This is a genomic window from Pseudomonas solani (genome assembly GCF_026072635.1).
GTDB lineage: Bacteria > Pseudomonadota > Gammaproteobacteria > Pseudomonadales > Pseudomonadaceae > Metapseudomonas > Metapseudomonas solani.
Genome location: NZ_AP023081.1, coordinates 3705586 through 3762330, shown reverse-complemented (window position 1 = coordinate 3762330; position 56745 = coordinate 3705586). Strand labels below are relative to the sequence as shown.

The window sequence follows — 56745 nt, the reverse complement described above, 5'->3', positions numbered from 1 at the left end:
TCTCGATCCAGATGGCGCCACCCAGGGTGCGCTGGAGCATGTCCAGCAGCCCCTGCACCGTGTCGTTGAGGTTGACCGCCACCGGCTCCAGGCGCTGGCGCCGGGCGAAGGCGAGCAACTGGCCGGTGAGCTTGGCACCACGCTCGCCGGCTTCCTTGATGTTCTGCAGGCGGCCCTGGGTGCGCTCGAAGGTGCCCCGGGCCAGGTCGCGCTCGATGAATGTGGTGCTGGCGAGGATCACCGTCAGCAGGTTGTTGAAATCGTGCGCCACGCCCGCCGTGAGCTGGCCCACCGCCTCCAGGCGCTGCATCTGATGCAGGGCCGCTTCGGCGCGCTGGCGCTCGTGGATCTCTTCGCGCAGTTGCTGGTTGGTGGTAGCCAGTTCGTCCATCACCGCACGCTCGTAGCTGATGTCGCGCACGGCGGCATACATCAGCCCCTCGTCGGGGACCACCGTCCAGGACAGCCAGCGGTACTCGCCGTCCTTGTGGCGCATGCGGTTGACGAAGCGGGTGGAGACGTTGCCGTTGGCGATGTTCTCGGCCTCTTGCAAGGTGGCGTCGATGTCGTCCGGGTGGATCAGTTGCCAGAGCTGCACACGGGTCAGCTGCTGGCGGGTGAGGCCGAGGGTCTCTTCCCAGGCAGGGTTGAGGGCGATGGGCGTCATGTCGAAACGCAGCACCGCCAACAGCTCGCGGGAGAGTTCCCAGGTGCGGTCGCGCTCGCGGGTGCGGCGCTCCACGCGCTCGCCCAGCATCTCGTTGAGGCGCTGCAGGGCCTCAGTGGCGTACTTCTGCTCGCTGATGTCCTGCAACACGCCGATGAAGCGCACGCAGCGGCCGTCTTCGAAAAAGGCCCGGCCACTGGTCTGCACCCAGCGCTCGCGGCCGCCGGGCAGTTGCAGGCGGTACTCGACCTGGTATTCGTTGCCGCTGTCCTGGGACAGCGCCTCGTTCATCTTGCGCTCGAGGTAGGGGCGGTCCTTCGGGTGGCAGCGGTCGAGGAAGGTACGCAGGTTGATCTCGGCGTCCTGGGGCAGCTCGTAGAGCGCCTTGCAGCGCTCATCCCAGATGACCCGGTCGCCCTCGGGCTGGTAGTCCCACATGCCCATGCGCGCCGAGTCGATGGCCAGGCGTGCGCGCACCTCCACTTCCATCAGCGCTTCTTCGGCCATCCGCCGGCGACGACGCTCATGCACCTCGGAGAGCGCGCGGGTCACCGCCTTGGGCAGCAGGCTGAGGTTCTGCTTGAGCACGTAGTCGATGGCGCCCTGGCGCATCATCTCCACCGCGTGCTCCTCGCCGAACACGCCGGAGAGGAAGATGAACGGGGTCTTGGGTGCGAGGCGTCGCGCCACTTCCAGGGCCTGGGCCCCGGAGGAGCCGGGCAGGATGAAGTCGCAGAGGATCAGGTCGTACTGCCCGCGCAGCAAGGCTTCTTCCACGGCCCGGTGGTGGTAGACCAGGGTGGACTCCACCGACAGGCCGCTGCGTTCGAGCGTCAGCAGGGCCAGCTCGGCATCACGGGAGCTGTCTTCGACTAACAGCAGGTTCAAAGGCTTCGGCGGCATGGACGGTCGTCGTGGCTTCCTGTTTCCCGGCGCGGGGCCGAGGTGTGGCGGGTGTCGCGGTTCAGGTGACCGGGCGGCGCTGGAGGCGCAGCGAGCCGGGCGGCGGCTCGTTCAGCACGGCCCAGAAGATGCCCAGGTCGGAGATGGCCGCGACGAATTCCTTGAATTCGACCGGTTTCACCACGTAGGCGTTCACCCCCAGCGCGTAGGCGCGCTCCAGGTCGGGCTCCTCCCGCGAGGAGGTGAGCATGACCACGGGGATGCTGCGCAGCTCGGCGCTTTCGCGCACGGTCTTGAGCACCTCGAGGCCGTCGATCTTGGGCAGCTTGAGGTCCAGCAGCATCACCGCCGGATTGCCGTCGTCGCGCCCGGCGTAGGCGTTGCGGCGGAACAGGTAGTCGAGCGCCTCGGCGCCATCACGCAAAACGATCACATCGTTGGCGAGCTGGCTGCGCTCCAGGGCCACGAGTGTCAGTTCGAGGTCGTGCGGGTTGTCTTCAATCAGAAGGATGGGTTTGAGCATCGTCGATCCTCATGGTTGCTGTTGCGGTGTTTCCTGCCCACGCAGGGGCAGTGCGAAATAGAAGGTCGCGCCTTCGTCCAACCGGCCTTCGGCCCAGACCCGGCCATCATGGCGTTCGATGATGCGGCGCACGCTGGCCAGGCCGATGCCGGTGCCTTCGAACTCTTCCATGCGGTGCAGGCGCTGGAACACGCCGAACAGCTTGCCGGCGTACTCCATGTCGAACCCCACGCCGTTGTCGCTCACCGCCACCACCACCTCGTTGCCTTCGACACGGGCGCTGACCTCGATGATCGATGGGCTGCGATCGCGGCTGTACTTGATGGCGTTGGACAGCAGGTTGCGCATCGCCAGGTGGAGGAAGGCGGCATCGGCGATGACCACCGGCAGCCCCTCGATGCGCCACTCGACGCGACGCCCTTCGAAGTCCGGCGCCATCTCGGTGCGGATGGCCTCCACCTGCGCCTGCAGGTCGACATCGGAGAGGCGCAGGGCAGCACGGCCCATCTGCGAGAAACTCAGCAGGTTGTCCACCAGGGTGCCGGCGAAACGCGCCGACTCGCCGATATGGTCGAGGAAGCGCAGGCCGCGCTCGGACAGGCGCTCGCCCTCGAACTCACCCAGCAGCTCGGCGTACCCGGCGATGTGCCGCAGGGGCGCACGCAGGTCATGGGAAACGCTGTAGGAGAAGGCTTCCAGCTCCTTGTTGGATCGTTTCAACTCGCCGGCCAGCTGGGCCAGCTCCTCGGCCTTGCGCAACACGATGCCGAGCACCGCCGTGCGCAATTCGGCAACCCCTTCCACCTCCAGCGGGTCCCAGGGTGTGCAGTAGCCCTTCACCGTCTCCTGCCAGCTCTCGAAGCTGCTGCGCGGGTTGAGCGCGCCACCTGGGCCGATGCTCTTCTCCGGCCTGCCGGCCCACTCGACGGTGCGCACTTGCTCCGGGCGGAACCACAGCAGGTAATGGGAGTGGATCTGCGAGATGGCCACCGCCAGCACGCCGCCAATGTGGCGGGCCAGCTCGGGCAGCTCGGTGATGTCACGGCCGATGTTGTCGGTGTGGAAAACCTCGCCGTCGCGCCGCGCCAGCCAATGCACCAGGGCGTTGACCTGGGCCTCGGGCGGGGTCTGCCCCACCAGGTCGCAACGGGCGGCGGAAATGATCGCGGCGCCACTGGCGCGAGCGAACCCCAGGAAGGTGTCCGGCAAGGCCAGCAGGCCGGCGGCGACGCTGTCGCGGTCGGCCATGGACGAGAGCATGTGCACGATGTGCTGGCGCAGGCCGAGCAGGCGCTGGGTCTGGCCGTGGGCTTCGCGGCTTTCGATCTGCAGCGACAACACGCTGCCCATCAGTTCGCAGGCGATGCGGGTCTGGAAGCCCACCGTGCGGGGCTGCTCGTCATGGCAGGAGATAAGCCCCCAGAGCCGGCCACGGACGACGATGGAAATGGACATCGAGGCCATCGTGCCCATGTTGCGCATGTACTGCAGGTGCACCGGGGAAACGCTGCGCAGGGCGGCGAAACTCAGGTCCAGCGGCTGCCCGGTGAGCGGGTTGTCCACCGGCTGCAGGGGCGAAGGCTGGTAGTTGGCGTCCTCGATCACGCGGATGCGGTTGGCGCAGTAGAGCGCGCGGGCCTGCTGGGGAATGTCGGAAGCAGGGAAGCACAGGCCCAGGTAGCGCGGGTAGCCGGAATCGGCCTCCTCGGCCAGCACCAGGCCGTTGCCTTCGGCGTCGAAACTGTAGGCCTTGACCCGACCGAAGCCGGTGACGCGCTTGAGCTCGGCCACTGCGAAGCGGCAGAGCGCCTCGATGCTTTCGGCCTCCTGCAGGCGACCGATGAAACCGCGCAACAGGGGGTAGATGCCGCCCTCGGCAGCGCCCCCCTCCGCGGCAGGCTCGAATTCGGCGATCAGCACCTGATCGTGGCGGTGCACCATCATCGCGGTCGGCTGCCCGGCGCGGGCACCACAGGTGAACAGCACATCGCCGATGTGGAAGGGCTTGTGCTCGCCGTCATCCAGCTGCGCCAGGTGCTTGTGCAGCACCTCGCTGTCCTGCAGGAGTTCGTCGAAACGGCGGCCGAGTAGTTCCTCGACGGGCAGGCCGAGCCAATCGACGACGTTGGCGCTGGCCTGGACCACGCGCCCATCGGCCTCGTCGAACACCAGCATGAAGCCGTGTGGCTGGATGCTGCCGGGTATGCGAATGGCTTCCCGCGCGCAGTTCTCGCTTGCGGTGGCCAGTGCCGCGACACTGTCGCTGGGTGTCAAAACGCGATCTCCTTCGATGCCCCACTGCCGTCCCGCCGGTTCACCGAAGGGGTCAGCGACCGTTGCCGGCCGTTCTGGAGCCGCGCATTCCATTGATTCAAGGGCGACAAACTAACAGAAAGCGGCGCCACAATCGTGACGAACGACCCGGTTTATCGCCGTGGATTTCATGATGGATTGAGCGCAAGGATCGCGAAAAATTCCCTAACGGTTGCTGCGCACGTTGCCCGAGGAACTCAGCTCACCAGTGCGCGGCGGTTGCTCTGGCGCTCCAGTTTGCGGCGCTCCACCAGGGTCTTGGCGGCGGTCATCTGGATCGGCCCGCCGGTGAAGGTGGGCAGCTCGCGGGTAAGCCAGATATTGCCCTCGCCTTTCCAGGTGACCTCGCCGGAGGCCAGCTTCATCTCGCGCATCACGTCACGGATCAGGCCACGCACACGTTCCTTGCAGAACACCGCATCGCTCTGGATGGCCTTGCTCATGGCGGCCTCGCCCTGCTTGCCCAGGGTAAGCAGCAGCATGCCGTCGGGACGGGGCTTGATGGACACCTCGAAGCCGGGGAATGCGTCGAAGAATTCTTTGATGGCGATCTGCATTGTCATTGCTCCCTTATTTTTTTCTTTGAGCTCAAACCATTGCACCCGCTGTGCCAGTTGAGCTGAATGAAAAAAATAAGAAAATTCAATGACCTATATATATTTGACATCAATGTGCCAGTTGCAATTTGCACGATACCCCCGGGTGGACCATGCAAACTGCACTGAACTTTCGGACGGGTCGTCACGCTGCGCTCGAACCCGATGGAGAAAAAACGGTCGTCCGATGCGCCAGCCCTGTTTCGCCACCGCGGATGAGCGCCTCGCTAGGGCGCCGACCCGCCCTGCCGTGCCGCCCCCGGCGAATGGCCAAACCAGCGCCGGAAGGCGCGGTGGAAGGTGCTCACATCCTTGAACCCCAGCGCCTCGCTGATCGCCTGCAGCGGGTCACCCTGGCGCACCCGCTGCAAGGCCAGCTGGCTGCGCTCCTGCTCCAGCAGCTCGGTGAAGCTGGTGCCCTGCTCACGCAGGCGGCGGTAGAGGGTCGGCCGGCTGAGGTGCAGGGCCTCGCAGAGGAACTCGATGCCCGGCCCGCCGGCGAGATCGGCGCGGATCATCAGGCGCACCCGCTCGACCAGGTCCGTCTCGGCCTTCACCTGCTCCAGGGCCGTTCGCGCGCGCTCCGCGAGCAGGGTCTTGAGGTAGGGGTTGGAACTGCGGATGGGGCGGGCGAGCTGCCCATGGGCGAGGTACAGGCGGTTGGCGGCGCAGCCGAACTGCACCTCGGCACCGAACGCCTCGGCAAAATATTCCGCATAGGCGGGGCGCGGGCCGGCGAACTCGACCCGCTCCGGCGCGAAGCCCTCCCCCGCCAGTTCCCGCCCCCAGCGCACCAGCGCCACCAGGCTGCGCTCCACCGCCGCCTGTGGATAACCCCGTCCGGCGGCGAACGCCAGTTCGAGGCACAGGCAGCCATCGGTGTCGCGGGAGGTCCAGTGTTCGGAGGGGTTCATCAGCGCGCCGTGCTGCAGGAAGGTCGACAGCGCCTCCCCCACCGATGCGCACTGGAACAACAGGCTGGCCAGCAGGCCGCGCTTCTCCGGGTTGAACGCCTGGCCGATCAGCACGCCGATATGCGGCAACGCCGGGTTGCCCGCCGCCAGTTGCCAGAGCCCCAGCAACTGGCGCTCGTCCAGGCGCTGCTCCTGCAACGGCAGCGCCGGGTCGCACGACGCCAGCAGACGATCACGGGACAGCCCCACGGCCTGCAACTGCGCCGCCTCGATGGCGCCCAGTTGCAGCAGCAGGTCATGCAGGTCGAGCACCGCAAGAGCGGAGACACGGGTAGGGCTCATGGCAGGCATTCCTTGTTCCTGCGCGGACAGTACCGCCTGGCAGGCATCGCCGCCAGCGCACAGGGGCTCGCCTCAAGTCGCCTCGGCGCGCATCGCGGCCTGCACCTGCGGCCGCGCCCCGATGCGTGCCCGGAACGCCGCCAGCGCCGGCCAGGGCGCCAGCTCGATGGCGAAGAAATCCACCCAGCCGAGCACGGTGAACAGGTAGGCATCGGCCACGCCGAAGCGCCCGTCCAGCAGGTAGTCGGCCTGATCCAGCACGCTTTCCAGGTAATCGAAGCGCTTGAACAGCCGCGCCCGGAAGATCGCCTTCACCTCCTCCGGGATCGCCGCGTTGAACAGCGGGCTCATGCCGGCGTGGATCTCCCCGGAGATGAAGTTCAGCCACTCCTGCAGGCGCACCCGCTGCAGGGTGCCGTTGGCCGGCGCGAGCCCGCTTTCCGGTCGCAGGTCGGCCAGGTACTGGACGATGGCCGTGCCCTCGGTGAGCACCTCGCCATTGTCCAGCTGCAGCGCGGCGACGTAGCCCTTGGGGTTGATGACGAGGAAATCGTCGCCGTGTTCGGTGAGCTTGCTGCGGTTATCCACACGGACCGCCTCGAACGGCAGGCCCAGCTCCAGCAGCACGATATGCGGCGACAGCGAACAGGTACGGGGGGCGTAGTACAGCTTCATGGCGACTCCTTGCACGGGCCACCCCCGGAATGGGGGCGCGGCGGGAGTATCGACGCAGCGGTTCTCTTTTTGAAGAAGGGAGAAATCTGTAGCTTAGGTACAAAATATATACCTGGAACCCCCATGAAAAAGAACGTATCCGGCTGCTCGGTGGAGGAAGCCATGCACCTGCTCGGCGGCCGCTGGCGCCTGCTGCTGGTGTCCTACCTGCTCGACGGCCCCAAGCGCTTCAACGACCTGCGCCGCGACATCCCGCACATCTCCCAGCGCATGCTCACCCTCGATCTGCGCGCCCTGGAAGAGGCCGGCATGGTGCTGCGCACCGTCTACCCGGAAGTGCCGGTGCGGGTGGAATACCAGCTCACCGAAGACGGCCAGCGCCTGCGCAAGGTGGTGGAAGTGGTCAAGGAATTCGGCCTCTGGCTCAAAGCAAGACCGCCGCGTGAGGACACCGAAGCCCCCACGCCGGAGCACCCGCAACCGTAGGGTGAACGACGCTTCACCCGTCCACCGTTCGTACTCACATGCAGCACCGCTGGTGGATGGAAAGAGCGCCATCCACCCTACGCACCGACCAACTTCGTACACGCCGACCGTAGGGTGGACGACGCCTCACCCGTCCACCATTTCGTGCTCACAGGCGACACCGCTGGTGGATGAAAAAGCGTCATCCACGCAGGTCAGCTCCGTGCGGGGATCAGTTCTTCACCCAGTTCTCGAAGCGCTGCTCCAGTTCGCCGTGGGCGGCCCAGAACTTCACGCTCATCGGCAGGGCGCCGCTGATGTTCTGCGGGGCGGTGGGCAGGGTGGCGGCGATGGCGGGGTCGATCATGGCGATCGCCTTGTTGTTCACCGGGCTGTAGGAGATGCCTTCGGCGAAGGCCTTCTGGCGTTCCGGCTGGCTGGCGAAGGCGACGAAGGTCTTGGCCAGGTCGCCCTTCCACGAGCCCTTGGGCAGGGCCCAGTAGTCGAAGTCGTAGATGCTGCCGGTCCAGACCATGGCCAGGGAGCGGGTTTCCTTCTGCGCGGTGGCGATGCGGCCGTTGTAGGCGGCGCTCATGGCCACCTTGCCCTCCTGCAGGGCGCGTACCGGTTCGGCGCCGGCCTTCCACCAGACGATGCTGGACTTGATCTCGTCGAGCTTGCGGAAGGCGCGCTCGACGCCGGCCGGGGTGTCCAGCACCTGGTAGACGTCCTTCGCCGCGACGCCATCGGCCATCAGGGCGAACTCGAGGTTGTACTTGGCGCCATGGCGCAGGCCGCGCTTGCCGGGGTATTTGCGCAGATCCCAGAAATCGCTCCAGCCGCTGGGGGCGTTCTTGATCTTCGCCGAGTCATAAGCGAGCACCGTGGACCAGACGAAGATGCCGATGCCGCAGGGCTGGATGGTGCCGGGCACGAAATCGCCGGGGTTGCCGAGGAAGGCCGGATCGAGCTTCTCGAACAGCCCCTCCTCGCAACCGCGCGCCAGTTCCGGCGCCTCCATCTCCACCACGTCCCATGTCACGTGGCTGAGTTCGACCATGTGCTTGAGCTTGTCCAGGTCGCCGTTGTACGAGCCGTGCACCACGGCGTTGCCGGTGCTCGCCTTGAAGGGCTTGAAGAAGGCTTCCTTCTGCACGTCCTTGTTGGCGCCACCGAAGGTGATCACCGTGACGAACTCCGCCGAGGCGGGCAGGCTGGCGCAGGCCAGGAGGAAACCGAGGGCACGTCGTACAGCAACATCCATGGAGCATTCCTTATTGTCGATTGGCGGTGTGGCCACGGGTCGACCGCGGCGCTGCCCGGATTCTCACAGTGCCCCTTGGTTGCCAGGTGCGCGACAGCGACATGCCGCTGCCTCCCACCGCCCCTGGCGGGCACCGGGTCCGGATCTGCCGCACAGTCTGAACGCAACGCCCGTCACACATATTGCTTTCCGTCACAGTGGCGAGTGCTGCACAAGCTCTGGCACGGGCGTTTCAGGTTGCCATGTGCAGCTAGACAGCCCTGCGAGGCGATTGCAACCGAACGCCATGTGGATTGAAACCGCGCGCCATGCCGCTGCGGGCGGCGCGGCCCTAGCATCGGGGCATCCGCCATCAGGAGCCGCGCCATGCCCAACCACCGCATCCAATCCCTCAGCGCCCTGCGCCAGCTGATCAGCGAGCCACCCGCGCTGATGAAGAAACGCCTGCAACCGGTGATCGACGCCCATTGCCTGACCATCATCCGCAACGCCAGCGTCTGCACCGTCGGCCTGGCTGGCGCCGACAGCGACATCGCCTTCCTCGACCTGCACGCCACGCCGGTGATCCTCGCCGAAGGCAACCGCATCCGCCTCGCCTGGCCATCCGGCCTGCACCTGCCCAGGATCGACGGCCAGACGCCCAGGCCCTGCAGCCTGCTCTTCATCATGCCGGGCATCGGTTTCGCCCTGCGCGCCAATGGCCGCTGCCACCCGCGGGGGGTGGAAGCGGGCGTGGTGCTGGAGTTCCAGGCCGACGCGCTGTTCCTGCACTGCTCGCGGGCCATGGTGCGGGCGGATTTCTGGACGCCACGCGAACACCTCGACGGGTGGCCGGCCGAACGGGGCGAAGGCGCGCTCTCCGACGCCGCGCAGGCTTTCATCGCCCGTTCGCCCTACCTGCTGATGCTGACGCGCAACGCCGAGGGCGCCACCGAGATTTCGCCACGCGGCGACCCGGAAGGCTTTATCGGCGTCATCGATGGACAACGGCTGCTGATCCCCGAGCGGCCGGGCAACAAGGTGGCGGTGTCGCTGAGCAACATCCTCGCCTGCGACGAACTGAAGCTGGCCTTCTTGCTGCCGGGCTCGGCGACCGTGCTCAGTGTCACCGGCCGCGCCCAGGTGAGCGCCGACCCGCAGCTGCTGGGCCCGCTCTCGGTGAACGGCAAGGCCCCGGTGCTGGGCACCCTGGTGGAAGTGGAGCGCTTCGCCTTCGTCGAGGCACCCGAGCTGGTCGAAGCAGGCCTGTGGCGCCCGGAAACCCACCTGGCACCGAGCGACATCCCCTCCTTCCCGAAAATGCTGGCCGAACACATGAACGGCACCGGCCTGCTGGGCAAGGCCACCACCCTGGTGGTGGACGCGGTGGTGCGGCACGACCTCAAGCATCTGTATTGAAGGGAATCGCTTGAAGGGAAATCCTTGTGCAAGGCGACATGTCGCCTTCATGGACATATCCACGCACCTGGCCTATACCCAAGGCTCCGTCCCACCAGGTGCATCGCCATGAAGCGCTCCATCGACCACGTCCGCTGGGACCTCGCCCAGCGCTACCGGCTCATCGAAACCGTGGCCTGGTGGGAAGGCCGGCTGACCACCAACCACCTGATGCAGAGCTTCGGCATCAGCCGTCAGCAAGCCTCCAAGGACATCAACGCCTACCTCAACGAGCACGCGCCGAAGAACCTCGTCTACGACAAGCACCTCAAGGGCTACAAACCCGGCAAGGGCTTCAAGCCGCTGTTCATCGACGGCAGCGCCAGCGCCTACCTGCACCTGCTGGACCAGAACCGCGAACGCTCGCCGCACATCGAGGGCCTGGCCCTGGCCTATGCCCACACCGAGGTGCTGCAGGTGCCGGACCGCAGCATCCGCCCCGAGGTGCTGCGCCCCCTCCTCCAGGCCTGCCGTGAAGGCCTGCGCCTGGAAACCGAGTACGTGTCCCTGGCCCACCCGGAATCGGAAACCCGCGTCATCGCCCCGCACACGCTGATCTTCACCGGCATGCGCTGGCACGTGCGCGCCTACTGCGAGAAGAACCGCGACTACCGCGACTTCGTGCTCAGCCGCTTCCGGGGTGAGCCGGACCTGATGGACGAATCCGAGCAGGGCCGCGACGGCGACGAAGGCTGGATGACGGCGGTGGAGGTGATCCTCAGCCCCGATGCGCGGCTCAAGCCGGCGCAGCAGGCGATCATCGAGGCGGACTACGGCATGCAGGGCGGCCAGCTGGTTATCCACAGCCGCGGCGCCCTGGTGCAGTACGTGCTGCAGCGCTACCAGATCGACCCGAACAAGGTGCAGGCCAAACCGGTGGCGCAGCAGATCGTGGTCGCCAACCTGGAAGAACTGGGGCGCTGGCTCTACAGCTGAGCAGCCGTTCCCAGGCTGAAGCCCGGGCTACGCCGGTCATCCTGTAGCCTGGGCTTCAGCCCAGGGCCCTCCCCTGCACAGCCAACACCCCGGCATAAAGCTCCGGCCGCCGATCACCCTGCACATCGTTATGCCCACTGATGCGCTTGTCCCGCGCCGCCCCCAGGTCCAGCGATGCCAGCAGCAACTGCTCGCCGCCCTCGCCCGCCGGCCCGGCCAGGGGATAACCGTCGGCGTCCACCAGCACCGAGCCCTCGACCCAATCCACGCCACGCTCGTGGCCGTGGCGGTCACAGGCGGCGATGGTCATCCGGTTCACCGCCGCATTGGCCTGTACCCGCACCACTTCGGCGGGGCGCTCGCCCGCCGGGCGCGGGCCACGGGGCCAGTTGACCGGGGCACAGAGCAGCTCGGCGCCGGCCAGTGCCGGCAGGCGCACCCACTCGGGGAACTCCAGGTCGTAGCAGATCATCACCGCGATGCGCCCGAAGGCCGTGTCCACCACAGGCGGCGCGGCATCGCCGGGGCTGAAGATCGCCTTCTCGCCATCCCACAGGTGCGCCTTGCGGTACAGCGCGCGCAGGCCGCCGGCATCCACCAGGGCCGCGCTGTTGGCCAGCGTGCCGTCGTCGCGCTGCTCACAGAAACCCGCCACCAGCACGATATCCAGCTCAGCGGCCAGGCTTATCCACAGGCGCAGGCTGGGGCCGTCCGGCGTCTCGGCCAGGGCCTGCGCCTCGACACGGTCGCGGAACAGGTAGCCGCTCTGCACCAGCTCCGGCAGCACCACCACCCGGGCTCCGCGCTGCGCCGCCTGGCGCACCACGCGCTCGACCAGGGCGCGGTTGTACTCCAGCTCGCCGATACGCGGGGCGACCTGGCAGCAGGCCGCCGTGACTGTCTTCTGCGTGCTCATGGCTGTTCTCCCTGTGGCTCCAGGCGCTGTTTATCCGCCTCGGCCAGTTGGCGCTCGGCGGCGAGGTCGAGGCGCCGGCTCAGCAGCCAGTAGCTGACGCCGGCCACCGGCAGGCCCACGGCGAAGGCGATATCCGCGCCACCCAGGGCTGCAGTGAAGGGACCGGTCCAGAAGCTCAGCGCCATGAAGGGCACCATCGCCAGCAAGCCGAGCCCGTAGGCGGTGAGGCCGGCAACCGACCAGCCGCGATAGAGGCCATCGCGGTTGAAGATCTCGCCGATGGCGTAGTGCCCGCGTCGCACCAGGTAGAAGTCCACCAGGTTGACCGCCGTCCAGGGCACCAGGAAATACAGCATCAGCAGCACGAAGGTGTTGAAGCTGCCCAGGTAGCTCTCGGGGATCAGCCGCGCCACGGCGAGGATGATCGCCGCGATCACCAGGATGCCGGTCACCCGCAGGCGCAGCGTCGGCTTCACCTTGGTAAACGCATCGATGGCGCTGACGCTGGTGAGCATGGCGCCGTAGCAGTTCACCGCCATGATGCCCACCAGCGAAGGCACGGCGATCAGCACGGCGAAGGTGCCGAAGCCGTCGAACAGGCGGTTGCCCACCTCGCGAATGCTGCCGATGGCGTCCGGCGCCGGCAGCGCCGAGGCGAGGAAGGCGCCGAGGGACATCAGCCACAGCGCCGAGCCGCCGGCGCCCAGGTAGGTCCAGAAGATCACCTTGCCGGGCGGCGTGTTCTCCGGCAGGTAGCGCGAGTAATCGGAGACATACACCGAGTAGCTGATCTGGTAGCCCGCCGCCGCCGACAGCTGGACCAGGAAGGCGCTCCAGGAAAACGGCCCGGCGGCCAGCGCGGCATCGGCCCGCAGCTCGCGGATGGCGAGCAAGGTCAGCACGCCGAACACCGCGATCATCAGCCAGGTCAGCCAGCGCTGCACCCGGTGCAGCAGGTCGTGCCCGACGATCGCCAGCAGCACCGCCAGGCCCACCAGCAGCAGGTACCAGGGCGTACGCGCGCCGGGCAGCACGGTGTTGATGGCATCGGTGGCGAGGATGACGTTGAACACGTTGAAGCCGATGTACACCCCCACCACCGCGATGAAGGGCACCACCGCGCCCCGGAAGCCGAACTGCGCCCGCGACTGGATCATCTGCGGCAGGCCCATGCGCGGCCCCTGGTTGGCATGGAAGGCCATGAAGAAGGTGCCGATGGCTACGCCGATCAGAATCGCCAGCATCGAGGGCAACGCCCCCAGCCCCAGGGCCGGCCCGGTGAAGCCGGTGACCAGGGTGGTAAGCACGAAGTTGCCGGTGAACCAGAACGGGCCTTGGTGCCAGACCTTGCCGTGGCGCTCGCTGCGCGGCACGTAGTCGATGGAGCGCACCTCGATCTTCGGGCGCGGGGCTTGGGTAGTCGGGGTTTGATGCATGGAAATTCCTCATCCAGAACGTGAAGGCGCAGCCAGGGTTGGCGCGGGGTGACGGTCACGGGGCTGGATCAGGCAGGCGGGGTGTCGCAGCAGGCAGGCAGCAGGTCGTCCATAGGTGTCTCGGCTTGTTCTGGTCGTTATGGGGCCGACTCTAGCCAAGGGGGAAGCGGGGAAACATCGGATAAATCAAATACTTGGTTCAGGGATATGGCAACTGATCCGGCAACGCCGGCAAGCCCCGGAGCGCCTGGCATCGGCGCCCCGGGCCGCGGTTCAGCCCTGCTGGCTTTCCATGTAGCGGATCAGCAGCGCCTCCAGCGCCTCGTCCATCTGCTGCCTGTACGCGTCGAAGCCTTCACGGGCGAAGTCGTCCAGCTTGCGGTTCAGCCCGATGGCTTCCTCCTGGCTGGGGAACTGCGACTCCACGGCCCGGTAGATGGCGAAGGTGAAGTTGCCGGCGAGGTCTTCCAGGTCGCCGTTGGCGATGTTCATGCCCATGCGCCGGCAGTTGAGCTGGAAGTCCTTCATCAGCTCGGATTCGGCGATCTGCTCCATGGGTTTGGCCACGCTGCGCAGGGTCTTGCGACCACCGTCCACGTTCTGCTGGGCGTAAGGGACGATCAGTGCGCTGAGCAGCGGGTAGAACAGCTCGGCGATCTGGTCCTCGTCGAAGCCGGCCTGCTCGCGCAGCATGTGGCCCATGGAGGCGATGGCGTAACCCAGCCCCAACAGGGTGGTTTCATCGCTGGCCAGGGCCGCCTGCTCGTTGGCGCTCAGCGGTGCCTGCTGGGCGCGGGCCACGAAGCGCGGCACCTGCATCGCACCGGTCAATACACCCATGCCGAACTGGATGGTGTGGAACTGCTCCAGCCCCTGCTGGAACTCCTCGGTATCGCGCTGCCGGGCGCTGGCGCCACGGGCATGGGCCTCGAACTGCTCAAGGTATTGCTGCCCCTCCTCCAGCTTGCGGCGGAACAGCGACGGGCGATGCGCCACGGCCGGCTCGGCGCGCTTGGCGAAGCTGGCCAGGCCCTTGCTCGGTGCAGGGCTCGCCGGCTCCGGCGCCTCCAGCAGCTCGCCTTCCAGCTCCGGACCGATGACACGGTCGATGATCTTGTCGCGGTTGCTGATCATGAACTGCACGAACACCTGCTCCCTTAGCGCCAGGCGCACCACGCTCGGCAGGAAGGCATAGAGGTACACCGCGAACTTCTCGATGTTCTCGTCGTTGCGCAAGGCCGCGAGGGAGGCTTCGCCGGTCTTCTCCTTGAGCAGCGGGATGATCTTCGACTTGTTCTGCTCGATGGCGTTGGCGATGAAGCCGAACAGCTTCTCGCTGGCCTTGGAATCCTTGCCCTTGGCGTCCCCTGCCACGACTTCCGGCTGCGCCTCGGCCAGGGCCTGCACCGCCGGCACCGACATGCTCTGCTCCACTTCGCTGGACAGCTGCGCCTGCTGCTCGACGGCAGGCGCGGCCACGCTCACCGGTGCCGCAACCGCCTGGGCCACCGGCGCGGGCTGATCGGCAAACTGGCCCTGCAGGTCCTGCAGGCAGTCGTTGATGGTGTCGAAGAAGTCTCCCAGCTCGGCCTCGCCGAGCTGGGTCAACTGGGCGATCTCGCGCTGGTTGACGAAGACCTTGCGCTTGCTGATGGCGATGCCGGTGAGGAACTTCCAGAAGAACAGGCGGGGTGAATCCATCATCATCTTCATGGCGATCCGCGTGTCGCCGATCAGCATCCCCTCCTTGGCGCCACCAAACAGGGTGTCGTCGACCAGCACGATCACCTCGTCCGCCGTCATGCTGTTGCCATAGGACGCCAGGGCCGCCTGCAGCTTCTTCGGCGGAATGTTCGGCGCCACGAAGATCTTGTCGGACTCGATGCGCAAGGCGCACTCGCGCACGTAACCGATCAGCACCGCCAACTGCTCGGCCGGCAGCTCCCCGGTGGCCTTCGGCGCGGCCTCCACCGGCGCGGCAACCGGCTTGCCAGGCGCATCGGCCTGCCCGTCAAGCCACTCGGCCAGCACCTCGAAGCAAGCGGTCAGGTCACGCTTGTCGGGCATGTTGAATTTCATCACGTCGCGGCCATTGATGAAGGCGCGCTGGTCATGGGACTGGATCTGCCTGATCTCGATGAACAGGTATTCGGTGGGCTCCGCGAAGGGCTCGCGGAAGAGAATGCGGTCGCTGCAGATCAGGCAGCCATCCTTGCCGCTGCCGAACATGGTGTTGTCGATGAGGGCCACGATCTCACGCGCATCCCCCTTGAACTTGAACGCCTCCATGGCGTTGCTCAGCAGCTTTGGCGCGATCCCCGGCGCCATGTGAATCCGGCTACAACTGGTGAAGTTCTTCTTCGTGTAAAACTCGACCAACGACATATGAGCGCCTCCTTCACATTCCCTTGAATACCCATGCATCCCATGGGCCCGAACTTCGTCATGCCAACACCGGCGGCCATCGACTACCCCGTTGAAAGCCGCGAAACAGAGAGCCCGCTTGAAGTAGGGCGATATTCCGCAGCGACTATCCTGACCGAATCGCCATCATTGCGACATTATCGATTAGTCAGAATCGGGTAAAGCTTCCTACGCTGCCGGTTATGGCCCTGCATGCTATTTGGACAATGTCCTTACGCTTGATGCGGCGCAGCAAGGCAGCTCGAAATATATGTCGCCTTTAGCGACACATCTATTCTGTCGACATATACAGGTAAAGCTTTCAGGCAGGTTCGGCGGGCGCGGCCCCATGCCGTGCGGTGGCCGCCAGGCAGCCACCGCAACGCCGGTCAGTAGCCTTCCATGAACAGCACCGCCTCCAGCTCACGCAGGCTATGAGTACTGCCCTGCTGCTGGTTGAGGGCGGTGAGGATCTTCGCCGCCAGGGCGTTGGCGTCCAGCTGGGCGTTCCAGGAGGTGTAGGCGTTCTTCCAGTAGCTGCGCGTGGCGCGGGGGCGCGAGCCGCCACGACCGGCGACGGTGCCCAGGGCCGGGTACTGCTGCTTGAAGCCGCTCAGTTCACCGTCATCCAGCACCGCTTCGGCGATGCCCACCAGCGCCGTGGCCACCCGCGAGTCGTAGATCACATACAGATCGGGGAAGAAGATCGCGTAGAGCTTGGTCCAGGCACTGCTCATCGCGGCCGGGCTGGAGGCCGCATGCTTGCGGGCCTCATCGATGTTATGCACAACCAGGGCGGCATCCTGGGTCGGCAGCTTCACACCGCCCCAGTCGCAGATCTCCTGGAACAGCACCAGCACGGCGGCGGCATTGGCGGCCAGGTTGGCGTCCAGCGCGCGGGCGCGGCCGATAAAGCCATTCAGCGTCGCCTCGGTGGCCTGGTAGCTCACGCTCGGGCTGGGCCAGAAATAGCTGCTCAGGCGCTGGGTGAAACCCTGCACCGGCTGGCCGGGATGTAGAGAGCGACGACGACGGTCGAAGATCTGGAACGGCTGCTGGGCCAGGTAGTGGGCGAAGCGCTCCTCGCGAGTATGCCCGCTCGCCGATACCGGCAAAGGCGCTGCTTCACCATCCTCCAGCAGCTCTTCACCTTCCTCCAGGGCGAGGACGCGATACAGCCCGCGCTCGACCTTGCGATAACGCGGCGCCTCGCCACGCTTGACCCAGTAACCGGTGTCTTCAGCGTGGTTGGCCATCTCGGTGGCGATATGGCTCTCGCTGAAGAACTCGAACCCGACGCGGTAGCGTTCCACCTTCTCGCCGCCATCGAGCAGCTCGACCCGGCGCTCGTCTCCCAGCAACTCGCTGGCACGCAACTCCTTGTTCAGTCGGCCGTTGACGATTTCCAGAACGATCGAATCATGTAGCGTCATCTTCCCTCCCCTTGCCCCATCGAAAAGCCGTGCCGGAAATACCGGGCACGGCACGAACCCCGTCATTCTGTGCAAGCCGCCCAACGTGCGCTAGGCAGCATGTTTTCCATGGCGCTAGTATCCACGACCGAGCGACAACCTATGTCGCACCTGGAGCCTCTCGATGCCTGCCAAAACACCGCGCCCCAACGCCGCCGTCACCCTGGAGCGCCGCAACCGCCTGCTCGCCGAGATCGCCTCGACCGGGAAGGCGGGCATCGATACCGCCAGCCTGCACGAGCAGCTCCTGCGGGAAGGCACCATCAGCCTGCGCACCGTGCAGCGCGACCTGGAGCTGCTGGCAGCCGATGGCGCCATCGCCTCCGACCACAACCATGCACAGCCGCGCTGGCGCCTGGCCAAGGGCGCGCGCCTGCCCGCCGCCAGGGCGCAGGCCAAGCCGCTGGACAGCCACGAACTGAAATCGGCACGGGTGGCGCTGAGCATCGTCACCCTCTATGAACAGGCCAGCCACCTGCTGCACCGCGCGGCGCTGGATGACCTGCGCGAACAGTACCTGCGCTCGCGGGAGGTGCTCGACAAGTTCCAGCGCCACGAGGGCCGCTGGCTGGGCAAGGTGGTGAGCGGCTCGCAACAGCTGCAGCTGCGCCAGGCGCCGATCGACGAAACCGTGCTGCGGGACATCCAGCTGGCGCTGCTGGAGGGCTATCAGCTGGAGGCGCTCTACTACTCACGGCGCAGCGCAGCGGAACAACGCATGGTGCTCAACCCACTGGGCCTGTCCTATCGGGATTCGAGCATCTACCTGATCTGTACCAAGGTCGACGAAGTGAAGGTGCGCGCCCTGCCCCTGCAACGCTTCCGCAGCGTCACGCCGAAACGGTCGCGCAGCATCCAGTCGCCCCCGGGGTTCGACCTGCAAACCCATGCGCGCCAGGAAACCCTGCTCGCCGCCGAACCGATCCAACTCAAACTGCGCATCAACGCCGCGCTGCGGGAGCGTCTGGACAGCACCGAGACGCCCTTGGCCGAACCCCAGCACCTGTCGCCCCTGGGCGATGGCTGGTGGCTGCTGGAGTGCGAGATCGCCCACACCCGCGAATTGCAGTGGTGGATCCTGGCCCACGGCGCCACCGTGGAGGTGCTGGAACCACCCGCGCTGCGCCAGGCCATCGCCCAATGCGCGCGGGAGATGGCCGGCTTCTACGCCGCCCCCTGACGACATAGGCTGTCGTGCGGTCCCTCTAGGCTGGGCTCCTCATTACCGAGGAGATCGCTTCCATGCACAGCTATTCCGCCTTCCTGCAACGCGTCCAGCCGGGCGCCGGCCCGCGCGCCAACTTCAGCCTCGTCGTCCAGGCGGTGAGTTCGGACATGGCGCGCATCACCGCCGAGGCCCAGTACCCGGGCTACAAATGCATCAACGCACCGACGCGACAGCGCTGAGCCTCCACGTGGCCGGGGACTATCTCTACCACTGCTACAACAGCGATTGCGCCGCGCCGGCCCCGGCCTGCGGCGTGATCGCCCGCCACCACTACTGCGACTGTTTCGATATCGCCCGCCACGCCCTGCGCATGAGCCGTGGCGCGCACCTGGAACAGGCGCTGGCGGGGCTGGAGGGGGCGCTGCGTTGGTACGGGCACCGCCCGGTGGTGCTGTTGGTGGAAGCGGGGGCGCAGATGACCCTGGGCGACTATCGCCGGGCCTGGTGCTGGCTGGAGGAAAGCCTGGTGGCCCAGGTGCAGCGGCGCGTGGCGTTGCGCCTGGAAAGCGTGCACAGGGAGTTCAGGTTGTGGCTGTTCGAGCCCGGCTACCCGGCGCGCAGCAGCGAAACGACGGCAGGCCGAGAGCGGGAGGGCCCCGCCGTGATATCGTTGCGCCTTTCGCTTTACCAGCTCCGGAGCGGTACATGAAGTTCATCCACCAGCGCGAACACCTCAACGAAGGCGACATCGTGGTCATCGAGTGTTCGCAGGTCTGCAACATCCGCCTGATGAACGATGCGAACTTTCGCAGCTTCAAGAACGGTGGCCGCCACACCTACCACGGTGGGGCCTTCGACAAGTTCCCGGCACGCATCACCGTGCCCAGCACCGGCTACTGGAACATCACCCTCGACGCGGTGACCCGCCGGGCCATCAGCGTGACGCGCAAGCCGACCTTCACCCACAAGATCAAGTTCGTCCGCCGCTCGCCTTCCGACCTGGCCTGACGCACGCCTCAGCCGCGCAAGCCTCGCTCAGCCGGGCCGTAGGCCAACCAGGCGAGGCCCAGCATGCAGCCCAGCACCAGGGCGCTGCTGGCGAGGTTTTCCACAATCAGTTCGATCGACAACATGTCCGGGCTCCCCAGAAGTTGATTCAGCATCTGGGGCGTCACGCTATGTCGTGTTTGTTTACATGTCCATGTGTCAACTTTTCGCACGTAAACAAATGGAGCGGGTGTGACACGAACCGGGTGGAAAAGCGGGCGCATGCATTCGCCCCAACAGGCCCCGCACACGAACCGTAGGATGGCGTAGAGCGCAGCGAAACCCATCACCGGCCTTGCACCCGCCCCGTAGGGGCGACTTCAGTCGCCAAGCAGCCCGCAGGGCTGCCCCTGCCCGGTGCCACAAATAGCACCGCTGGTGGATGAGAAGAGCGTCATCCACCCTACAAACCGGGCCCCCTTCAAGACCGGGACTGCCGACCTACACCTTCGGCTGGTGGCAGGTGACGCAGTGGATGCCGCCACCGCCGGCGGCGACCGCGTCGATGTTCAGTTGCACCACCTTGCGCCCGGGGTAGAGCCGGGTGAGCAGGTCGCGGCAGAAGGCGTCGGCGCTGGCGTCGCCGAACTGCGGGGCGATCACCGCGCCGTTGACCGGGAAGTAGTTGATGTAGCCGGGGGCGAAGTCCGGGTTGTTGCGGGTGAAGCGGTTGTTGCGCAGGGTGCGGGGCGGCGGCAGGGTGTGCACCTGCAGCTTGCGGCCGTCGGCGTCGGTGGCCTTGTTGAGGATTTCCAGGTGCTTGCGGGTCACCGCGTAGTCGTAGGACTGCGGGTCGTTGTCGAGGTTGGCGACCACCACCCCGGGCTTGACGAAGCGCGCGTAGAAGTCGACGTGGGCATCGGTGATGTCCTTGTTCTTGATGCCGGGCAGCCAGATGATCTTGCGCAGGCCGAGGTTGCTCATCAGCTCGGCTTCCACCTGGGCCTTGCTCATGCCGGGGTTGCGGTTGCTGTTGATCCAGCAACTCTCGGTCATGATGCCGGTGCCGGCGCCGTCCACTTCGATACCGCCACCTTCACCGGTGAGCTGGCTGGCGATGTAGCTGGCGTCGGCGTCGTAGCTGACTTCCCCGGCCACCTCGCCATCCTTGCTGTGCTGCTGCTTGTTGCCCCAGCCGTTGAAGTTGAAGTCCACCAGGCCGAGGCCGCCCTGCCCGTCCACCACGAAGGTGCCGCCGATGTCGCGCATCCATACGTCATCCAGGGGCATCTCGACGAAGCGGGTGTTGCGCGTGCCGCACTTCTGCTTGGCCAGGCTCAGCTGGCCAGGGCGGTGCAGCACCACCACCGGCTCGTAGGTGGCGATGGTGCGGGCGATCAGGCCGATGCAGTCCTGCACGTCGGCGGTGAAGTCCTCCCAGATCGCCGCCTGGGCGCCGAAGCTGACGTAGCTGCAGGCGTGCACGCCGTTCTCGTCCGGCATGCGCCAGGCGCCGCCACGCAAGGCGGCCTGGGCCCGGGCGGGCGAGATGCCGAGCCCAAGGCTGGCGACCGCGCCGAGGCCGGCGACGGCGGTGAGGTGCTTGATGAAGTCACGACGCGAAGGCATGGCAGTTCTCCAGGGCGCAGGGGCGCCGGCGGTCATTTCAGTGGGTGGAGGTCTTGAACTTGGTCCAGGCACGCATGCGGGCTCGCATGTCGCGCTGGGGGATGTCGCGCCCGGGGATCAGCCGGGCATAGGCGGCATCGTCGACGTAGATGTCCGGGTTACCGCGCATGTCGGCGTCCACCATCGGCCGCGCCTTGGCGCTGGAAGTGGGGTAGCCGGTGAAGTTGCTGATGGCAGCCATGTTCTCCGGGCGCATCACGAAGTTGATGAAGGCATAGGCGTACTCCGGGTGCCGCGCATCGACGGGGATGGCCAGGGTGTCCATCCACACCGTGGTGCCCTCACGGGGGATGCGGTACTGGAAGTCCACCGGTTTGCCCGCTGCCGCCGCCGCGCGTTGCGACTGGGTGACGTCGCCGCTGTAGCCCAGAGACAGGCAGAGGTTGCCGTTGACCAGGTCGGTGACCGGCTGCGACTGGAACTTGCGGATGTAGGGCTTGATCGCGCTCAGCAGCGCGGTGGCCGCCGCCAGGTCCTCGGCCTTGGCGCTGCGCGGGTCGCGGCCCAGGTAGTTGAGCACCACCGCGAGCACCTCGTCGGGCGAGTCGATCACCGAGATGCCGCAGTCGGCGAAGCGCGCGGCCAGCTCCGGCTTGAACAGCAGGTCGAGGCTGTTCACCGGCGCGTCGGCCTGGCGCTGGGCGATCATCGCGGCGTTGTAGGTGATGCCGATGGTGCCCCAGGTGTAGGGCACCACGGCGTGGCGCGAGTAGGGGTAGCGGGTCTGCAGGCGCTTGAGGCCGGGCTCGATGTCATCCAGGCCGGTGAGCTTGCTCGCGTCGAGCTTCTGCAGGGCGCCGGCACGCATCAGCCGCTCGGCCACGGTGTCGCCGGGGAAGACCAGGTCGTAGCCGCTGTTGCCGGCCATCAGCTTGGCTTCCAGGGTTTCGCTGCCATCCATCACGTCATAGACGACCTGGATGCCGGTCTCGGCGGTGAAGCGGCTGAGGGTGTCCTCGGCGAAGTAATCCGCCCAGTTGTACAGGCGCAGGATCTTCTCCTCCGCCTGGGCGTTGCCGGCCAGGCAGGCCAGGGCGGCGGCGGTGACCAACAGCGATCGGAAGGCACGCATGCTCAGGCTCCTCGGGTGTTCTGCCAGGTGACGTGGGTGCGCTGGCCATCGAGGCCGAGCATCGGGCCGTACATCTCCGGGCGGCGGTCGCGGTAGATGCCCCAGGCCAGGCGTTCCTCGGCCATGGCGTCGAGGTCCAGCTCCTGCAGCAGCACCGTAGTGCCCTCGCGATCGGCCTCGGCCAGCAACGTGCCCTTGTGGTCGCAGATGAAGGAGGAGCCGTAGAAGCTCATCTGCAGCTCCGGGTCGGTGGTCGCCACCTCGCGGCCGACGCGGTTGGCCGCCACCACCGGGAGGATGTTGGCGGCGGCGTGGCCACGCATGGTCATCTGCCAGTGGTCGCGGGAATCCAGGCCCTGAGCGCCGGGCTCGGAGCCGATGGCGGTGGGGAACAGCAGCACCTCGGCCCCCTGCAAGGCCAGGCAGCGCGCGGTCTCGGGGAACCACTGATCCCAGCATATACCCACGCCGAGGCGGCCGTGGGCGGTGTCCCAGACGCGGAAGCCGGTGTCGCCCGGGCTGAAGTATTCCTTCTCCTGGTAGCCGATGGCGTTGGGGATGTGGGTCTTGCGGTACACGCCCAGCAGGCGGCCATCGGCGTCGGCCATGGCCAGGGAGTTGAAGAAGGCGTTGCCGGCGCGCTCGAACCAGCTCAGCGGCAGCACCACGCCCAGCTCCCCGGCGAGGTCGGCGAAGCGCGCCAGCACCTGGCTCTGGGCGTATTCCTCGGCCAGCGCCAGGTGGCGGTGGTTCTGCTCGATGCAGAAATAGGGGGTGGCGAACAGCTCCTGCAGCAGGATCACCTGGGCGCCCCGGGCAGCCGCCTCACGGACCAGGCGCTCGGCCTGGTCGAGGTTGCGTGCGAGGTTCCAGCTGCAGGCCATCTGGGTGGTGGCGACGGTCAGCTTGGCCATCTCACATCCCCTTCAGCGGCCAGGCCGGCTGCTGCTGGGTGATGCAATGCACCCCGCCGCCGCCGTGGGCCAGCTGGTTGATGCGCACCGGCACCACCTCGCGGCCGGGGAAGGCCAGGCGCAGGGTGGCGGCGGCCTCGTCGTCGGCGTCGATGCCATAGGCCGGCATGATGATGGCGCCGTTGGCGATGTAGAAGTTGGTGTAGGAGGCGCAGAACACCTCGGCCTCGGTGTCCACCGCGTCGCTGGCCTCGAACAGTTCGAGCATCTCGAAATGGCGGCCACGGGCGTCGGTGGCCAGTTCCAGGGCACGGCGGTTCTCCCGCGCCACCTGGGCGTAGACCGAGGAGACGTCACGGGTGGCATCCACCAGCAGCGCGCCGGGGCGGGCGAAGGCGCAGACGCCGTCGACGTGGCCGTCGGTCATGTCGCCGGTGACGTGGTCCGGGTCGCCCGGCAGCCAGATGGTCTTCCTCACCCCCAGCAGGCGGGCGAAAATCTCCTCCACCTCGGCCTTGCTGATGCCTGCGTTGCGGTTGGCATTGAGCAGCACCGACTCGGTGGTGATCAGGGTGCCGTCGCCGTCGACGTGGATGGCGCCGCCCTCGTTGCTCAGCGCGGTGCCGAAGCAGTCCAGCCCCAGGCCGTTGAGCACGCGGCGGGCCAGGCCCTCGTCGAGGTCATGGGCCGATTTTCCGCCCCAGGCATTGAAGCGCCAGCTGACGCCGGCCACGCCCAGTTGCGGGTGGCAGACGAAGCTGGGGCCGGAGTCACGGCACCAGCTGTCGTTGACCGCCAGGGGCAGCAGCTCGATGCCCGGGCCGCAGAGGGCGCGGGCACGCTCCACGGCGCTCGGGTCCACCACCATCTTCACCGGCTCGAAGCGGGCGATGGCGTTGGCGACGCAGGCGAAGTCCTCCTGCACCGCAGCCAGGGTCACGCCCCAGCCGGCTTCCCACAGCGGCTGGTTGTGCGGCCAGACCATCCAGGTGGCGGCGTGGTGGGACCATTCGGCGGGCATGACCCAGCCGCTCTGCTGCGCGTGTTGCTGCTGCATGACGATTGCCTTCAGTTAAGTTTTAGTTATCACTGAAACCGCGATTGCGGTAATGGATGCCATGCTAGGCCCGTGAATTCGGCGCAACAAACGATAGATTTTCCACATTTATGATCAGACAGGCTTATCAGAGATGCTCAAGCACTGGCCCCCGCTGAACGCCCTGCGCGGCTTCGAAGCCGCCGCCCGCCTCGGCAGCTTCCACAAGGCCGCCGAGGAGCTGCACCTCACCCAATCGGCCATCAGCCAGCAGATCCGCAGCCTCGAAGGCTTCCTCGAACAGCCGCTGTTCCACCGCAACGGCCGCAGCGTCGCCCTCACCGATGCCGGGCACGACCTGCTCGGCACCACCCAGGCGCTGCTGCAGCAACTGGCCGTGGGCATCCGCCGGCTGGAGCAGTACCGCAAGCCCAACCAGCTGGTGGTCAACACCAGCCCGGCCTTCGCCCGCCACTGGCTGGTGCCGCGCCTGGGCGGCTTCCGCCAGCAGCACCCGGAAGTGGACCTGTGGCTGTTCACCACCGACGAGCCGCCGGAGATGGCCACCCAGACCATCGACATCGCCGTGCGCGACGACATCACCGCCCAGGCCGAATGCAGCTTCCGCGTGCTCCACGCCGACCGCCTCTACCCCGCCTGCCACCCGGCGCTGCTGGCCACGCCGCCGGCGCAGCGCACAACCCTGCACGGCGAACGGGAAATGGACTGGAGCCACTGGGCGCTGGAGGCCGGTATCGACGTCGGCCAGCAGAGCAGCGGCCTCAACTTCTCCGACCCCGGCCTGCTGCTGGACGCCGCCTGCGACGGCCTCGGCATCGCCCTGGTCAGCCAGTTGCTGGCGCAGAAGGCCCGCGCCGAGAATCGCCTGCAACCGCTGGTGGAACAGACCATCCGCGGCCCCAAGTGGGCCTGGCTGATCCACCGCGACAGCGAGCTCAGCCCGCTGACGCGCAGCTTCAGCGCGTGGTTGCTGGAGCAGTTGGAGGCAAGCGAGAGTTCGGCCGTCTAACCCACCGCCAGTCGGACGGAAACATTTTCTTGCATCTGCAGTTGCGGGTTTTGCCCCTCTCGTCCGTCCTGAATGTAACGCCCCCTCGACTTCGAGATGTCGTTCCTTTGGTTTTCACCCGCCAGCTCACCGAGGCCGGCGGGTGCTTTTCCATTGGTCGGGCGTAACCGAACCCGTGACCGGCCGAGGCCGGTGGCCCTGATTCCGCTACCAAGATCGTTGCCCATGTCGAAGAAGTCCCGTTCGAAAATCTGGTTCCTGGTCCACAGCTGGCTGGCATTGCCCATCTGGTTCTTCGTGTTCCTGGTGTGCATCACCGGCACCCTGGCAGTGCTCAGCGAGGAGATCATCTGGCTCGCCAACCCCGACGTGCGCGCCACCGCGCCCTCGGATGACGCCGAGCTGATGAGCTTCGACCAGATACTCGCCGCCATCGAGAAGCAGGACCCCAGCGCCGATGTGGAGTGGCTGGCCAAGCCCGAGGAAAGCCACTTCGCCCTGACCGCATCGGTGACCTACCCCGACACGCGCTCCGCGACCCTGTACGTGAACCCCTACACCGGGCAGATCCAGGGCAGCAGCCCGCTGTTCGACTTCCGTCAGTTCACCCGTGCCCTGCACGGCTGGTGGCTGGTGCCCTTCACCAACGGCTACAGCTGGGGCTGGTACCTGGTGTCGCTGCTGGGCCTGCCGATGCTGGCCTCCCTGATCACCGGGCTGGTGGTGTACAAGCGCTTCTGGCGCGGCTTCCTGCGGCCGACCCTGCGCATCCGCCAGGGCGCGCGCATCTTCTGGGGCGACTTCCACCGCCTCTCGGGCATCTGGTCGATCTGGTTCATCGCGGTGATTTCCATCACCGGCATCTGGTTCCTGATCCGCGCCATCCTCGCCGACGCGCACATCTCCATCTCCAGCGAGGGCCTGCCGACCCTGATCCCGCGTGACCAGATCCCCCTGGTGCAACCCGGCCAGCCGGTGCCGCGCGTGACCATGGACCAGGCGGTCGCCACCGCCACCGAGACCATTCCCGGCTTCGACGTGAGCTTCGTGATGTTCGCCCCGGACGCCTACACACCGATGGAAGTGGGCGGCCGTGGCTGGTACCCGCTGATGTTCCAGACCGCCGAGCTCAACCCCTACACGGGCGAACTGGTGGGGTCGCGCCTGCTCGCCGACCGCACGCCCCTGGAGTTCGTCACCGAGTCCATGCGCCCGCTGCACACCGGTGACTTCGGCGGCATCTGGGTGAAGATGATCTGGTTCTTCTTCGGCCTGCTGCTGAGCATGATGGTGCTCAGCGGCCTGCTCATCTGGAGCAAGCGCACGGTGATCGCCACCGCCAAGGCACTCAAGCGCAAACCCCGCCCGACACCCGCCGCCACCGCCGTGGAGGCGACCGAATGAGCAACGCAGCCCTGATTCCCGAATCCCGCTTCAAACGCCTGTGGCTCAAGTGGCGCTTCCACCTCAGCGCGCTGCTGGTGCTGATCCCGCTGGGCTTCATGCCCGCCTACTTCCATGACGTCAGCCTCGACCGTGGCCTGCAGGGCCTGGGCGAGCGGGTGATCGGCGAATACCCGGTCGGCCCCTGGAGCGCACGCATCGCCGAATGGGAGCTGCACGAGCCGCAACGCGACGGCAAGGCCGGCTACATGAAGGAGATCACCCTGGCCTTCTGCGCCGAGTGTATCGGCCAGGTGAAGGCCGCCTACCTGCGCATCGGCAAGCCACGCAGCCTGCGCGCCGCCGGTTCGCTGCTGTCCGGCAGCCCCTACCGGCTGTTCGCCGAAGTACGCATTCCGCCGGGCACCACCGCCGACGACGCCCTGTGGCTGACCGTGGAAGGCTGGGACGGCAGCGTGCACCAGGCGTCCATCCCCCTGAAGGAAGTCTCGCCGTCGATGATCGAATGGCTGGCCCGCAATGGAGACACGCTGTGAAGCCCCTTTACCCCACCCTGCTGGCGAGCGCCCTGCTGCTCGCCACCCCCGCCGCCTTCGCCCACAACGCCTTCGTCGAGTGCGAAGCCATCGCCGAAGGGCAGATCCGCTGCACCGGCGGCCTCTCCAACGGCAGCGCCGCCCCGGACGTGACCCTGGACGTGATCGGCTACGACGAAAAGGTACTGGTTGCCGGCAAGCTCGGCGCGGATTCGCGCTTCACCTTCCCCCGCCCGGATGGCGAGTTCTACGTGCTGCTCGACCTCGGCGCCGGCCACACCGCCGAGTTGGACTACAAGCAGATCAAGGGGCTCTGAGGGCGCGCAATCGGCAATCGGTGGGCTGAAACGGAGCGCCGCCCGGCCCACCCTACACACAGGCCGACCCGGTGCGTGCCGGCGGCACCGCTGGTGGATGAAAAAAGCGTCATCCACCCTACCCACGGGCCAACTCCGTGCACGCCAGCCGTAGGGTGGACGACGCTTCACCCGTCCACCAAGCGAACTCACCGGCAACACCGCTGGTGGAGGTAAAAAGCGACCTCCACCCTACGCACAGCGTCACGCCATAGCCCGGGCTTCAGCCCGGGGCCTGAGCGGCTGCGATCAATATTCCCAGCGCAGCGAAGCGGTCAGGCTGCGCGGCTCACCGTAGAGGTCGCTGTAGACGCTGGTGCTGGCGTAGTACTCCTTGTCGAACAGGTTGTTGACGTTGAGGGTGCCGGTGAAGTGCTCGTCGAAGCGGTAGCGCGCCAGCAGGTCCACCAGGGCGTAGCTGCCCTGCTTGGCTTGCAAGGTGGTGCCGGGGATCACCTGGGTATTGCCGTAGCGGGTCGCGCTTTCCCAACGCACGCCGCCGCCGAGGGTGAGACGGTTCAGGTCCCCGGTCAGGTCGTAGGTGGTGAAGAGCTTGACGTTGTTCCGTGGGAAACCGACGTTCACATCGACGCCTTGCGGGTAGTAGGTGTTCACGTGGCTGTAGGCCGCCTGCACTTGCCAGCCCGGCATGAGTTCACCGGCGACTTCGAGCTCCAGGCCTTTGATCTTGATCTTCGCGGGCGCCACCATCTCGTTGTCGAAGGCGTCGTACAGCCCGGTGCCGACCGCGTAGTTGCTCAGCTTGGACTCGAACAGCGCAGCGGTGAGGTTGAGCCGGCCGTCGTAGTACTCGCCCTTCGCCCCCACTTCGTAGCTGTCGCCTTCGGTGGGGTCCATGAATTTCCCTTCGACGGTCCTGCTCGACTGCGGTTTGTAGATGCTGGTGTAGCTGGCGTAGACCGAGTGGTTGTCGTCCAGGTCGTAGACGATGCCGGCGTATGGCGTGAGCTCGCCGTTCTCGCGCTTCTTCAGGGAGATCGGGTCATAGCCGTAATAGGCGGATGTCTGGTCGACCTTGAAGTAGCTCAGGCGGCTGCCGAGGATCAGCGACAGGTCATCGGTGAGCTTGAAGCGGGCCGTGCTGTAGGCCGCGTACTGGCGCTGGCTGTACTCCAGGTCGCCGATGCGGTTGAACGGCGGCTTGGAGATGTCGCCGCGCCATTCGAAGACGTTGGGAATGGTCGGGTCCCAGCCGCTGCCGCTGCGATCCACCCACAGCGGGTAGGCACCGGTGTTGCTGCGGTAACGCATGGCGCTGGCGCCCACCACCAGCTCGTGCTCGCGGCCGAACAGGTTGAAGGGACCGGAGGCATAGGCATCCACCGAGTTCTGCTCGGGCTTGCTCGGCCACTTGGCGAAATACAGGCTGGTGCCCGCACCGGTCTGCTGATTGGGGTAGCCATTGCTGCTGAACCAGCCGTACTCGACGTCGTTGTCGTCACGCACGTTGGTGACGGCGACCTTGGCCATCCACTCGTTATCGAAGCGGTGCTCGTAGGTACCGAAGATCGAGGTGCGCTGGCGATCCGCGTAGCTCCAGTCGGCGGCCGAGTTGAAGGAGCGCTTGAAGTCGGTGCGCTGGCCATTGCTGTAGAAGGCCGGGAAGCCGAAATAGCCGCAGGCGTCGCAGTTGCGCACCTGGTAGTCGATGCCGAAGCTGACGGTATCGCGCTCGCTCAGGTCCGCCTCGATCACGCCATAGGCCACCTGGCGCTCGGTGCTGAGGCGGTCGGTGAAGGAGTTGGCGGTCTGGTAGGCGCCCACCAGGCGGCCGCGCAGGGTGCCTTGCTCGTTCATCGGGCCGGAGACATCCACCTCGGTGCGGTAGTTGTCCCAGGAGCCGGCGCTGCCCTGGACCGACGCGGCGAACTCGCGGGTCGGGCGCTTGCGCACCATGTTGATGGTGGCGGAAGGCTGGCCGATGCCACTGAGCAGGCCGGTGGCGCCGCGCACGATCTCGACCCGGTCATACACCGCCATGTCGTTGGACTGACTGCTCATGGAGGGTTCGAAGACCGTGGGGATGCCGTCGACCTGGAAGTTCTCGATCTTCATGCCACGGGAAAAGATGCCCACTTCCTCGTCCGAGGAGTTGCTCTTCTTCTTGTAGAGCACACCGGGAGCCTGGGTCAGCACGTCTTCCAGGCTGACCATTTCCTGATCGCGGATGCGCTGGCTGGTGATCACGCTGACCGATTGCGGCGTCTCGCGGATGGACAGCGGCAACTTGGTGGCGGTGCGGGTCGAACCCGTGGTGTAGGAACCGGTGCCCTCGGTGGTATCGCCCAGCAGCGAGCTGGTGATGGTCGTTGCACCCAGCTCCAGCCCCTCACCCTTTGCCATGGGCACCAGCGACAGCGTGCCGCCGCCCGTGACGATCAGTGCCAGCCCGCTGCCTGCCAACGCCTGCTGCATCGCCTGCTCGGCCGAGAACTGGCCGCGCACCGCCGGTGCCCGCTTGCCCTGGACCAGCGCCGGATCAGCGGAGAGGGTGCGGCCGCTCTCTCGGGAGATGCGTGCCAGGGTCTCGCCCAGCGGGCCGGCAGGGATGTCATAGCTGCGCACGGCAGCCTGGCTGGTGCTGGACTCGGCCAGGGCCACGAGCGGCTGGCCGGCGCTGGCGAGAGCGATTGCCAGGGCCAGCAGGCCAGGGCGCAGAAGGGGGGACGACATGAAGGGCTCCTTGTTCTGTGTGTCGGGTTTGCCCTATCCATGTCCAACGAGGCGCATAAACCCCTCATCGTTTTTGCGAATTTTTTGCATTTGCTCGATGGCCGCGCTTTCGAGCCCGTCTTTGGCGCCCTTTGGTGGGTGAAAAAAGCGTCATCCACCCTACCCACCGACCGAATCCACGCGCGCCAGCCGTAGGGTGAACGACGCTTCACCCGTCCACCATTTCGTGCTCGCAGGCAACACCGCTGGTGGATGAAAAGAGCGTCATCCACCCTACGCACGGAGCCACTCCATGGGCGATCAGGCGCGATCGACCAGGGTCAGCCAGGGGCCGTAGCGGCGCACGCGCACCGGCATGGTTTCGGCCAGGGATTGCAGGGCGGCGCCACTGTCGTCCAGGGGGAACACGCCAAACACCCGCACCTGCGCGGCTTCCGGGCTGATGCGCAGCAGGCCGCGATGGTAGGGGCGCAGGGCCTCGACCAGGTAGCCCAGGGGCTCGTCGTTGACCTCCACGCGCCCATCCACCCAGGCCGCGCGGGTCAGCAGGCTGGCAGGGGCCGGCTGGATGCCCGAGGCGCCGAACCAGGCCGCCTGGCCTTCGCCCAGCTCGCCGTGCTGCCCGCCATGGCAGTCGATGCGCACGCGGTGTTCCTGCACGCAGACCAGGCTGCGCGATTCCTCCTGGCGCACCAGGAAGCGCGTGCCCAGCGCGCGGACTTCGCCCTGGGCGGTGGCGATGATGAAGGGTCGGGTGGCGTCGGCCGCCACGCTGGCCAGCAGCTCGCCCTCGCGCAGGCGCACCAGGCGGCGCGCACCGTCGAAGCGGATATCCACCGAACTGCGGGCGTTGAGCACCAGCCGGCTGCCGTCCTCCAACTGCAGGGTGCGGCGCTCGCCGGTGGCGGTGTGCACATCGGCGGTGAGGCCCGCCAAGGGGGTCACACGGTTGACCAGCGCACCGCTGCCGGCGCCCAGCACCAGCAAGGCCAGGCCGCCGCGCAGCAGCTTGCGCCGCTGTGGCGAATCGGGGGCAGAGAGCGCCCGGCTGGCGGCACGCAGTTGCCCGGGGCTGCGCACTTCGGCGCCCTGCAGATCGGCCAGGGGTTGCTGCAGCAGGCCGCTGACCCGTTGCCAGGCCACCAGGTGGGCCGGGTCGTCAGCCAGCCAGCGCTTGAAGTCCTGGCGGTCGTGGTTGGTCACCCGGCCCGGGTCCAGGCGCAGCATCCAGTCGATGGCGGTGCGGGTGTGCAGGTCGAGTTCGGCGTGGCTCATGGCAGCTCCGGGTTCGCGCTCAGGCAGTGCTCGAAGGCACGGCGCAGGTCACGCTCGACGGTGGCCAGGGAAACCCCCAGGTGATCGGCGATGGCCTGCTGCGGCATGCCATCGAGGCGGTTGAGCAGGAAAGCGCGGCGCACCCGTTGCGGCAGGCCGTCGAGCAGCCGGTCGATGGCGTCGATGGCCTCGCTGACCAGGGCGATGTCCTCTTCGGAAGGCGCGAACTGCTCGGGCAGCTCGGTCAGCGCCTGCAGATAGGCCTGCTCCACCTTGCGGCGGCGCCAGAAGCTGCACAGCAGGCGCCGGGCCAGGGTATTGAGGAACGCCTTCGGCTCGTCCAGCTGCCCCAGCTGACGCGAGGTCAGGGCGCGCATGAAGGTGTCCTGGGTCAGGTCAGCGGCATCCTGCGGGCAGCGCAACTGGCGATAGAGCCAGGCGCGCAACCAGCGATGGTTCTCGTGATAGAGCGTCGCCAGGGCAGCATTGAGATCAGGAGAGGTGGCCACGGGGATGGACCCAGGAGTCAAATAAGAATAAGTCGCATTATTGTTGATTCCCGTTCCCGCTGGCAATGCCCGTGTTCACCCGCGCTAGCAGGTCGACCACGGTGCGGTTTGCCAGCACGGGCGACTGCGCATAATATGCGAATCCTTCTCATCTGCATCCAAACCGCCTGCCCTGCCGGAAGCCACCCGATGTCGACCCTCGACAAGTCCTACCAACGCCAGGTGCAGCACTACTACGTCGAGCACCACGGCTGGATACGCGCCTGGCTGCAACGCAAGCTGGGCAACGCCAGCGATGCCGCCGACCTCGCCCATGACGTGTTTCTGCGCCTGCTGAGCAGGCCGCGCCAGTTCGACAGCGACACCCACGCCCGCGCCTACCTCAGCGCCATGTCCCGCCATGTGTGCGTGGACTTCTGGCGGCGCCAGCAGGTGGAGCGCGCCTGGGCCGAGGTGCTGGCCGGCCAGCCCGAGGCGGTGGCGCCCTCCGAGGAACACCGCGCCATGGTGCTGGAGGCCTTGCAGCAGGTGCACGCGATGCTCGCCAGCCTGCCGCCCAAGGTCGCCGAGGCCTTCCTCCTGGCCCAGGTGCAGGGCCTTGGCTACCGCGCCATCGCCGAGCGGCTCGGGGTGTCCGAACGCACCGTCACCAGCTACATGGCCCAGGCCATGTTCAAGTGCCTGCTGCTGGAAGCCGAACTGGACGAGGCGCTGCGCCCATGACCCCGCTCAAGCCCGACCACGCCATCCTCCAGCAGGCCGCGCACTGGTATGCCGAGCTCAGCGCCGAAGCCGCCGACGACAGCACCCGCGCCGCCTGGCTGCACTGGCACGGGCAAAGCGAGCTGCACCGCCAGGCCTGGCTCTACGTCGAACGCATCAGCCAGCGTTTCGCCCCGTTGCAAGGCGATGGCGAGGTAGCCCTGCAAACGCTCAAGGGCGCCCGCCGCGCCCAGCACTCCCGGCGCCAGGTGCTGCGCACCCTGGCCGTGCTCTCCGGCGGCACCCTGCTTGGCTGGGCCGGCTGGCGCAACACGCCGCTGCCGGGCCTGGTGGCGGGCTGGCGCGCCGACTACCGCAGCGCCACGGGCGAGGTGCGCGAACTCACCCTGGGCGATGGCAGCCACGTCTGGCTGAACAGCGCCAGCGCCCTGGACGTCGACCTGCAAGCCGACCTGCGCCTGCTGCACCTGGTGGCCGGCGAGGTGCTGATCGACACCCACCACGACAGCCGCCCCTTCGTCATCACCACCGCCGAAGGCCGCCTGCGCGCGCTGGGCACCCGCTTCAGCGTGCAGCAACAGGACGGCCGCACCCTGCTCAACGTCTTCGAAGGCGCGGTGGAAGTGCGCAACACCGCCGGCCAGGTGCGCATCGCCCAGGCCGGCGAACAACTGGGCTTCGATGCTCAGGCCATCGGCGCCTTGCAGCCCGCCAGCCAGGGCCGGCAGAGCTGGAGCCAGGGCATGCTGCTGGCCAGCGACATGCCGCTCTCGGCCTTCGTCGAAGAACTGGCCGCCCACCGCCACAGCCACCTCGGCGTGGCGCCGCAGGTCGCCAACCTGCGGGTGACCGGCACCTTCCCCCTGCATGACGGCGACCAGGCGCTGGCGATGCTGGAAGACGTCCTGCCCATCCGCGTGCACCGTACCCTGCCCTGGTGGCACACCGTGGAAGCGCGCTGATCCCGGTGTTCGAAAAAATTTCGCATTCGCGTTTCCGGTTTTTCCTTCTCATCCGAATTAGTGGGTGACAACGGCTTTCTGCCCCTCGAACGACAAGGAAAAAACATGTCACCGCGCCCCTCACGCTTCCCCCTGCGCCCCCTCGCGCTGGCCATCCCGCTCGCCCTCGGCGCTGTCGCCGCCCTCCACGGCTCGCTGGTATCCGCCGCCGAGCAGGCGCAGGAGCAACAGTTCGACATCCCCGCCGGCCCCCTGGCCGACCAGCTCAACCAGTTCGCCGTGCAGGCCGGCATCTACCTGGCCGCCGACGGCGCCCTCACCGCCGGCAAGCAGAGCCCGGCCCTGCAGGGGCGCTACAGCGTGGAACAGGCGCTGGGCATCCTTCTCGGCGACAGCGGCCTGCAAGCCCTGCGCACCGGCACCGGCCGCTACCAGTTGCAGCCACGCAGCGAAGGCAGCGGCCTGCAACTGGACGCCACGCGCATCCAGGGCAACAGCTACCAGGAAAACGCCTGGGGCCCGGTGCAGGGCTACGTGGCCACCCGCAGCGGCACCGGCACCAAGACCGATACGCCACTGCTGGAAATCCCCCAGACCATCAACGTGATCACCGCCGACGAGATCAAGGCGCGCGGCGCGCAGAGCATCACCGAGGCGCTGCGCTACACCGCCGGCATGACCGGGGGCGGCTTCTCCGACCGGGTGAAGATCTTCGACGAGCCCACCTCGCGCGGTTACTCGCCGACCCCGCTCTACCTCGACGGCCTGCACCTGCCCTATGGCGGCGGCAGCACCGGCGGCGCCCTGCAGATCGAGCCCTACTCGCTGGAACGCATCGAAGTGATGAAGGGCCCCTCCTCCGTGCTCTACGGCCAGAACCAGCCCGGCGGCATGGTCAACATGGTCAGCAAGCGCCCCACCGCCGAGCCGCTGCACCAGATCCAGCTCGGCACCGGCAGCTACGACCGCAAGAGCGGCGCCTTCGACCTCGGCGGCCCGCTGGACGACCAGGGCCAGTTCCTCTATCGCCTCACCGGCCTGGCCAGCGACAGCAACGCGGAAATCGACTACGTCGAGCAGCAGCGCCTGTTCATCGCCCCGAGCCTCACCTGGCTGGCCAGCGACGACACCAGCCTCACCCTCTACGCCCAATGGCAGAAGGACGATGGCGTGCCCGAGGCCCAGGGCCTGCCCAGCGAAGGCACGGTGTTCGCCAACCCCAACGGCCATATCTCCCGTGACCGCTTTCTCGGCGAGCCCGGCGTCAACGACTACAACCGCAAGCAGAACGCCCTGGGCTACGAGCTGAGCCACCGCCTCGACGACGTCTGGACGTTCAGGCAGAACGCCCGCTACGCCTATGTCGACGACCACTACACCGCACCGCTGCACGGCTACCGCTTCGTCGCCAACCCGGTCACCGGTGCCAACGACAAGCGCTACCAGACCCGCTACGGCGTCGACTGGGCGCAGAAGAACAGCGTGTTCGGCGTGGATAACATCGCCCAGGCGCAGTTCGACACCGGCGCCGCCCGCCACACCCTGCTCATCGGCCTGGACTACTACCACTTCAACTCGAAGTTCGACGGCCAGTACGACTACAACCCGCCGATCATCGACCTGTTCAACCCGGTCTACGGCCAGGCGCTGCGCTTCGGCAACCGCTACAAGTGGGACAACACCGTCACCCAGACCGGCCTCTACCTGCAGGACCAGATCAAGCTCGACCAGTGGATCCTCACCCTCGGCGGGCGCTACGACTGGGCCGAAACCGACAACCGAGCGCCGCTCCAGGGCACCCACAGCAACGTCAAGGACGAAGCCTTCACCGGCCGCGCCGGCCTCACCTACGTCTTCGACAACGGCCTGGCGCCCTACATCAGCTACTCCGAATCCTTCCTCCCGCAGACCGGCACCAACGCCGCCAGCCAGCCCTTCGAGCCCTCCACCGGCAAGCAGTACGAAACCGGCCTGAAGTACCAGCCCAGCGGCCAGGAAAGCTTCATCCAGCTCTCGGTCTACGAACTGGAGCAGGAAAACATCCTCACCACCGACCTCGCCAACCCCGGCTTCAACGCCCAGACCGGCGCCATCCGCTCCCAGGGCGTGGAGCTGGAAGGCAAGGCCGCGCTGACCGAAAACCTCAACCTGCTGGCCTCGGTCTCGCGCAACGACATCGAATACAGCAAGGACAACGACGGCCGCAAAGGCCGCCACCCGGCCAGCAGCCCGCCGCTCACCGCCTCGCTCTGGGCCGACTACCGCTACATCGGCGACGGCCCGCTCTCCGGCCTCGGCGCCGGGCTCGGTGCCCGCTACGTGCGCGGCAGCTACGGCGATGACTACGAAGGCTCGTTCCAGATCCCGTCCTACACCGTCTACGACGCGGCCGTGACCTATGACTTCGAGCACTCGGTACTGCGCCTCAAGGGCGTGAAGCTGGCGGTGAACGTCGAGAACCTCACCGACAAGACCTACGTCGCCAGCTGCCGCAGCATCTGGGACTGCTACTACGGCCAGGGCCGCACCCTGGTGTCCAACCTCAGCTACGACTGGTAAGCCCCCCACAACGTGACCGGCTCCACAGCCGGCCACCTGACAAGCGCATGGCGGCGTGATTTCATAGGCGCCCGCCCTTTCCGGGCGGCGCCCATCGACTCTCCAAGGGACTGGAAACCGCCATGCCACTGCTCGCCCTGCTCGTCATCGCCTGCCAGGTCACCTGCGGCCTTCACGTCGTCCGCAGCGGGCAGGAACGCTACTGGCTGTACCTGATCATCGCGCTGCCGGGCCTCGGCTGCCTGATCTACTTCCTCGGTATCATGCTCCCCGACCTGCTCGGCAGCCGCACCGGCCGGCGCACCGTCAACCGCCTGCACGACACCCTCGACCCCGAGCGCCACCTACGCGCCCTGCGTGACGAGCTGGACCTGCGCGACACCCGCGAAACCCGTGTGCAACTGGCCGAAGAACTGCTGCGTCTGGGCCGGGCCGACGAAGCCGCCAGCCACTACCAGGCCGCCCTGCGCGGCATCCACGCACAAGCGCCGGACATCCTCCTCGGCCTCGCCCAGGCGCAGTTCGCCAAGGGTGATGTACAAGGCTGCCGCGACACCCTCGACCGGCTGATCCAGCACAACCCCAACTACCGCTCCGCCGACGGCCACCTGCTCTACGCCCGCGCCCTGGAAAGCCTCGGCGATACCAGCAAAGCGGAAGAGGAATACCGCGCCCTCTCGGGCTACTACACCGGCCCCGAAGCCAACTACCGCTACGCCCTGATGCTCCGCCAGCTGGGCCGCCAGCGCGAAGCCCGCGAGCTGCTGGAGCAGATCCAGCACTACGCCCGCCGCTCCCCCAAGCACTACCGCAACCTGCACGGCGAGTGGATCAGCCTCAGCCGCGACGCCCTGCGCGAGATGCAGCCCTGAGGCCATAGCCAACGGGCACAACCGGGCCTCTGGGCATGCAGCCGCCGCTCACCTCGAACGTAGGGTGTGCTGCGCGCACCTGGAGCTCGCCGGACGCACCGTGCGGCGGTGCGCACGGCACACCCTACGGCACAACCACCATCAAAACTCGGCAACCCGCTGGACTCAAAAACTCTCCAGCAGGCACCACCATCCACATCCCCCGCTCGTCCCCGCTTTTGATTACCATGCGGTGCTTTGCGCACCCCACCGCCCTTTGACCCGTCGAGGCACCGCATGAAATTCACCCCCATGTCCGTGGCGCGGAAGCTCAAGTTCTACCAGTTGGTGGTGTTCGACCAGGTGCTGCAAAGCGGCTCGCTGCTGCGCGCGGCCCAGGCCCTGAACCTGACCCAGCCGGCGGTGACCAAGATCATCCACGAGCTGGAATCCTACTTCGACGCCCCGCTGCTGATCCGTGGCAACCGCGGGGTCACCGCCACCGAACTGGGCGAGCTGGTGGTACGCCGGGCCAAGTCGCTGCTGGCCGAACTGCGCTCGCTCACCGACGAGGTCAACGCCTTCCAGGAAGGCACCTCCGGCCACGTTATGGTCGGCACCCTGATCTCCGCCTCCAGCTCGCTGCTGCCGCGCGCCATGCAACTGCTCAAGCAACGCGCGCCCAGCGTGCTGGTGTCCCTGCGCGTGGGGCAGATGGACCAGCTGTTCCCGGCCCTCGCCGTAGGCGAGGTGGACCTGGTGGTGGGCCGCGTGCCGGACGACTGGGGCTGGCGCAACGAATCGCCGATGCTCGAAGTGGAAGTGCTCTATGGCGAGGCCCTGTGCGTGGTGGCCGGCGCCCAGCACCCGCTGCAGGGCCGCTCGCCGGTGAGCCTGGCGGACCTGCACGGCTACCCCTGGGTGCTGCCGACCCGCGACTCGCTGCTGCGCCGCACCGCCGACCGCCTGTTCGCCGAGGCCGACCTGGGCACCCCGGCCAACGTGGTCGAATCCCTGTCGATCCTCACCAACATCAGCCTCATGCAGGACCAGCAGACCGTGGCCCTGATGCCCTTTGAAGCCACCCGCCAGTTCGCCGACGCCGGCATGCTGCGGGCCCTCGACCTGGGCACCCCGCTGCAGTTCGGCAACATCGGCTACTTCCACGCCGCCAACCGCGACCTCGGCCCCGCCGCCCGCCTGTTCCGCGAATGCCTGGAACAGGCCAGCCGCGAGCATGACCAGGGCACGCCGGCCTGACCGATGTCCCCGCCCTAATCCTCTCCAATCGCGGCGGCTTTCGTAGGATGGCGTAGAGCGAAGCGAAACCCATGGGGTGGGGCGCACCGGGACTCCATCTATGGCACCGAGCCAGGGCAGCCCTGCGGGCTGCTGGGCGAATGAATTGGCTCTGTCTGCGTTAAGTGTTGCTAGAAGATTTGAGTCCAGCTGATTGCTGAGCTCTGGTGATGTTTCTGGTTTCGCCCACCCGGGCGAGTCCCTTTTCTCAGTCGTCGGGATGCCGAACCACAGAAAAGGAACCAAAAGGGCTTGCCCCATCATCCGGCCCGACTGCGTCGAGTTCCCTCACTCCATCGCCGTTACTCGCTACGCTCGCCCTTCGGGCCGCACTGAAGTGCGTTCGCCGCAAGCGTCGTCTGGGGGCCGGCGCGATGGGCCATCCATGGCCTGGCGCGCCTCTCGCGGCATCCATGCCGCTCGTCCCCCGGCGCAACGACTGCGTTCGGCCTCCTGGAGGGGCGTTGGCGGCTGCTCCAACTTTCTTCGCTCGAACCCTCACATTGATGTGCGCAGTAACCCAGCGCACGTTCGTAGGATGGCGTAGAGCGAAGCGAAACCCATGCGGTGGAGGTGGCACGAATCCTTGGGCGCCCGGAAAGCACCGTGCTTGAGCGCTTGCATTAAAACCACAACAGCTAACGCAGACAGAGCCAATGAATTCGCCCCTACGGTCCTACTGCACCGGGCGTGTCGTGTGCTGGGTGGCCGGCCCGTAGGTCGGGTGCAACCCGACGGCTTTTGATGCCCGGGGCTCGCGGGTGTCACCCGCCCTACATCGATGATTGCGTTCCCAGAGGGTGCCGAGCCGGGGGTGGGGTGACCGAGCCATCCAGCTATTCCAAAGCAGAATAGTCAACCTCAAGGCTTTCATTATTCCCTTATAGGCGCCTTCCCTAGACTTCTCCGAAATCCAAGAATCGGAGGTTGTCGTGTCCACTCCCCTGCCCTTGCTGCGCCATTTCATCGCGGGCGAATTCGTCGCCAGTGACAAGACCTTCCCCAATGTTTCGCCCATCGACGGGCGCGTCCTGAGCCAGGTCTGCGAAGCCGACGCCAGCCAGGTGGAGCGCGCCGTCGCCGCCGCCAAGGCCGCGCAGGAAGGGCCCTGGGCCGATTTCAGCCCGAGCCAGCGCGCCGACATGCTGATGCGCATCGCCGATGGCATCGAGCGCCGCTTCGAGGAGTTCGTCGCCGCCGAAGTGGCCGACACCGGGCGCCCGGTGCAGCAGGCGCGCACCCTGGACATCGCCCGGGGCGTGCATAACTTCCGCACCTTCGCCGAGCTGGTGCGCCAGGCCGGCAGCGAGTTCTTCGAGATGCGCGCCGCCGATGGCAGCGAGGTGTTCAGCTACACCGTGCGCAAGCCCCACGGCGTGGTGGCGATCATCTCGCCGTGGAACCTGCCGATGCTGCTGCTCACCTGGAAGGTCGCCCCGGCCCTGGCCTGCGGCAACTCGGTGGTGGTCAAGCCGTCGGAGGATTCGCCCTCCAGCGCCACCCTGCTGGCCGAGGTGATGCAGGAAGCCGGGCTGCCCGCCGGCGTGTTCAACCTGGTGCACGGCTTCGGCCCCAACTCCGCCGGGGAATTCCTCACCCGCAACCCGGACGTCGACGCCATCACCTTCACCGGTGAGTCGCGCACCGGTGCCACCATCATGAAGGCCGCCGCCGAGGGCGTGCGTGACGTGTCCTTCGAACTGGGCGGCAAGAACGCGGCGGTGGTCTTCGCCGACTGCGATTTCGACGCGGCGGTGGCCGGCGTGCTGCGCTCCAGCTTCACCAACTCCGGCCAGGTGTGCCTGTGCTCGGAGCGCGTCTATGTCGAGCGGCCGATCTACGAGCGCTTCGTCGCCGCCATGAAGGCCGGTGCCGAGAAGCTGAAGATCGGCTACCCCGACGAAGACGGCGTGAACATGGGCTCGCTGATCTCCCACAAGCACCGCGACAAGGTACTCAGCTACTTCGAACTGGCCCGCAGCGAAGGCGCCGTCGAAGTCACCGGTGGCGGCGTGCCGGTGTTCGGCGACGAGCGCGACAACGGCGCCTACGTGCAGCCGACCATCTGGACCGGCCTCGGCGACGACGCCCGCTGCGTGCGGGAAGAAGTGTTCGGCCCGGTCTGCCACATCGCCCCCTTCGACAGCGAGGACGAGGTGGTGCGCCGCGTCAACGACTCCGCCTACGGCCTGGCCACGGCCCTGTGGACCCGCGACCTGAAGCGCGCGCACAAGGTCTCGCGGCGCTTCCACGTGGGCATGGTCTGGGTCAACACCTGGTTCCTCCGTGACCTGCGCACGCCCTTCGGCGGCGCGCGCCTGTCCGGCCTCGGCCGCGAGGGCGGCCGCCATTCCCTGGATTTCTACTCCGAGATCACCACCATCTGCGTCAACGCCTGAGCGGGAGCCCCACCATGCATGCAGCACTCATCGAAGCGGCCAGCCGCCTGCGCCAGGCGGAACGCAGCGGCCAGCCCTGCGCCCCGGTGCGCGACCTGATCGCCACCGCCCTGGCCGAAGACCCGACCCAGGACCCGGTCGCCCTGGCCTATGCCGTCCAGCGCTACAACACCCTGGCCGCCATCGACGCCGGCCTGCGCCCGGTGGGCCACAAGATCGGCCTCACCTCCCGCGCCGTGCAGAAGCAGCTGGGCGTCGACCAGCCGGACTTCGGCCTGCTGTTCGCCGAGCGGGCCCGTGGCGACGGCCAGCCCATCGCCTGGGACGACACCCTGCAACCAAAAGTGGAAGCGGAGATCGCCCTGGTGCTGGAACACGACCTGTGCTTCGAGCGCCACACCGTGGCCGACCTGATCCGCGCCACCGCCTTCGCCCTGCCGGCCATCGAAGTGGTCGGCAGCCGCATCGCCAACTGGGACATCCGCCTGGTGGACACCATCGCCGACAACGCCTCCTCCGGCCTCTTCGTGCTCGGCAGCCGCCCGGTGACCCTGGACAAGCTGGACCTTGTGCGCTGCGGCATGAGCATGACCCTGCGCGGCGAGCCGGTGTCGGTCGGTGCCGGCGCCTCGTGCATGGACAACCCGCTGAACGCCGCGCTGTGGCTGGCCGACACCATGGTCCGCCACGGTGCACCGCTGCGTGCCGGCGACATCCTCCTCACCGGTGCGCTGGGGCCGATGGTCGCCGTGCAACCGGGCGACAGCTTCACCGCGCACATCCAGGGCCTGGGCAGCGTCACCGCCGCCTTCGCCGCCGCGCAATGACCGGAGCCCCCATGAACAGACAGAAACTCAAGGCCGCGATCATCGGCTCGGGCAACATCGGCACCGACCTGATGATCAAGATCCTGCGCAATGCCCAGCACCTGGAAATCGCCGCCATGGTCGGCATCGACCCGGCCTCCGACGGCCTGGCCCGCGCCGCCCGCCTGGGCGTGGCCACCACCCACGAGGGTGTGGAGGGGCTGACCCGCCTGCCCGAGTTCGCCGAGATCGACTTCGTCTTCGACGCCACCAGCGCCGCCGCCCATGTGCAGAACGATGCCTACCTGCGCAGCGTGAAGCCCGGCATCCGCCTGATCGACCTGACCCCGGCGGCCATCGGCCCCTACTGCGTGCCGGTGGTGAACCTGGAGCAGAACCTGCAGCAGACCAACGTCAACATGGTCACCTGCGGCGGCCAGGCCACCATCCCCATGGTGGCGGCGGTGTCCCGCGTGGCCCGCGTGCACTACGCCGAGATCATCGCCTCCATCGCCAGCAAGTCCGCCGGCCCCGGCACCCGCGCCAATATCGACGAGTTCACCGAGACCACCTCCAAGGCCATCGAAGTAATCGGCGGGGCGGCCAAGGGCAAGGCGATCATCATCATGAACCCCGCCGAGCCGCCGCTGATCATGCGCGACACCGTCTATGTGCTGAGCGAAGCGGTGGACCAGGCGCAGGTCGCCGCCTCCATCGAGGAAATGGTCGCCGCCGTGCAGGCCTATGTGCCGGGCTACCGCCTCAAGCAGCAGGTGCAGTTCGAGGTGATCCCCGAATCGGCGCCGCTGCCCCTCCCCGGCCATGGCCGCTTCAGCGGACTGAAGACCTCGGTGTTCCTCGAAGTGGAAGGCGCCGCCCATTACCTGCCGAGCTACGCCGGCAACCTCGACATCATGACCTCCGCCGCGCTGGCCACCGCCGAACGCATGGCGCAGTCGCTGCTGAACCGCTGAGGAGCACGCCATGACCGCCACCCCCGGCAAGAAGCTGTACATCTCCGACGTGACCCTGCGCGACGGCATGCACGCCATCCGCCACCAGTACTCGCTGGAGCAGGTGCAGACCATCGCCCGCGCCCTGGACCAGGCCCGCGTGGACTCCATCGAAATCGCCCACGGCGACGGCCTGCAGGGCTCGAGCTTCAACTACGGCTTCGGCGCCCACACCGACCTGGAATGGATCGAGGCCGCCGCCGATGTGCTGCAGCACGCGCGCATCGCCACCCTGCTGCTGCCCGGCATCGGCACGGTGCACGACCTCAAGGCCGCCCACGCCGCCGGCGCCCGGGTGGTCCGCGTGGCCACCCACTGCACCGAGGCGGACGTCTCCCGCCAGCACATCGAATACGCCCGCCACCTGGGCATGGACACCGTCGGCTTCCTGATGATGAGCCACATGCAGACCCCCGACGGCCTCGCCCGCCAGGCCAAGCTGATGGAAAGCTACGGCGCCACCTGCATCTACGTGGTCGACTCCGGCGGCGCCATGGGCATGCAGGACATCCGCGAGCGCTTCCGCGCGCTCAAGGCCGTGCTCGACCCGGCCACCGCCACCGGCATCCACGCCCACCACAACCTCTCCCTGGGCGTGGCCAACTCCATCGCTGCGGTGGAGGAAGGCTGCGACCGCATCGACGCCAGCCTCGCCGGCATGGGCGCCGGGGCCGGCAACGCGCCGCTGGAGGTGTTCATCGCCGCCGCCGAACGCCTGGGCTGGCACCACGGCACCGACCTGCTGGCACTGATGGACGCCGCCGACGACATCGTCCGCCCGCTGCAGGACCGCCCCGTGCGCGTGGACCGCGAAACCCTCGCCCTGGGCTATGCCGGCGTGTACTCCAGCTTCCTGCGCCATGCCGAGGTGGCCGCCGCTCGCTACGGCCTGAAGACCGTGGACATCCTCGTCGAGCTGGGCCAGCGCCGCATGGTCGGCGGCCAGGAAGACATGATCGTCGACGTCGCCCTCGACCTTCTCGCCCGCCGCCAGGAGCCGCGCCCATGAGCACCGATATCGCCCGCATCGCCACCGCCCTCGACCGCGCCGCCCGCCAGGCCGAGCCGCTGGCGCAGTTCAGCGCCAGCAGCCCCTTCAGCCTCGACGAGGCCTACCTGATCCAGCGTGCCTCCATGGCCCGCCGCTACGCCGACGGCGAGCGCATGGTCGGGGTCAAGCTGGGCTTCACCAGCCGCGCCAAGATGATCCAGATGGGCGTCGACAGCCTGATCTGGGGCTGGCTCACCGACGCCATGCTGGAAGAGGACGGCGGCGTGGTGGACCTGGGCCGCTTCATCCACCCGCGCGCCGAGCCCGAGGTGTGCTTCGTCACCCGCCGCGCCATCGAACGCCCGCTCACCCAGCTGGAGGCGGCCGACTACCTGGAGGCCGTGGCCCCGGCCATCGAGATCATCGATTCGCGCTACCAGGCCTTCAAGTTCAGCCTGGAGGACGTGGTCGCCGACAACTGCTCCTCGTCCGGCCTGGTGGTCGGCGCCTGGTCGCGGGACTTCGCCGGGCTGGCCAATGCCGGCGTGCTGATGCGCATCGACGGCCGCGTGGTCCAGGCCGGCTCCACCGCCGCCATCCTCGGCCACCCGCTGCGCAGCCTGGTGCAGGCCTCGCAGCTGCTGGCCCGCGCCGAAATCGCCCTGCCCGCCGGCAGCCTGATCATGGCCGGCGCCGCCACCGCCGCCGAAGCCCTCACCCCGGGCGCCCACGTCAGCGTGGAGATCGCCGGCTACGGCGAATGCGGCTTCACCTGCAGCGCCGCCCGCGCGCCCCAACAAGGAACCCGAGCATGAGTGACAACCGCTCCACAGTCGTGGCCGGCAAGGCCACCCCACGCGGGCGCTTCCCGCACATCAAGCGCGCCGGCGACTTCCTCTACGTCTCCGGCACCAGCTCGCGGCGCCCGGACAACAGCTTCGAGGGCGTGGAGGTGGACGCCATGGGCACCACCAACCTGGACATCCGCGCCCAGACCCGCGCAGTGATCGAAAACATCCGCGACATCCTCGTCAGTGAGAACGCAACCTTGCAGAACCTGGTGGAGATCAGCACCTTCCTGGTCGACATGAACGACTTCGGCCCTTACAACCAGGTCTACGCCGAGTACTTCGACGAGAGCGGCCCGACCCGCACCACCGTCGCCGTGCACCAGTTGCCGCACCCGCACCTGCGCATCGAAATCAAGGCCGTGGCCTACGCCCCGCTCAATCGCTGAGAACAACAAGATGGACAAACACCACTTCAGCCCGCCGCTCAACTTCAACCGCTGGATCGAGGAACACGCGCACCTGCTCAAACCGCCCGTGGGCAACCAGCAGGTGTGGCAGAACGCCGACTTCATGGTCACCGTGGTCGGTGGCCCGAACCAGCGCACCGACTTCCACGACGACCCGGTGGAAGAGTTCTTCTACCAGTTCAAGGGCAACGCCTACCTGAACATCTGGGACCGTGGCCGCTACGAGCGCATCGACCTGCGCGAGGGCGACATCTACCTGATGGCGCCCCATGTCATCCACTCCCCGCAACGCCCCGAGCCCGGCAGCCTGTGCCTGGTGATCGAACGCCAGCGCCCCGCCGGCCTGTTCGACGCCCTGCAGTGGAGCTGCGCCCATTGCGGCACGGTGATCAAGCGCTACGAGATGCAGCTGCAGAGCATCGTCAACGACCTGCCCCCGGTGTACGAGCAGTTCTACGCCACCAGCGACGCCGAGCGCCGTTGCAGCGAATGCGGCGAGATCCACCCCGGCCGTGACTGGCAGACCTGGCACCGGACCCTGGAGGCGGCAGCCCAAGCATGAAAATCGATATCCACTCGCACTTCTTCCCCACCATCACCCGGGAGGAAGCCGCACGGCTCAACCCCGAGCGCGCGCCCTGGCTGCACAGCGACGGCCGCAGCGGCCAGATCATGGTCGGCGACAAGCCCTTCCGCCCGGTGCACGACGTGCTCTGGGACCCAGTCCGGCGCATCGAGCACCTCGACGAGCAGGGCCTGGACATCCAGATCATGTGCGCCACCCCGGTGATGTTCGCCTACGACGCGCCCATCGAACGCGCCCTGCCCTGGGCCCAGCTGATGAACGACCGCGCCCTGGAGATGACCGCCCGCGCCCCGGACCGCCTCAAGGTGCTGGCCCAGGTGCCGCTGCAGGACATAGACGCCGCCTGCCGCGAAGCCAGCCGCGCCAAGGCCGCCGGCCACGTCGGCGTGCAGATCGGCAACCACGTGGGCAACCACGACCTGGACCACGACAACCTGGTGACCTTCCTCAGCCACTGCGCCAACGACGGCATCCCGGTGCTGGTGCACCCCTGGGACATGATGGGCGGCGAGCGCATGCGCAAATGGATGCTGCCCTGGCTGGTGGCGATGCCGGCGGAAACCCAGCTGGGCATCCTCTCGCTGATCCTCTCCGGCGCCTTCGAGCGCATCCCCGAGTCGCTGCGCATCTGCTTCGCCCATGGCGGCGGCGGCTTCGCCTTCCTCCTCGGCCGCGTCGACAACGCCTGGCGCCACCGCGACATCGTCCGCGAGGACTGCCCGCAACTGCCCTCAAGCTACGTGAAGCGCTTCTTCGTCGACTCCGCCGTGTTCGACCCCCGCGCCCTGCAGCTGCTGGTGGACGTGATGGGCCCGGACCGGGTCATGCTCGGCTCCGACTCGCCCTTCCCCCTGGGCGAACAGCGCATCGGCTCCGGCGTGCTCGAACACCCGCGCCTGGACGACGCCGACAAGGCGCGCATCTGCGCCGGCAACGCCCGGGAGTTCTTCGGCATCTGATCCACCCCCTTCATCACGCCTCCTTCTCAGGCCCTGGCCCGCACTGTCAGACCAGGGCTTTTTTGTGAGCGTGGTTTCCGTAGGGCGGGTGAAACCCGCGAGGGCCTGCACCACAACGTCGGGTTGCACCCGACCTACCGGCCATGTGGTCCCTGTAGGGGCGAATTCATTCGCCAAGCAGGCCGCAGGGCTGCCAACGCAATGTGCTTTCCGGCGACATCGCCTGGTGGATGAAAAGAGCGTCATCCACCCTACATCCCGGTCAACCCCGAGGCTGGGTTGAGCGTCGCGAAACCCATCACCGGCGGCGCCCAACCCCGCCCCATCGGCCCGGCCTCGCGTAGGGTGGATGACGCTTCACCCATCCACCAATCGGCGTGACAGGCGTGCACCGGACGTGCCCCATGCACCGCCCACGTCGGGTTGCACCCGACCTACCGGCCACGCGGTCCCTGTAGGGGCGAATTCATTCGCCGAGCAGGCCGCAGGGCTGCCAACGCAATGTGCTTTCCGGCGACACCGTTTGGTGGATGAAAAGAGCGTCATCCACCCTACATCCCGGTCAGCCCTAGGCTGGGTTGAGCGCCGCGAAATCCATCGCCGCCGAATCGCGGGCAATAAAAAACCCGCGGCAGCGTCCTGTCGCGGGTGGGGGTGTGGCGGTGCGGGGCTAGAACTTGAAGCGCACGCCGAGCTGCATGCCTTCGGGGTTTTCGTCGGAAAGCGGGCTTTCCAGGTTCCAGCTGATGGGGTAGCGCACATCCGAATCACGTTTGTGGTGGATGTAGGCGTAGACGCCGTAGAGGTCGATGTTCTCGTCGTAGTTGTAGATGTAGCCAAGGTTGATGCCGGCGGCGTCGCTGAGGGCTTCGTCCTTGCGGTCGTCCTTGTAGATCAGGCTGACGGCGACGTTGTGCTTGTTGCCGAAGTTGTGCCGCAGGCCCAGCTGCAGGTCGCTGCCGTTGGATTCGAAATCCACCCAGGGCGCGTAGGCGTAGTAGCCGGTGTAGCGGTGGTAGACGGCGGTCAGGTCGGTCTTGCCCATGCTGTACACCGCCGTCAGGTAGAGGTCGGTGGCGTACTCCATGGTGTCCTTGTCCCAGAGGTTGCGCTGGTACTTGCGGTCCAGGGCGCCGGAGAAATACCAGGGGCTGTCGGCCCAGTAGTCCAGCGCCACGCTGTAGACGCGGCCATCGCGGCTGCCGTCCTTCTCGCCCTGGGTGGCCATGCCGCGGAACTCGAAGCCCTCGATGCGCGGGCTGATGTACATCAGCGAGCGGTCTTCACGCCAGGGCGCATAGAACACGCTGACGTTGTTGATCAGGCTGTATTCGTTGCCGAACAGCGGGTCGGCGTAGCCGTAGGCGTTGGCCGAGGGCGTGTCCTGGCGCCCGGCGCTGAGGGTGCCCCAGCGCTTGGAGATGATCTGGGCATAGGCTTCGCGCTTGCCCATGTCGTCATCGGAATGGGGGTTGTACATCGCCTCGTAGACGCCCTTCACCGAGAGGTCGTCGGTGAGCGCCTGGTCCGCCTTGAACTGGATGCGGTTGGCGCTGAGACCGGCACCGGTGACCCGCTCCACGGTGTCCCCCCCTGACGTGGCCACCTCGTAGGTGACGTCGATGATCCCGGATATCTCGATTCCCGCGAAAGCGTGCCCGCTCACAAGCGGAAGTGCGAGTAGAAGTTTGCGCATGGGTTGCTCCGATCGAACAGGGTGAGCACGCGGCGGCCATCTCCCCGCCGCCGCGCGCTCTATTTTTCTTATTGGGTTTTGTTGTTATGGAGCCGCAGGGTCAGTCCCGGGACGGCCAGGGCTTCTTCGGTGCATCGAAGCTCGGCGTGCCCAGCAACGGCGTCGACAGTGCGTAGAAGCCGTGGTTGGTGAAGACCCAGATCAGGTTGCGGTCGTACTCGGTGTAGGCGCTGTGGGTCAGGTTGCCGACCGCGTAGCTGGCCACGTTCTTGGTGTCGAAGGGCGGCACGAAGTAGGCGCCGATGGTGGGCTTGGCCGGGTCACGCACGTCGAACACCTGCACGCCGGCGTTGTAGAAGGCGTACGGCAGGATGCCCTCGCGGGAGACGCCGGGCTGGGTGTAGTAGCCGGTGCGCTTGGGCCCGAAGCTGCCCTTGCGCTGGCAGAAGTCGGTGAAGGCGGCATCGGCTGGCGGCGTCGGGCGCGGCAGCACGTGCTGGATCGCGGGCTTGGCCGGGTTGCTCACGTCCACCGCGTAGATGTCCTTGTAGGCCTCGTAGCAGTCCTCGGACAGCGGGTAGCCGCTGAAGTACACCAGCCCGGTCTTCTCCACCTGGGAGACGTCGATGTTGTCGCCTTCGGTGCCGGCCACGCTGACCGGGAAGTCCACGTGCCCCACCACCTTCATCGCCTTCGAATCGGTGATGTCGACCACGTACAGGCCCATGCCGCCCATGGCCGCGTAGCCGTACTTGCCGCCCTGCTCCACCGGTTTGGGGATGAACAGCGACATGCGCGCGCCCATCCAGGAAGCGCGGTTGCCGGCACGCGGGTTGGCCTTGAACACGGCTTCGTGCTCGGGGTCGCCGACGATCTGGCCGGGCACGGTGAGCACGTCCAGCAGCTTGGGATCGGCCGGGTTGGACATGTCCCAGGACTGGTAGCCGGCGTTGTACAGGTCGTTGGGGTATTCGGTGAGGGCGTACTTGTCGCTGGGCGCGGCGGCCACGTACATCACATCGCCGCCGAAGTAGGCCGGGATGTCACGCACGCCGGAGCCTTCCTGCTCGCCGATGGGCGCGTTGGGGTGCTCGATGTCGGTGGTGCGGGTGGCGATCAGCTTCCAGTCCGCCGGCAGCGGGCCGTTCATCTCGTAGACCTTGAAGCCCTTGAGGTGCTTGGACTTGCGGATGGCCTCGACCTTGTCCGGCTCGCGGTACTTGTCTTCCAGCACGCCGAAACGACGCACCTCGAAGGACTGCACCATGATGTTCTTGCCCAGCTTCTTGTTCCACTGGATGGAGGCCGCGCCGAACATGTCGTCCGCCGGGTAGGGGTTCTGCTCCTCGCCCGGGCCGTTCGGGCCCCAGGTCTCGCCACGGGTGAGCAGCAACTTCACGTCCTTGGGATGGGTGATGTCGAAGATCTTCAGGCTGCGGCGCACGTACTGGTACAGGTAACGCTTGCCGTCGAAGTCGACGATGTTCTGCCAGGTGTGGAAGGGCTCGACCACGATGGGGTAGTAGGCCTCGACCTTCATGTTCTTGATGTAGGTCTTGCTGTCCCAGTAGTCGAGCTGGCCGGCGAAGGGCTGGCCGCCGTGGGAGAAGGGCGTGGCCGCCGGGTGGGTGAAGACGCCGGTCTTCTTGTCCAGGCCGTAGCTGCCCGGTGCCGGTTCCGGCGGGGTCTTGTCCGGCGAGAGCTCGGTCTGCCGCTTCACGAAGGGGTCGACGATGTTGATCGGGCCGTGTTCCTCGGCGCGGGCATAACAGCCCAGCAACATGCCGAGGATCACGGATGCCGCGACGCCGGTCTGGATGAACGGAACGCGAGCCTTGGAAGGGAGCAGCCTTGTTTTCATTATTCACTCCGTCAGTTGTGCCCGATTGGGCAGTGCTTGCCATTGCAGAAATCGGTGTGGGTGAAGCCCCCGGCCAGGTGCGCTGGCCGGTCAGAACAGGTCGATGGGGTAATCGGTGATCAGGCGGAAGTCGTCGAGGTCGCCCGAGCCCTGGTCGCGGTCGGCGCGGTGCCAGGCCTGGCGCGCGCGCAGGCTCAGGCCCTTGGCCGGCCCGGCCTGCACCACGTAGCGCAGCTCCAGGTTGGTTTCGCGGTGCTCGCCATCGGCGCCGTAGCGCCCGGCGTAGGGGCTGCCGGCGGGAATCTGGCTGCCGTCGATGCCCCAACCGCGCACATGGCGGGCCATCAGCGACAGGCCGGGCACGCCGTAGCGCTCCAGCGCCAGGTCATAGCGCACCTGCCAGGAGCGCTCATTGGGGCCGTTGAAGTCGGCGAACTGGGCGGCGTTGGGCAGGTAGATGGAGGCGCCCTGATCCCGCCCGTTGCGGCCATTGCGGTCGTTGTCGCCCACGCCCAGGTAGTCGAACGGCGTATCGCCACCCACCCGTTGCAGGCCCAGCAGCCAGCGGTGCGCGCCACTGCGCAGCCAGGTGGCGGCGCCCAGGGTGGTGTTGTCGATCTCGCCGGCCCGCGCCTGGCCGCTGTCGGTGGTGCGGTAGAGGGTCAGCGTCAGGCCCAGCTCGCGGTCACCGGGCAGTGCGTGGCGGCCGTCGAGGCTGGCGTAGTACTGGTCCCAGATGTCCTTGAAGCGCGCGCCGTAGAGGCTCACATCCAGGCCGGGGGCGACCCGGTAGCGGCCGCCCAGGTAGTCGGCGCGCGGGGTGGTGACGCCCGCCATCACCGCCCAGAGATCGCCGTCGCCGTTGGTGGTCACCGGGCTGGTGGACGAGGTGAAGTGCCCGGCCTGCAGGTCGAGCCCGTCGATCTCCTGGCTGACCAGGGCAATACCGGTGGCGGTCTGCGGCACGATGCGGAAGTGGCTGACGCCGAACACCGGGGTGTCGGGGCGCTGCTCGCCGAGCGTGAGCACGCTGCGCGAGTAACGCAGCTTGAGGGCGGCGCCGGCCTTGGCGTACTCGTCGGCGGGCTGGCCGTCGTCGTGCACCGGGAGGTTGCCGGTGCCGGTCTTGTTGGCCGGGGCATCGAGCTTCAGCCCGAGGTAGGCGAAGCCGTCGAGGCCGACACCGACGGTGCCTTCGGTGAAGCCGGAGGCGTACTGGGCGACGAAGCCCTGGGTCCAGTCGCGGGCGTCGCGGCGGCCATTCTCCTTGCTGCGGTTGAAGTAGGAGTTGCGCAGCAACAGGGTCGCCTGGCTGCCGGCAACGAAGCCCGGCGCCGGCTCGTTCGCCGCAAGGGCGAGCGGGCAGGCACAGGCGGCCAGCAGGAATGCCGAGAGGGTTCTGCGCAACATGGTTCGAGCCTCGTGAATTCTTGTTGTTCTTCGCGGCACGCCCTATCCCGGGGCGCGCGCAGGCACCGGCCCACGGCGGGTGGGCGGTGTTGCCATCAGGGGGTGCGGGCCGTCCCTGGCCCGGGGATCAACGCTGGATCGGCAGTGGCTTGGGCGCGTCGCCTTCGAGCGGCGCCCGTTGCCGGAAGCGCAGGGCGTAGATCAGCAGGATCACCGCGAGGAACGGCAGGCCGCACAGCAGGGTGGGCGCGAACTCCTCGGTGAACAGCGTGGTGACCATCAGCGCCAGCATCAGCAGCAGGCCGGCGAGGCTGGTCCAGGGGTAGCCCCAGAGCTTGAACGCCAGCGGCTGGCCGCCCTGGCGGCGACGGAAGAACAGGTGGGTGAGGAAGATGCCCGCCCAGGTGAACATCGCACCGAACATGGCGATCGACATCATCAGGGTGAAGGCCTTTTCCGGGTACGCCAGGTACAGCAGGGTGGCCAGGGCGATGCCCACCGAAGACAGCAGCAGCGCCGGCAGCGGTACGCCCTTGCCGCTGAGGGTGCCGAACACCTTGGGCGCCTGGCCGGCCCGGGACAGGCTGAACATCAGGCGGGTGGTGATGTACAGCTGGCTGTTCATCGCCGACAGCGCTGCGATCAGGATCACCGCGTTGAACACCGCGCCCGCATAGGGTACGCCGGTGGCTTCCATCACCGTGACGAAGGGGCTCTGGCCGCCGTTGTTCTGGCCCCAGGGCACGATGGCCAGGACCAGGGCGATGGTCAGCAGGTAGAACACCACCAGGCGCACCACGGTGATGCGGAAGGCACGGGTCACCGCGCTTTGCGGGTCCTTCGCCTCACCGGCGGCGACGGCGATCATCTCGATGCTGAGGTAGCTGAAGAAGGCCACGATCACCGCCACCCAGGTGCCCCACAGGCCGTTGGGGAAGAAGCCGCGGTCGTTGCTGTAGTTGGCGAAGCCGATGGCCGAATCCGCCGGCGCGCCGTAGACCACCCAGGCGCCGAGCAGGATGAACACCACGATGGCGCACAGCTTGAGCAGCGAGAAGACGTACTCGATGGCGCCGAACACCTTGACGCTGAAGGCGTTGGCCAGGATCAGCGCCACCGAGAAGGCCACCATCCAGTAACCACCCGGCACCTCGGGGTACCAGTACTTCATGTACATGGCTGCGGCGGTGATCTCGGTGCCCACCGCAAACACGATGGACGACCAGTAGGCGTAGCGGATGGCGAAGCCGAAGCCGGGTGACACGTAGAACTCGGCGAAGGAACCGAACGAGCCCGAGGTCGGGTGGCGCACGGTCATTTCCGCCAGGCAGCCCATCAGCAGCAGGGCGATCAGCGCGCCGATGCCGTAGCTGACCAGCACGCTGGGCCCGGCGAAGCCGATGGCGAAACCACTGCCGAGGAACAGGCCGGTGCCGATGGCGCCACCGATGGCGATCATCGACAGCTGCCCGCTGGTGAGGCTCTGCTTGAGGCCTTTTTCCCGGTCTACCAATTGTTCGAATGAGCTTGTTGTTTTTGTCATCGCATTCTTGCTCCAGGGTTTGGCGGGGGGCTCAGGTCACCGATTTACGGGCCAGGAACTCCGGGCGGTCCCATTCTTTTCGTTCGAGGATTTCACGCAGTGCCGCCACGCATTCCCAGACGTCCTGGTAGCGCGTGTAGAGGGGGGTGAAGCCAAAGCGCAGGATGTCCGGCGCGCGGAAGTCGCCGACGATGCCGCGGGCGATCAGTGCCTGCATCACCGGGTAGGCGTCGGCGTGGGCCAGGGACACCTGGCTGCCGCGCTGCTCGGCGTCGCGCGGGGTGCGCAGCTCGATGCCCAGGCCTTGCAGCTCCTGGTCGCAGAGCTGGATGAACAGGTCGCACAGGGCCACGCTCTTGGTGCGCAGGGCCTGCATGTCGACGTCTTCGAACACCTCCAGCGCCGCCTCCAGGGCCAGCACGCCGAGCTGCGGGGCGGTGCCCACCAGCATGCGGTCGATGGTGGCGTGGGGCGCGTAGTCGTGGCTGAAGTCGAAGGGCTTGGCGTGGCCGTGCCAGCCGGTCAGCGGCTGGCGCACCTGGGCGATATGGCGCTCGGCGACGAACACGAAGGCCGGCGCGCCGGGGCCGCCATTGAGGTACTTGTAGCCGCAGCCCACGGCGAAGTCGGCGTTGGCGCCGTTCAGCTCGATGGGCATGGCGCCGGCCGAGTGGCACAGGTCCCACACCACCAGGGCGCCGACTTCATGGGCGCGGGCGGTGATGGCGGCCATGTCGTAGCGGCGGCCGGATTTGAAGTTCACGTGGGTCAGGGACAGGATCGACACGCTCTCGTCGAGGGCGTCGAGCACCGCATCCGGCTCCACGCAGCGCAGCTCGCAGCCGGTCAGCTCGGCCACGCCGTCGGCGATGTAGACGTCAGTGGGGAAGTTGCCGCGCTCGGCCAGGATCACCTTGCGCGAGGGCTGCATGCGGGTGGCGGCGACCAGCACCTTGAACAGGTTGATGGAGGTGGAGTCGGCCACTATCACTTCGTGGGCCTGGGCGCCGATCAGGCGGGCGATCTTGCCGCCGGTGCGCTGCGGGGCCGGGTACCAGTCGGCGTCGTTCCAGGAGCGGATCAGGCCATGGGCCCATTCCTTGCGCATCACCGTGTCGATGCGCGCCGGGACGTGGGCCGGCATCGCGCCGAGGGAGTTGCCGTCGAGGTAGATCTCGTTGGGCGGCAGGTCGAAACGGGCGCGGAATTGACCCATTCCGTCCTCGTTGTCGAGGCGCACGAAATCATCGCGGGTGAGAGGGGCGCTGCTGGACATGGCGATTCCTTGACTGCTTTGTTCTTATCGGTTGCACAGGTTCCCGGCTCGGGTCCGGGGCACCTGTTCGCATTAGGGTGAGCGGATGCTACCCCTCAGTCGCCATTACCTGAAAATAGAAATGCCCGAAGCAACTATTCCGAGCCGTTATAGCCAGTCGCAGCGACTGTGCCGGCGGTAAACACCGCCCACTGCACCTGTTCAACGCCCGCCCGGGCAGATAGCGTTGCAGCAGTCGCCTCACTGCCCTGGGGAACTCATGGATTCGGAGTCGCTGCACATCCTGCTGGTGGTCACGGCCGCCGTCGGGGCCCACCTCGCCGTGCGCTGGTACCTCATCCACGGGCTCGCGCCCGACGACAAGGACGACTGGCTGGCCTGAGGCGCTTCGTCTGCACCGCCTTTTCGCCCGGCAACTGGCGCTGTTATCCGGCGCCACGCCACTCCCATAGTGACGCTCCCTCGACTCGTCACTCGGAAAGCGTCGCCATGCTGCGCGGGATGTTCCTGCTGTTGTCGTTCCTGCTCCTGGGCTCTGCCCTCAACCACTTCCTCGTCCCGCTGCTGCCGGGGCCGGTACTCGGCCTGCTCCTGCTGCTGGCCTTCCTCGTGCTGCGCGGCGGGGTGCCGGCGACGCTGGGGGATGCCAGCGGCCAGTTGCTGAAATACCTGCCCCTGCTGCTGGTGCCGCCGGCGGTGGGGATCATGCTGCACGTGGAAACCATCGGCCGGGACTTCTGGGCCATCGCCGCCGCGCTGCTGGGCTCCCTGCTGGTGGGCATCCCGCTCACCGGCTGGCTGATGCAGGCGCTGATCCGCCGCAGCCGCCCGGAGCACCGCCCATGAGCGCCCCGCTGCTGCCCGGCGTCAGCGACCACCCGCTGTTCCACCTCGCCCTGACCCTGGGCGCCTACCAGCTGGCGTTGCTGCTGTTCGAAAAGACCCGCTCGGTGCTGGCGCAACCGGTGCTGGTGGGCACCCTGCTGGTGGTCGCCGCCCTGCTCGCCTGCGACATCGACTACGCCACCTACCGCAGCGCCTCGAGCATGCTCTGGCTGCTGCTGGGCCCGGCCACCGTCGCCCTGGCGGTGCCGCTGTACCTGAACCTGCCGCGCATCCGCCAGCTGTTCTGGCCGGTGCTCATCGCCCTGGCCGTGGGCGGCACGGTGACCCTCGCGCTCACCCTGCTGCTGGCCCACCTGCTGGGCGCCGGCCACGCCATGCTGATGACCCTGGCGCCGAAATCGGTGACCTCGCCCATCGCCATCCTGGTGGCCGAGCAACTGGGCGGCAGCGCCTCGCTGGCGGCGGTGTTCGTGATGATCACCGGCGTGCTCGGCGCCGCCCTCGGCCCGGCCCTGTTGCGCATGGCACGGGTCACCCACCCCGCCGCCCGCGGCCTCGCCCTGGGCCTCACCGCCCACGCCGTCGGCACCGCCCAGGCGTTGCAGGAAAACAGCGAGACAGGCGCCTTCGCCGCCCTGGCCATGAGCCTGGCGGGCGTGGCGACGGCGGTGCTGTTGCCGGTGTTGTTGGGGTGAGGTGCCGGGCGGTGGCTTGCAAAGCGTGACCCAATGGATCACGATTCTTCGCCATGATCAGGAGCTTCAGGCACAAGGGATTACGTCTCTTCTACGAGACGGGCTCGACCAAGGGCATCATCGCGGAGCACGCCAAGCGTCTGTCCCGCGCCCTGTTGATGCTGGAAAACGCCCACGGGCCGGCCGACTTGAATATCCCGGGCTGGCGTTTGCACCCGCTGAAAGGCGACCTGGAGTCCTGGTGGTCGATCAGCATCAGCGGCAACTGGCGCGTGATCTTCCGTTTCATCGACAACGACGTCGAACTGCTCGATTACCTGGACTACCACTGAGGAGGCCGACATGACCCAGCACAACCCTCCCCACCCGGGCGAAATCCTCCTCGAGGACGTGCTGCCCACGCTGGGCATCAGCATCGCGGAGATGGCCCGGCGCCTCAGCATCGCCCGCGAAACCCTGTCGCGGATCATGCACGGCCACGCGCCGATCAGCCCGGACCTGGCGGTACGGCTCGAACGCGCCGGCATCAGCACCGCGCGCATGTGGCTGGCCATGCAGGGCAGCTACGACCTCTGGCAGGCCGAACAACGCGAGCAGCCACCCATCGAGCGCTTCGCCGAAATCGCCTGAGCACGACAAGGCCGGCAGGGTTGAACCCCGCCGGCCTGAATCACTGGACGTGAAGAGCGACGCGCCGGATCAGTTCGGCGTGGCGATCATCTGCTGCTTGCGCGCCGAGTCCTTCTGCTGGCGGTAGGCCTTGGCGGCGACCGGGATGGGGCCGCTCTTGCCGGTTTCCACCCAGCGGCGCATGCGTGTGGCGTCGGCGAAGTGGGTGTACTTGCCGAAGGCGTCGAGCAGCACCATGGCCACCTGCTGGTTGCCCATGCGGGTGCGCATCACCAGGCAGTGGCCGGCCTCGTCGGTGAAGCCGGTCTTGGTCAGCTCGATGTTCCAGTCAGCCTTGCGGGTGAGGTGGTTGGTGTTGCTGAAGCCCAGGCTGTAGCGCGGCTTGACGAAGGTGATGGTCTTTTCCTTGGTGGTGCTGAGCTCGCTGAGCAGCGGGTACTTGTTGCTCGC

The 56745-nt window shown here is 67.2% G+C and carries 53 protein-coding genes (2 of these 53 cut by a window edge); 29 read left to right on the top strand and 24 right to left on the bottom strand.

Annotated features, from left to right (window positions below):
* From PSm6_RS17120 to gstA, 6 genes are all read right to left on the bottom strand, one after another.
* Window positions 1-1570 carry the 5' portion of a response regulator gene (locus PSm6_RS17120; protein WP_265167839.1) on the bottom strand. The gene continues 818 nt to the left of window position 1, outside the view, so the window shows 1570 of its 2388 coding nt (coding positions 1-1570); it begins with the start codon at window positions 1568-1570; its stop codon lies beyond the left edge, outside the window.
* A 61-nt stretch (window positions 1571-1631) separates the two neighbouring features.
* Window positions 1632-2093 (bottom strand): response regulator, encoded by a 462-nt coding sequence (locus PSm6_RS17115; protein WP_021218753.1) that lies wholly within the window; start codon window positions 2091-2093, stop codon window positions 1632-1634.
* Between the two features lie 9 nt (window positions 2094-2102).
* Window positions 2103-4367, bottom strand: a complete 2265-nt coding sequence (locus tag PSm6_RS17110) for an ATP-binding protein (RefSeq protein WP_043242640.1) — start codon at window positions 4365-4367, stop codon at window positions 2103-2105.
* A gap of 236 nt (window positions 4368-4603) precedes the next feature.
* A complete protein-coding gene (locus PSm6_RS17105) occupies window positions 4604-4963 on the bottom strand; it encodes a DUF3509 domain-containing protein (RefSeq protein WP_021218755.1) in 360 nt (119 codons plus the stop codon).
* A gap of 266 nt (window positions 4964-5229) precedes the next feature.
* Window positions 5230-6258 (bottom strand): AraC family transcriptional regulator, encoded by a 1029-nt coding sequence (locus PSm6_RS17100; RefSeq protein WP_265167838.1) that lies wholly within the window; start codon window positions 6256-6258, stop codon window positions 5230-5232.
* Between the two features lie 72 nt (window positions 6259-6330).
* A complete protein-coding gene (gstA, locus tag PSm6_RS17095; RefSeq protein ID WP_265167837.1) occupies window positions 6331-6933 on the bottom strand; it encodes a glutathione transferase GstA in 603 nt (200 codons plus the stop codon).
* 123 nt (window positions 6934-7056) lie between these two features.
* Between gstA and PSm6_RS17090 the strand changes: the two genes are divergently transcribed.
* On the top strand, window positions 7057-7419 hold the full coding sequence (locus PSm6_RS17090) for a winged helix-turn-helix transcriptional regulator (RefSeq protein ID WP_021218758.1): 363 nt from the start codon (window positions 7057-7059) through the stop codon (window positions 7417-7419).
* 211 nt (window positions 7420-7630) lie between these two features.
* Here the strand turns inward: PSm6_RS17090 and PSm6_RS17085 are convergent, their stop codons facing one another.
* The gene (locus PSm6_RS17085) at window positions 7631-8662 is read right to left on the bottom strand and encodes an ABC transporter substrate-binding protein (RefSeq protein WP_021218759.1); all 1032 of its coding nucleotides are present in this window, start codon (window positions 8660-8662) and stop codon (window positions 7631-7633) included.
* A 366-nt stretch (window positions 8663-9028) separates the two neighbouring features.
* On the opposite strand from PSm6_RS17085, the gene PSm6_RS17080 reads away from it, so the two are divergent.
* The gene (locus PSm6_RS17080; protein ID WP_265167836.1) at window positions 9029-10060 is read left to right on the top strand and encodes a pyridoxamine 5'-phosphate oxidase family protein; all 1032 of its coding nucleotides are present in this window, start codon (window positions 9029-9031) and stop codon (window positions 10058-10060) included.
* Window positions 10061-10162: 102 nt separating this feature from the next.
* Window positions 10163-11035 carry a helix-turn-helix transcriptional regulator gene (locus PSm6_RS17075; protein WP_148304237.1) on the top strand — a complete coding sequence of 291 codons (873 nt, stop codon included), beginning with the start codon at window positions 10163-10165 and terminating at the stop codon, window positions 11033-11035.
* A gap of 55 nt (window positions 11036-11090) precedes the next feature.
* Here the strand turns inward: PSm6_RS17075 and PSm6_RS17070 are convergent, their stop codons facing one another.
* The 4 genes from PSm6_RS17070 to PSm6_RS17055 all read right to left on the bottom strand — a co-directional run bounded on the left by PSm6_RS17070 (window position 11091) and on the right by PSm6_RS17055 (window position 17223).
* Window positions 11091-11951, bottom strand: coding sequence for a nitrilase family protein (locus PSm6_RS17070; protein WP_265167835.1), 861 nt, complete (start codon window positions 11949-11951; stop codon window positions 11091-11093).
* Window positions 11948-13387, bottom strand: a complete 1440-nt coding sequence (locus PSm6_RS17065; protein WP_021220709.1) for a purine-cytosine permease family protein — start codon at window positions 13385-13387, stop codon at window positions 11948-11950. Before PSm6_RS17065 ends, PSm6_RS17070 begins: the two co-directional genes overlap by 4 nt.
* 273 nt (window positions 13388-13660) lie before the next feature.
* Complete coding sequence (locus PSm6_RS17060) at window positions 13661-15715, bottom strand: hypothetical protein (protein WP_265167833.1); 2055 nt, start codon at window positions 15713-15715, stop codon at window positions 13661-13663.
* Window positions 15716-16179: 464 nt separating this feature from the next.
* Complete coding sequence (locus PSm6_RS17055; protein WP_184491943.1) at window positions 16180-17223, bottom strand: hypothetical protein; 1044 nt, start codon at window positions 17221-17223, stop codon at window positions 16180-16182.
* 163 nt (window positions 17224-17386) lie between these two features.
* Here PSm6_RS17055 and PSm6_RS17050 point away from each other — a divergent pair, with 163 nt between their 5' ends.
* The 4 genes from PSm6_RS17050 to PSm6_RS17035 all read left to right on the top strand — a co-directional run bounded on the left by PSm6_RS17050 (window position 17387) and on the right by PSm6_RS17035 (window position 19438).
* Window positions 17387-18442, top strand: a complete 1056-nt coding sequence (locus PSm6_RS17050) for a helix-turn-helix transcriptional regulator (protein WP_021220706.1) — start codon at window positions 17387-17389, stop codon at window positions 18440-18442.
* A 62-nt stretch (window positions 18443-18504) separates the two neighbouring features.
* Window positions 18505-18669, top strand: coding sequence for a hypothetical protein (locus PSm6_RS17045; RefSeq protein ID WP_021220705.1), 165 nt, complete (start codon window positions 18505-18507; stop codon window positions 18667-18669).
* Window positions 18670-18677: 8 nt separating this feature from the next.
* Entirely contained in the window at window positions 18678-19139 is a 462-nt protein-coding gene (locus tag PSm6_RS30770; RefSeq protein ID WP_021220704.1) for a hypothetical protein, read from the top strand.
* Complete coding sequence (locus tag PSm6_RS17035) at window positions 19136-19438, top strand: DUF1883 domain-containing protein (protein WP_021220703.1); 303 nt, start codon at window positions 19136-19138, stop codon at window positions 19436-19438. Before PSm6_RS30770 ends, PSm6_RS17035 begins: the two co-directional genes overlap by 4 nt.
* Before the next feature lie 480 nt (window positions 19439-19918).
* Here PSm6_RS17035 and PSm6_RS17030 read toward each other — a convergent pair whose 3' ends face one another.
* Genes PSm6_RS17030 through PSm6_RS17015 form a run of 4 tightly spaced genes read right to left on the bottom strand, consistent with a single transcriptional unit; the run spans window position 19919 to window position 24149 of the window.
* Window positions 19919-21046 (bottom strand): agmatine deiminase family protein, encoded by a 1128-nt coding sequence (locus PSm6_RS17030; RefSeq protein ID WP_265167832.1) that lies wholly within the window; start codon window positions 21044-21046, stop codon window positions 19919-19921.
* A 37-nt stretch (window positions 21047-21083) separates the two neighbouring features.
* On the bottom strand, window positions 21084-22178 hold the full coding sequence (locus PSm6_RS17025) for an extracellular solute-binding protein (protein ID WP_265167831.1): 1095 nt from the start codon (window positions 22176-22178) through the stop codon (window positions 21084-21086).
* Between the two features lie 2 nt (window positions 22179-22180).
* On the bottom strand, window positions 22181-23092 hold the full coding sequence (gene aguB, locus PSm6_RS17020; protein WP_043242601.1) for an N-carbamoylputrescine amidase: 912 nt from the start codon (window positions 23090-23092) through the stop codon (window positions 22181-22183).
* 1 nt (window position 23093) lies between these two features.
* Complete coding sequence (locus PSm6_RS17015) at window positions 23094-24149, bottom strand: agmatine deiminase family protein (RefSeq protein WP_265167830.1); 1056 nt, start codon at window positions 24147-24149, stop codon at window positions 23094-23096.
* 133 nt (window positions 24150-24282) lie between these two features.
* Between PSm6_RS17015 and PSm6_RS17010 the strand changes: the two genes are divergently transcribed.
* The 4 genes from PSm6_RS17010 (at window position 24283) to PSm6_RS16995 (ending at window position 27415) form a co-directional block, all read left to right on the top strand.
* Window positions 24283-25158: a LysR substrate-binding domain-containing protein gene (locus tag PSm6_RS17010; RefSeq protein ID WP_021220697.1), complete on the top strand. Its 876-nt coding sequence runs from the start codon at window positions 24283-24285 to the stop codon at window positions 25156-25158.
* A gap of 225 nt (window positions 25159-25383) precedes the next feature.
* Entirely contained in the window at window positions 25384-26562 is a 1179-nt protein-coding gene (locus PSm6_RS17005; protein WP_265167828.1) for a PepSY-associated TM helix domain-containing protein, read from the top strand.
* The gene (locus tag PSm6_RS17000; RefSeq protein ID WP_265167827.1) at window positions 26559-27098 is read left to right on the top strand and encodes a PA2404 family protein; all 540 of its coding nucleotides are present in this window, start codon (window positions 26559-26561) and stop codon (window positions 27096-27098) included. Before PSm6_RS17005 ends, PSm6_RS17000 begins: the two co-directional genes overlap by 4 nt.
* Entirely contained in the window at window positions 27095-27415 is a 321-nt protein-coding gene (locus tag PSm6_RS16995) for a hypothetical protein (protein WP_021220694.1), read from the top strand. Before PSm6_RS17000 ends, PSm6_RS16995 begins: the two co-directional genes overlap by 4 nt.
* A 288-nt stretch (window positions 27416-27703) precedes the next feature.
* Here the strand turns inward: PSm6_RS16995 and PSm6_RS16990 are convergent, their stop codons facing one another.
* The 3 genes from PSm6_RS16990 to PSm6_RS16980 form a co-directional block, all read right to left on the bottom strand.
* Window positions 27704-30148: a TonB-dependent siderophore receptor gene (locus PSm6_RS16990; RefSeq protein WP_265167826.1), complete on the bottom strand. Its 2445-nt coding sequence runs from the start codon at window positions 30146-30148 to the stop codon at window positions 27704-27706.
* Window positions 30149-30448: 300 nt separating this feature from the next.
* Window positions 30449-31423, bottom strand: a complete 975-nt coding sequence (locus PSm6_RS16985) for a FecR family protein (RefSeq protein WP_265167825.1) — start codon at window positions 31421-31423, stop codon at window positions 30449-30451.
* Window positions 31420-31932: a sigma-70 family RNA polymerase sigma factor gene (locus PSm6_RS16980; RefSeq protein WP_265167824.1), complete on the bottom strand. Its 513-nt coding sequence runs from the start codon at window positions 31930-31932 to the stop codon at window positions 31420-31422. Before PSm6_RS16980 ends, PSm6_RS16985 begins: the two co-directional genes overlap by 4 nt.
* 189 nt (window positions 31933-32121) lie before the next feature.
* On the opposite strand from PSm6_RS16980, the gene PSm6_RS16975 reads away from it, so the two are divergent.
* The 13 genes from PSm6_RS16975 to PSm6_RS16915 all read left to right on the top strand — a co-directional run bounded on the left by PSm6_RS16975 (window position 32122) and on the right by PSm6_RS16915 (window position 46338).
* On the top strand, window positions 32122-32655 hold the full coding sequence (locus PSm6_RS16975) for a sigma-70 family RNA polymerase sigma factor (RefSeq protein ID WP_265167823.1): 534 nt from the start codon (window positions 32122-32124) through the stop codon (window positions 32653-32655).
* Window positions 32652-33617, top strand: coding sequence for a FecR domain-containing protein (locus PSm6_RS16970; protein ID WP_021218014.1), 966 nt, complete (start codon window positions 32652-32654; stop codon window positions 33615-33617). Before PSm6_RS16975 ends, PSm6_RS16970 begins: the two co-directional genes overlap by 4 nt.
* Window positions 33618-33722: 105 nt before the next feature.
* On the top strand, window positions 33723-36176 hold the full coding sequence (locus PSm6_RS16965) for a TonB-dependent siderophore receptor (RefSeq protein WP_043242576.1): 2454 nt from the start codon (window positions 33723-33725) through the stop codon (window positions 36174-36176).
* A 122-nt stretch (window positions 36177-36298) separates the two neighbouring features.
* Window positions 36299-37048 (top strand): tetratricopeptide repeat protein, encoded by a 750-nt coding sequence (locus tag PSm6_RS16960; RefSeq protein ID WP_021218016.1) that lies wholly within the window; start codon window positions 36299-36301, stop codon window positions 37046-37048.
* A 276-nt stretch (window positions 37049-37324) separates the two neighbouring features.
* A complete protein-coding gene (locus PSm6_RS16955) occupies window positions 37325-38287 on the top strand; it encodes a LysR substrate-binding domain-containing protein (protein WP_265167821.1) in 963 nt (320 codons plus the stop codon).
* A gap of 983 nt (window positions 38288-39270) precedes the next feature.
* Window positions 39271-40725: a 2-hydroxymuconic semialdehyde dehydrogenase gene (locus PSm6_RS16950; protein WP_265170539.1), complete on the top strand. Its 1455-nt coding sequence runs from the start codon at window positions 39271-39273 to the stop codon at window positions 40723-40725.
* Window positions 40726-40739: 14 nt separating this feature from the next.
* On the top strand, window positions 40740-41552 hold the full coding sequence (locus PSm6_RS16945; RefSeq protein ID WP_265167820.1) for a fumarylacetoacetate hydrolase family protein: 813 nt from the start codon (window positions 40740-40742) through the stop codon (window positions 41550-41552).
* Window positions 41553-41563: 11 nt separating this feature from the next.
* Window positions 41564-42505 (top strand): acetaldehyde dehydrogenase (acetylating), encoded by a 942-nt coding sequence (locus PSm6_RS16940; protein ID WP_265167819.1) that lies wholly within the window; start codon window positions 41564-41566, stop codon window positions 42503-42505.
* 10 nt (window positions 42506-42515) lie between these two features.
* Window positions 42516-43553, top strand: a complete 1038-nt coding sequence (gene dmpG / locus PSm6_RS16935; RefSeq protein WP_021218021.1) for a 4-hydroxy-2-oxovalerate aldolase — start codon at window positions 42516-42518, stop codon at window positions 43551-43553.
* A complete protein-coding gene (locus PSm6_RS16930; protein WP_021218022.1) occupies window positions 43550-44350 on the top strand; it encodes a 2-keto-4-pentenoate hydratase in 801 nt (266 codons plus the stop codon). Before dmpG ends, PSm6_RS16930 begins: the two co-directional genes overlap by 4 nt.
* Window positions 44347-44772: a RidA family protein gene (locus PSm6_RS16925; RefSeq protein ID WP_265167818.1), complete on the top strand. Its 426-nt coding sequence runs from the start codon at window positions 44347-44349 to the stop codon at window positions 44770-44772. The genes PSm6_RS16930 and PSm6_RS16925 overlap by 4 nt, the downstream gene beginning before the upstream one ends.
* 10 nt (window positions 44773-44782) lie before the next feature.
* Window positions 44783-45355, top strand: coding sequence for a 3-hydroxyanthranilate 3,4-dioxygenase (locus PSm6_RS16920; protein WP_265167817.1), 573 nt, complete (start codon window positions 44783-44785; stop codon window positions 45353-45355).
* Window positions 45352-46338 (top strand): amidohydrolase family protein, encoded by a 987-nt coding sequence (locus PSm6_RS16915; protein ID WP_184491926.1) that lies wholly within the window; start codon window positions 45352-45354, stop codon window positions 46336-46338. Before PSm6_RS16920 ends, PSm6_RS16915 begins: the two co-directional genes overlap by 4 nt.
* Before the next feature lie 670 nt (window positions 46339-47008).
* Here the strand turns inward: PSm6_RS16915 and PSm6_RS16910 are convergent.
* The 5 genes from PSm6_RS16910 to kynU form a co-directional block, all read right to left on the bottom strand.
* Complete coding sequence (locus PSm6_RS16910; RefSeq protein ID WP_021218026.1) at window positions 47009-48034, bottom strand: porin; 1026 nt, start codon at window positions 48032-48034, stop codon at window positions 47009-47011.
* A 100-nt stretch (window positions 48035-48134) separates the two neighbouring features.
* The gene (locus PSm6_RS16905) at window positions 48135-49895 is read right to left on the bottom strand and encodes an LVIVD repeat-containing protein (RefSeq protein WP_265167816.1); all 1761 of its coding nucleotides are present in this window, start codon (window positions 49893-49895) and stop codon (window positions 48135-48137) included.
* Between the two features lie 90 nt (window positions 49896-49985).
* A complete protein-coding gene (locus tag PSm6_RS16900) occupies window positions 49986-51305 on the bottom strand; it encodes an OprD family porin (RefSeq protein ID WP_265167815.1) in 1320 nt (439 codons plus the stop codon).
* 127 nt (window positions 51306-51432) lie between these two features.
* Entirely contained in the window at window positions 51433-52848 is a 1416-nt protein-coding gene (locus PSm6_RS16895; protein ID WP_031287232.1) for an amino acid permease, read from the bottom strand.
* A gap of 31 nt (window positions 52849-52879) precedes the next feature.
* Window positions 52880-54124, bottom strand: coding sequence for a kynureninase (gene kynU, locus PSm6_RS16890; protein ID WP_265167814.1), 1245 nt, complete (start codon window positions 54122-54124; stop codon window positions 52880-52882).
* Between the two features lie 259 nt (window positions 54125-54383).
* Here kynU and PSm6_RS16885 point away from each other — a divergent pair, with 259 nt between their 5' ends.
* From PSm6_RS16885 to PSm6_RS16865, 5 genes are all read left to right on the top strand, one after another.
* Window positions 54384-54506, top strand: coding sequence for a hypothetical protein (locus PSm6_RS16885; protein ID WP_263401278.1), 123 nt, complete (start codon window positions 54384-54386; stop codon window positions 54504-54506).
* 107 nt (window positions 54507-54613) lie between these two features.
* Window positions 54614-54970 (top strand): CidA/LrgA family protein, encoded by a 357-nt coding sequence (locus PSm6_RS16880; RefSeq protein ID WP_184491920.1) that lies wholly within the window; start codon window positions 54614-54616, stop codon window positions 54968-54970.
* Window positions 54967-55665 carry an LrgB family protein gene (locus PSm6_RS16875; protein WP_021218033.1) on the top strand — a complete coding sequence of 233 codons (699 nt, stop codon included), beginning with the start codon at window positions 54967-54969 and terminating at the stop codon, window positions 55663-55665. The genes PSm6_RS16880 and PSm6_RS16875 overlap by 4 nt, the downstream gene beginning before the upstream one ends.
* Window positions 55666-55718: 53 nt before the next feature.
* Window positions 55719-55997 carry a type II toxin-antitoxin system RelE/ParE family toxin gene (locus tag PSm6_RS16870; protein WP_043242561.1) on the top strand — a complete coding sequence of 93 codons (279 nt, stop codon included), beginning with the start codon at window positions 55719-55721 and terminating at the stop codon, window positions 55995-55997.
* Window positions 55998-56007: 10 nt separating this feature from the next.
* Entirely contained in the window at window positions 56008-56295 is a 288-nt protein-coding gene (locus tag PSm6_RS16865) for a HigA family addiction module antitoxin (RefSeq protein WP_043242556.1), read from the top strand.
* Window positions 56296-56364: 69 nt separating this feature from the next.
* Here the strand turns inward: PSm6_RS16865 and pbpG are convergent, their stop codons facing one another.
* Window positions 56365-56745: the final stretch of a D-alanyl-D-alanine endopeptidase gene (gene pbpG / locus PSm6_RS16860; protein ID WP_021218034.1), read on the bottom strand. It continues 552 nt past the right edge of the window; 381 of the gene's 933 nt are visible here — the last part of the coding sequence; its start codon lies off the right edge, out of view; its stop codon occupies window positions 56365-56367.

Bases quoted from the DNA above. Each gene is read 5' to 3' on its own strand.
- PSm6_RS16985 (WP_265167825.1), bottom strand. From the start codon at position 31,423: ATGAGCCACGCCGAACTCGACCTGCACACCCGCACCGCCATCGACTGG.
- PSm6_RS17065 (WP_021220709.1), bottom strand. From the start codon at position 13,387: ATGCATCAAACCCCGACTACCCAAGCCCCGCGCCCGAAGATCGAGGTG.
- dmpG (WP_021218021.1), top strand. From the start codon at position 42,516: ATGACCGCCACCCCCGGCAAGAAGCTGTACATCTCCGACGTGACCCTG.
- PSm6_RS16955 (WP_265167821.1), top strand. From the start codon at position 37,325: ATGAAATTCACCCCCATGTCCGTGGCGCGGAAGCTCAAGTTCTACCAG.
- PSm6_RS16875 (WP_021218033.1), top strand. From the start codon at position 54,967: ATGAGCGCCCCGCTGCTGCCCGGCGTCAGCGACCACCCGCTGTTCCAC.
- PSm6_RS16865 (WP_043242556.1), top strand. From the start codon at position 56,008: ATGACCCAGCACAACCCTCCCCACCCGGGCGAAATCCTCCTCGAGGAC.
- PSm6_RS17025 (WP_265167831.1), bottom strand. From the start codon at position 22,178: ATGCGTGCCTTCCGATCGCTGTTGGTCACCGCCGCCGCCCTGGCCTGC.
- PSm6_RS16940 (WP_265167819.1), top strand. From the start codon at position 41,564: ATGAACAGACAGAAACTCAAGGCCGCGATCATCGGCTCGGGCAACATC.
- PSm6_RS16880 (WP_184491920.1), top strand. From the start codon at position 54,614: ATGCTGCGCGGGATGTTCCTGCTGTTGTCGTTCCTGCTCCTGGGCTCT.
- PSm6_RS17100 (WP_265167838.1), bottom strand. From the start codon at position 6,258: ATGAGCCCTACCCGTGTCTCCGCTCTTGCGGTGCTCGACCTGCATGAC.
- PSm6_RS17090 (WP_021218758.1), top strand. From the start codon at position 7,057: ATGAAAAAGAACGTATCCGGCTGCTCGGTGGAGGAAGCCATGCACCTG.
- PSm6_RS16965 (WP_043242576.1), top strand. From the start codon at position 33,723: ATGTCACCGCGCCCCTCACGCTTCCCCCTGCGCCCCCTCGCGCTGGCC.
- PSm6_RS17060 (WP_265167833.1), bottom strand. From the start codon at position 15,715: ATGGCGCCGGGGATCGCGCCAAAGCTGCTGAGCAACGCCATGGAGGCG.
- PSm6_RS16930 (WP_021218022.1), top strand. From the start codon at position 43,550: ATGAGCACCGATATCGCCCGCATCGCCACCGCCCTCGACCGCGCCGCC.
- PSm6_RS17000 (WP_265167827.1), top strand. From the start codon at position 26,559: ATGAGCAACGCAGCCCTGATTCCCGAATCCCGCTTCAAACGCCTGTGG.
- PSm6_RS16920 (WP_265167817.1), top strand. From the start codon at position 44,783: ATGGACAAACACCACTTCAGCCCGCCGCTCAACTTCAACCGCTGGATC.
- PSm6_RS17035 (WP_021220703.1), top strand. From the start codon at position 19,136: ATGAAGTTCATCCACCAGCGCGAACACCTCAACGAAGGCGACATCGTG.
- gstA (WP_265167837.1), bottom strand. From the start codon at position 6,933: ATGAAGCTGTACTACGCCCCCCGTACCTGTTCGCTGTCGCCGCATATC.
- PSm6_RS16945 (WP_265167820.1), top strand. From the start codon at position 40,740: ATGCATGCAGCACTCATCGAAGCGGCCAGCCGCCTGCGCCAGGCGGAA.
- PSm6_RS16905 (WP_265167816.1), bottom strand. From the start codon at position 49,895: ATGAAAACAAGGCTGCTCCCTTCCAAGGCTCGCGTTCCGTTCATCCAG.
- PSm6_RS16870 (WP_043242561.1), top strand. From the start codon at position 55,719: ATGATCAGGAGCTTCAGGCACAAGGGATTACGTCTCTTCTACGAGACG.
- PSm6_RS16970 (WP_021218014.1), top strand. From the start codon at position 32,652: ATGACCCCGCTCAAGCCCGACCACGCCATCCTCCAGCAGGCCGCGCAC.
- PSm6_RS17055 (WP_184491943.1), bottom strand. From the start codon at position 17,223: ATGACGCTACATGATTCGATCGTTCTGGAAATCGTCAACGGCCGACTG.
- aguB (WP_043242601.1), bottom strand. From the start codon at position 23,092: ATGGCCAAGCTGACCGTCGCCACCACCCAGATGGCCTGCAGCTGGAAC.
- PSm6_RS17050 (WP_021220706.1), top strand. From the start codon at position 17,387: ATGCCTGCCAAAACACCGCGCCCCAACGCCGCCGTCACCCTGGAGCGC.
- PSm6_RS16915 (WP_184491926.1), top strand. From the start codon at position 45,352: ATGAAAATCGATATCCACTCGCACTTCTTCCCCACCATCACCCGGGAG.
- PSm6_RS16975 (WP_265167823.1), top strand. From the start codon at position 32,122: ATGTCGACCCTCGACAAGTCCTACCAACGCCAGGTGCAGCACTACTAC.
- PSm6_RS16910 (WP_021218026.1), bottom strand. From the start codon at position 48,034: ATGCGCAAACTTCTACTCGCACTTCCGCTTGTGAGCGGGCACGCTTTC.
- PSm6_RS16895 (WP_031287232.1), bottom strand. From the start codon at position 52,848: ATGACAAAAACAACAAGCTCATTCGAACAATTGGTAGACCGGGAAAAA.
- PSm6_RS17115 (WP_021218753.1), bottom strand. From the start codon at position 2,093: ATGCTCAAACCCATCCTTCTGATTGAAGACAACCCGCACGACCTCGAA.
- PSm6_RS16885 (WP_263401278.1), top strand. From the start codon at position 54,384: ATGGATTCGGAGTCGCTGCACATCCTGCTGGTGGTCACGGCCGCCGTC.
- PSm6_RS17030 (WP_265167832.1), bottom strand. From the start codon at position 21,046: ATGCCTTCGCGTCGTGACTTCATCAAGCACCTCACCGCCGTCGCCGGC.
- PSm6_RS17105 (WP_021218755.1), bottom strand. From the start codon at position 4,963: ATGCAGATCGCCATCAAAGAATTCTTCGACGCATTCCCCGGCTTCGAG.
- PSm6_RS17080 (WP_265167836.1), top strand. From the start codon at position 9,029: ATGCCCAACCACCGCATCCAATCCCTCAGCGCCCTGCGCCAGCTGATC.
- PSm6_RS17005 (WP_265167828.1), top strand. From the start codon at position 25,384: ATGTCGAAGAAGTCCCGTTCGAAAATCTGGTTCCTGGTCCACAGCTGG.
- PSm6_RS16925 (WP_265167818.1), top strand. From the start codon at position 44,347: ATGAGTGACAACCGCTCCACAGTCGTGGCCGGCAAGGCCACCCCACGC.
- PSm6_RS17015 (WP_265167830.1), bottom strand. From the start codon at position 24,149: ATGCAGCAGCAACACGCGCAGCAGAGCGGCTGGGTCATGCCCGCCGAA.
- PSm6_RS17085 (WP_021218759.1), bottom strand. From the start codon at position 8,662: ATGGATGTTGCTGTACGACGTGCCCTCGGTTTCCTCCTGGCCTGCGCC.
- PSm6_RS17010 (WP_021220697.1), top strand. From the start codon at position 24,283: ATGCTCAAGCACTGGCCCCCGCTGAACGCCCTGCGCGGCTTCGAAGCC.
- PSm6_RS16990 (WP_265167826.1), bottom strand. From the start codon at position 30,148: ATGTCGTCCCCCCTTCTGCGCCCTGGCCTGCTGGCCCTGGCAATCGCT.
- PSm6_RS17045 (WP_021220705.1), top strand. From the start codon at position 18,505: ATGCACAGCTATTCCGCCTTCCTGCAACGCGTCCAGCCGGGCGCCGGC.
- PSm6_RS16960 (WP_021218016.1), top strand. From the start codon at position 36,299: ATGCCACTGCTCGCCCTGCTCGTCATCGCCTGCCAGGTCACCTGCGGC.
- PSm6_RS16900 (WP_265167815.1), bottom strand. From the start codon at position 51,305: ATGTTGCGCAGAACCCTCTCGGCATTCCTGCTGGCCGCCTGTGCCTGC.
- PSm6_RS17070 (WP_265167835.1), bottom strand. From the start codon at position 11,951: ATGAGCACGCAGAAGACAGTCACGGCGGCCTGCTGCCAGGTCGCCCCG.
- kynU (WP_265167814.1), bottom strand. From the start codon at position 54,124: ATGTCCAGCAGCGCCCCTCTCACCCGCGATGATTTCGTGCGCCTCGAC.